At 71.5% G+C, this 56772-nt stretch carries 46 protein-coding genes and 7 pseudogenes (2 of these 53 running past the window's edge); 20 read left to right on the top strand and 33 right to left on the bottom strand.

Annotation, left to right across the window (positions count from 1 at the left end):
- A protein-coding gene (locus FM076_RS31835; RefSeq protein WP_173874285.1) for an alpha/beta hydrolase crosses the window boundary here: on the top strand, positions 1–709 show its 3' portion. 29 nt of this gene lie to the left of the window's left edge; the window shows 709 of its 738 coding nt (coding positions 30–738); its start codon lies beyond the left edge, outside the window; it ends in the stop codon at positions 707–709.
- Positions 710–1087: 378 nt separating this feature from the next.
- Here the strand turns inward: FM076_RS31835 and FM076_RS31830 are convergent, their stop codons facing one another.
- Entirely contained in the window at positions 1088–1405 is a 318-nt protein-coding gene (locus tag FM076_RS31830) for a hypothetical protein (RefSeq protein ID WP_173874284.1), read from the bottom strand.
- 94 nt (positions 1406–1499) lie between these two features.
- Between FM076_RS31830 and FM076_RS31825 the strand changes: the two genes are divergently transcribed.
- From FM076_RS31825 to FM076_RS31815, 3 genes are all read left to right on the top strand, one after another.
- Positions 1500–2357, top strand: coding sequence for a LysR family transcriptional regulator (locus FM076_RS31825; RefSeq protein WP_173874283.1), 858 nt, complete (start codon positions 1500–1502; stop codon positions 2355–2357).
- Positions 2358–3179: 822 nt separating this feature from the next.
- Positions 3180–3584 carry a hypothetical protein gene (locus FM076_RS31820; protein WP_173874282.1) on the top strand — a complete coding sequence of 135 codons (405 nt, stop codon included), beginning with the start codon at positions 3180–3182 and terminating at the stop codon, positions 3582–3584.
- Positions 3585–3941: 357 nt separating this feature from the next.
- Entirely contained in the window at positions 3942–6770 is a 2829-nt protein-coding gene (locus tag FM076_RS31815; RefSeq protein WP_173874281.1) for a helix-turn-helix transcriptional regulator, read from the top strand.
- A 300-nt stretch (positions 6771–7070) separates the two neighbouring features.
- On the opposite strand, the gene FM076_RS31810 is transcribed toward FM076_RS31815, so the two are convergent.
- The 4 genes from FM076_RS31810 to FM076_RS31795 all read right to left on the bottom strand — a co-directional run bounded on the left by FM076_RS31810 (position 7071) and on the right by FM076_RS31795 (position 9890).
- Positions 7071–7409, bottom strand: coding sequence for a hypothetical protein (locus FM076_RS31810; RefSeq protein ID WP_173874280.1), 339 nt, complete (start codon positions 7407–7409; stop codon positions 7071–7073).
- 154 nt (positions 7410–7563) lie between these two features.
- Entirely contained in the window at positions 7564–8343 is a 780-nt protein-coding gene (locus tag FM076_RS31805) for an alpha/beta fold hydrolase (protein WP_173874279.1), read from the bottom strand.
- Between the two features lie 140 nt (positions 8344–8483).
- Positions 8484–8735, bottom strand: coding sequence for a hypothetical protein (locus FM076_RS31800; protein ID WP_173874278.1), 252 nt, complete (start codon positions 8733–8735; stop codon positions 8484–8486).
- A 324-nt stretch (positions 8736–9059) separates the two neighbouring features.
- Positions 9060–9890: a class I SAM-dependent methyltransferase gene (locus tag FM076_RS31795; protein ID WP_202034941.1), complete on the bottom strand. Its 831-nt coding sequence runs from the start codon at positions 9888–9890 to the stop codon at positions 9060–9062.
- A 69-nt stretch (positions 9891–9959) separates the two neighbouring features.
- On the opposite strand from FM076_RS31795, the gene FM076_RS31790 reads away from it, so the two are divergent.
- Positions 9960–10562 (top strand): TetR/AcrR family transcriptional regulator, encoded by a 603-nt coding sequence (locus tag FM076_RS31790; RefSeq protein WP_173874277.1) that lies wholly within the window; start codon positions 9960–9962, stop codon positions 10560–10562.
- Between the two features lie 27 nt (positions 10563–10589).
- On the opposite strand, the gene FM076_RS34455 is transcribed toward FM076_RS31790, so the two are convergent.
- Positions 10590–10844, bottom strand: coding sequence for a hypothetical protein (locus FM076_RS34455; protein WP_243274697.1), 255 nt, complete (start codon positions 10842–10844; stop codon positions 10590–10592).
- 502 nt (positions 10845–11346) lie between these two features.
- Here FM076_RS34455 and FM076_RS31780 point away from each other — a divergent pair.
- Entirely contained in the window at positions 11347–12444 is a 1098-nt protein-coding gene (locus FM076_RS31780; protein WP_173874276.1) for a hypothetical protein, read from the top strand.
- A gap of 163 nt (positions 12445–12607) precedes the next feature.
- On the opposite strand, the pseudogene FM076_RS34450 reads toward FM076_RS31780, so the two are convergent.
- A pseudogene (locus tag FM076_RS34450) lies at positions 12608–12904 on the bottom strand (cupin domain-containing protein); the annotation flags it as partial.
- On the opposite strand from FM076_RS34450, the pseudogene FM076_RS35185 reads away from it, so the two are divergent.
- Positions 12896–13352 (top strand): annotated as a pseudogene (locus FM076_RS35185) (EamA family transporter); the annotation flags it as partial. The pseudogenes FM076_RS34450 and FM076_RS35185 overlap by 9 nt on opposite strands.
- 147 nt (positions 13353–13499) lie before the next feature.
- Here FM076_RS35185 and FM076_RS31775 read toward each other — a convergent pair.
- The gene (locus FM076_RS31775) at positions 13500–14357 is read right to left on the bottom strand and encodes an alpha/beta fold hydrolase (protein WP_173874275.1); all 858 of its coding nucleotides are present in this window, start codon (positions 14355–14357) and stop codon (positions 13500–13502) included.
- A gap of 70 nt (positions 14358–14427) precedes the next feature.
- Here FM076_RS31775 and FM076_RS31770 point away from each other — a divergent pair, with 70 nt between their 5' ends.
- From FM076_RS31770 to FM076_RS31760, 3 genes are all read left to right on the top strand, one after another.
- On the top strand, positions 14428–15399 hold the full coding sequence (locus FM076_RS31770; RefSeq protein WP_173874274.1) for a GlxA family transcriptional regulator: 972 nt from the start codon (positions 14428–14430) through the stop codon (positions 15397–15399).
- 96 nt (positions 15400–15495) lie between these two features.
- Positions 15496–16329: a helix-turn-helix domain-containing protein gene (locus FM076_RS35180; protein ID WP_202034940.1), complete on the top strand. Its 834-nt coding sequence runs from the start codon at positions 15496–15498 to the stop codon at positions 16327–16329.
- 68 nt (positions 16330–16397) lie between these two features.
- Positions 16398–16787, top strand: a complete 390-nt coding sequence (locus tag FM076_RS31760; RefSeq protein WP_173874272.1) for a VOC family protein — start codon at positions 16398–16400, stop codon at positions 16785–16787.
- Between the two features lie 170 nt (positions 16788–16957).
- Here the strand turns inward: FM076_RS31760 and FM076_RS31755 are convergent, their stop codons facing one another.
- From FM076_RS31755 to FM076_RS31745, 3 genes are read right to left on the bottom strand one after another with little or no spacing between them, the layout of a single operon-like run.
- On the bottom strand, positions 16958–17188 hold the full coding sequence (locus tag FM076_RS31755; protein ID WP_173874271.1) for a 4-oxalocrotonate tautomerase family protein: 231 nt from the start codon (positions 17186–17188) through the stop codon (positions 16958–16960).
- A 42-nt stretch (positions 17189–17230) separates the two neighbouring features.
- On the bottom strand, positions 17231–18142 hold the full coding sequence (locus FM076_RS31750) for an SDR family oxidoreductase (protein ID WP_173874270.1): 912 nt from the start codon (positions 18140–18142) through the stop codon (positions 17231–17233).
- 46 nt (positions 18143–18188) lie between these two features.
- The gene (locus FM076_RS31745) at positions 18189–18971 is read right to left on the bottom strand and encodes an SDR family oxidoreductase (protein WP_173874269.1); all 783 of its coding nucleotides are present in this window, start codon (positions 18969–18971) and stop codon (positions 18189–18191) included.
- 157 nt (positions 18972–19128) lie between these two features.
- Here FM076_RS31745 and FM076_RS31740 point away from each other — a divergent pair.
- Positions 19129–20035: pseudogene (locus tag FM076_RS31740) on the top strand (helix-turn-helix domain-containing protein).
- Between the two features lie 435 nt (positions 20036–20470).
- Complete coding sequence (locus FM076_RS31735; protein WP_173874268.1) at positions 20471–21466, top strand: sporulation protein; 996 nt, start codon at positions 20471–20473, stop codon at positions 21464–21466.
- 348 nt (positions 21467–21814) lie between these two features.
- On the opposite strand, the gene FM076_RS31730 is transcribed toward FM076_RS31735, so the two are convergent.
- The 3 genes from FM076_RS31730 to FM076_RS31720 form a co-directional block, all read right to left on the bottom strand.
- A complete protein-coding gene (locus FM076_RS31730; protein WP_173874267.1) occupies positions 21815–22270 on the bottom strand; it encodes a hypothetical protein in 456 nt (151 codons plus the stop codon).
- Positions 22271–22484: 214 nt separating this feature from the next.
- Positions 22485–23594: a serine/threonine-protein kinase gene (locus FM076_RS31725; RefSeq protein WP_173874266.1), complete on the bottom strand. Its 1110-nt coding sequence runs from the start codon at positions 23592–23594 to the stop codon at positions 22485–22487.
- A 474-nt stretch (positions 23595–24068) separates the two neighbouring features.
- The gene (locus FM076_RS31720) at positions 24069–24569 is read right to left on the bottom strand and encodes a GNAT family N-acetyltransferase (RefSeq protein WP_173874265.1); all 501 of its coding nucleotides are present in this window, start codon (positions 24567–24569) and stop codon (positions 24069–24071) included.
- 214 nt (positions 24570–24783) lie between these two features.
- Between FM076_RS31720 and FM076_RS31715 the strand changes: the two genes are divergently transcribed.
- Positions 24784–25455: a hypothetical protein gene (locus FM076_RS31715; RefSeq protein ID WP_173874264.1), complete on the top strand. Its 672-nt coding sequence runs from the start codon at positions 24784–24786 to the stop codon at positions 25453–25455.
- A 279-nt stretch (positions 25456–25734) separates the two neighbouring features.
- On the opposite strand, the gene FM076_RS31710 is transcribed toward FM076_RS31715, so the two are convergent.
- Positions 25735–27009 (bottom strand): MFS transporter, encoded by a 1275-nt coding sequence (locus tag FM076_RS31710; protein ID WP_173874263.1) that lies wholly within the window; start codon positions 27007–27009, stop codon positions 25735–25737.
- A gap of 63 nt (positions 27010–27072) precedes the next feature.
- On the opposite strand from FM076_RS31710, the gene FM076_RS31705 reads away from it, so the two are divergent.
- The gene (locus FM076_RS31705; RefSeq protein ID WP_345945368.1) at positions 27073–27678 is read left to right on the top strand and encodes a CGNR zinc finger domain-containing protein; all 606 of its coding nucleotides are present in this window, start codon (positions 27073–27075) and stop codon (positions 27676–27678) included.
- Between the two features lie 246 nt (positions 27679–27924).
- Positions 27925–29196 carry a hypothetical protein gene (locus FM076_RS31700; RefSeq protein ID WP_173874262.1) on the top strand — a complete coding sequence of 424 codons (1272 nt, stop codon included), beginning with the start codon at positions 27925–27927 and terminating at the stop codon, positions 29194–29196.
- Between the two features lie 63 nt (positions 29197–29259).
- Here FM076_RS31700 and FM076_RS31695 read toward each other — a convergent pair.
- Positions 29260–29545 (bottom strand): annotated as a pseudogene (locus FM076_RS31695) (hypothetical protein).
- Between FM076_RS31695 and FM076_RS35460 the strand changes: the two are divergent.
- Positions 29515–29754 (top strand): annotated as a pseudogene (locus tag FM076_RS35460) (DUF6191 domain-containing protein); the annotation flags it as partial. The pseudogenes FM076_RS31695 and FM076_RS35460 overlap by 31 nt on opposite strands.
- A gap of 430 nt (positions 29755–30184) precedes the next feature.
- Here FM076_RS35460 and FM076_RS31690 read toward each other — a convergent pair.
- Positions 30185–31603: an MFS transporter gene (locus FM076_RS31690; RefSeq protein WP_173874261.1), complete on the bottom strand. Its 1419-nt coding sequence runs from the start codon at positions 31601–31603 to the stop codon at positions 30185–30187.
- Positions 31604–31894: 291 nt separating this feature from the next.
- Positions 31895–32176, bottom strand: a pseudogene (locus FM076_RS34440) (helix-turn-helix domain-containing protein); the annotation flags it as partial.
- 293 nt (positions 32177–32469) lie between these two features.
- Between FM076_RS34440 and FM076_RS31680 the strand changes: the two are divergent.
- The 3 genes and pseudogenes from FM076_RS31680 to FM076_RS31670 form a co-directional block, all read left to right on the top strand.
- The gene (locus FM076_RS31680) at positions 32470–33303 is read left to right on the top strand and encodes an alpha/beta fold hydrolase (RefSeq protein WP_173874260.1); all 834 of its coding nucleotides are present in this window, start codon (positions 32470–32472) and stop codon (positions 33301–33303) included.
- Positions 33304–33535: 232 nt separating this feature from the next.
- A complete protein-coding gene (locus FM076_RS31675; protein WP_173874259.1) occupies positions 33536–34741 on the top strand; it encodes an erythromycin esterase family protein in 1206 nt (401 codons plus the stop codon).
- Between the two features lie 28 nt (positions 34742–34769).
- Positions 34770–35168: pseudogene (locus FM076_RS31670) on the top strand (LuxR C-terminal-related transcriptional regulator); the annotation flags it as partial.
- 77 nt (positions 35169–35245) lie between these two features.
- Here the strand turns inward: FM076_RS31670 and FM076_RS31665 are convergent.
- The 6 genes from FM076_RS31665 to FM076_RS35175 all read right to left on the bottom strand — a co-directional run bounded on the left by FM076_RS31665 (position 35246) and on the right by FM076_RS35175 (position 41251).
- The gene (locus FM076_RS31665; RefSeq protein ID WP_173874258.1) at positions 35246–35680 is read right to left on the bottom strand and encodes a VOC family protein; all 435 of its coding nucleotides are present in this window, start codon (positions 35678–35680) and stop codon (positions 35246–35248) included.
- A gap of 89 nt (positions 35681–35769) precedes the next feature.
- Complete coding sequence (locus FM076_RS31660) at positions 35770–36240, bottom strand: DUF6292 family protein (protein ID WP_173874257.1); 471 nt, start codon at positions 36238–36240, stop codon at positions 35770–35772.
- 996 nt (positions 36241–37236) lie between these two features.
- Positions 37237–37659, bottom strand: a complete 423-nt coding sequence (locus tag FM076_RS31655) for a helix-turn-helix domain-containing protein (RefSeq protein ID WP_180217875.1) — start codon at positions 37657–37659, stop codon at positions 37237–37239.
- Positions 37660–37876: 217 nt separating this feature from the next.
- Positions 37877–38155, bottom strand: coding sequence for a hypothetical protein (locus FM076_RS31650; protein WP_173874256.1), 279 nt, complete (start codon positions 38153–38155; stop codon positions 37877–37879).
- Positions 38156–38435: 280 nt separating this feature from the next.
- On the bottom strand, positions 38436–39887 hold the full coding sequence (locus FM076_RS31645; protein WP_173874255.1) for an MFS transporter: 1452 nt from the start codon (positions 39885–39887) through the stop codon (positions 38436–38438).
- A gap of 161 nt (positions 39888–40048) precedes the next feature.
- Positions 40049–41251 (bottom strand): cytochrome P450, encoded by a 1203-nt coding sequence (locus FM076_RS35175; protein WP_202034939.1) that lies wholly within the window; start codon positions 41249–41251, stop codon positions 40049–40051.
- A gap of 337 nt (positions 41252–41588) precedes the next feature.
- Here FM076_RS35175 and FM076_RS31635 point away from each other — a divergent pair, with 337 nt between their 5' ends.
- Positions 41589–43130, top strand: a complete 1542-nt coding sequence (locus tag FM076_RS31635) for an FAD-binding oxidoreductase (RefSeq protein ID WP_345945366.1) — start codon at positions 41589–41591, stop codon at positions 43128–43130.
- A 63-nt stretch (positions 43131–43193) separates the two neighbouring features.
- Here the strand turns inward: FM076_RS31635 and FM076_RS31630 are convergent, their stop codons facing one another.
- The 9 genes from FM076_RS31630 to FM076_RS31590 form a co-directional block, all read right to left on the bottom strand.
- A complete protein-coding gene (locus FM076_RS31630; protein WP_173874253.1) occupies positions 43194–44675 on the bottom strand; it encodes a fused MFS/spermidine synthase in 1482 nt (493 codons plus the stop codon).
- Positions 44676–44827: 152 nt separating this feature from the next.
- Positions 44828–45031 (bottom strand): ferredoxin, encoded by a 204-nt coding sequence (locus FM076_RS31625; protein WP_173874252.1) that lies wholly within the window; start codon positions 45029–45031, stop codon positions 44828–44830.
- Positions 45032–45144: 113 nt separating this feature from the next.
- A complete protein-coding gene (locus FM076_RS31620; protein ID WP_243274696.1) occupies positions 45145–46194 on the bottom strand; it encodes an acetylserotonin O-methyltransferase in 1050 nt (349 codons plus the stop codon).
- Between the two features lie 83 nt (positions 46195–46277).
- A complete protein-coding gene (locus tag FM076_RS31615; RefSeq protein ID WP_173874251.1) occupies positions 46278–47351 on the bottom strand; it encodes a methyltransferase in 1074 nt (357 codons plus the stop codon).
- 45 nt (positions 47352–47396) lie between these two features.
- Positions 47397–47591 carry an MbtH family protein gene (locus tag FM076_RS31610; RefSeq protein ID WP_202034938.1) on the bottom strand — a complete coding sequence of 65 codons (195 nt, stop codon included), beginning with the start codon at positions 47589–47591 and terminating at the stop codon, positions 47397–47399.
- A gap of 27 nt (positions 47592–47618) precedes the next feature.
- Positions 47619–49946 carry a M28 family peptidase gene (locus FM076_RS31605; protein WP_173874249.1) on the bottom strand — a complete coding sequence of 776 codons (2328 nt, stop codon included), beginning with the start codon at positions 49944–49946 and terminating at the stop codon, positions 47619–47621.
- Entirely contained in the window at positions 49943–51052 is a 1110-nt protein-coding gene (locus tag FM076_RS31600) for a hypothetical protein (RefSeq protein ID WP_173874248.1), read from the bottom strand. Before FM076_RS31600 ends, FM076_RS31605 begins: the two co-directional genes overlap by 4 nt.
- Positions 51049–55461 (bottom strand): non-ribosomal peptide synthetase, encoded by a 4413-nt coding sequence (locus FM076_RS31595; protein WP_173874247.1) that lies wholly within the window; start codon positions 55459–55461, stop codon positions 51049–51051. The genes FM076_RS31600 and FM076_RS31595 overlap by 4 nt, the downstream gene beginning before the upstream one ends.
- Before the next feature lie 3 nt (positions 55462–55464).
- On the bottom strand, positions 55465–56772 hold the final stretch of the coding sequence (locus FM076_RS31590; RefSeq protein ID WP_173874246.1) for a non-ribosomal peptide synthetase. Its footprint extends 1986 nt past the window's final position; 1308 of the gene's 3294 nt are visible here — the last part of the coding sequence; its start codon lies beyond the right edge, outside the window; it ends in the stop codon at positions 55465–55467.

Below are 56772 nucleotides of genomic sequence, written 5' to 3'. Positions count from 1 at the left end.
CGACGGTGTCATCGAGCGCGCATTCACCCTCGGCGAGATCCCCGGCACCCTGTGGACACCTGGGCCCGCGCCGGCCCCGCTGGTCCTGATGGCCCACAACAACGGCCTGCCCAAGGCGGAACCCCGGCTGGTGGCCCGGGCCCGGCACACCGCGGCGCGCGGTTACGCGGTGGCCACCATCGACGCCGCCGGCTGCGGTGACCGGCCCCGGTCCGCCGCCGACGAGCAGGCCCGTGCCGACCTCCGCCGGGCGATGCGGACCGGCGAGCCGGTCGACGAGATCCTGGAGTCCTTCATCGGCCCACTGGTCGCAAATGCGGTCCCGGAATGGCAGACCACTGTGGACGCCCTCCTCGAGCTGCCCGAGATCGGCGGCCCGGTCGGGTACTGCGGAGGGTGGGCCGCCCTCGGCATCCGGCTGGCGGTGGTCGAGCCGCGCATCGCGGCCGCGAGCTTCTTCGCCGGAGGGTACGTACCCCGCGCGCAGCGCGAAGAGGCCCGGCAGGTCACCATTCCGCTGCTGTTCTTGCTCCAGTGGGACGACGGGGGGAACCCCCGGCACCGTGCCCTCGACCTCTTCGACGCCTTCGGCAGCGAGGAGAAGACGCTGCACGCCAACCCGGGAGGGCACACCGGCACCCCGTGGTTCGAACTGGAGGACGGGTGCCGGTTCCTGGACCGGCACCTGAAGCGAGGCCGGGCCGCCTGACGGACAGCAGAACGTAGGCGTTGCCGGGCGGATCCGTCACCAGGACAACCCTGGCGCTCCCCGGCTGCCCAGCCCTTCTACGAGGCACGCTGCTCCCGTGGGCACGCGGGAGCAGCGTGGTTCCGCAGAGCGCCGGCACCCAGCCGGAGGCGGTCAGGAGAAGCGGCGGAGTTGCCGTCTGCCTGGATGCCGTCGGCCGCGACACTGATCCTCTGGGCACCGGTTCCGCTGTCGCCCGCTGCGCCCGCCACGGTCGAGGGCACGGCCACGGCGGCCCCGGGCAGCACCGCCGTGACCGCGACCGCCGCGCTCACGGCGACTCGCTGCTCAAGACCGGCTTCGCCGGCGTAGCCGCTCATACCAGAAGGGGGTAGCCGCTCATGCCAGAGGTGCGTGGTTGACCCAGACGGTCTTGTACGGGTGACGGGCCTGCCAGCGCTTGATGAGGTCGGCCGCTCCGGGCATGGTGAAGGTCGCGTTCAGGGCATCGAGGTCGGCCAAGCGCAGTTGCAGGACGGCGCTGGCGATGGCTACCGGTGCGTGGTCGTCACCGGGAACGCGGATGTGGTGCTGGGCCGCGAACGAGTCGACCACGCCGGAGCGCATCACCAGCTCCTCGAACTCCTTGAGGTACTGGTCCAGCTCGTCGGAGGGAATCGGATTGTCGAACGCCACGATCATCGTGTGGTGAATCATGAGCCCACTGAACAGGCCCTTTTCTCCCCCGTCCAAGATCTCCTTGTTCTCGTTCCATGCCTGCTGGGAATGGATCGCACGGTATCCTTCCGGTATGGCCGAGCTGGAGACCCGGGAACTGGAATACTTCATCGGCGTGGCCGAGGAACTGCACTTCGGCCGCGCCGCGGCACGCCTGGCGATCGCGCAGCCGGCCCTGTCCAAAGCGATCCGGCGCCTGGAATCCCGGCTCGGAGTGACCCTGCTGGAGCGCTCCAGCAGGAGCGTCACCCTCACCCCCGCGGGCGAGGCACTCCTGCACCATGGCCGGCACGCCCTCAACGCTGTCGGCGCGGCTGCTGCCAAGGCGCGCCGGGCCGCTGATCAGGAAGCCCACCTGCGCCTGGTGATCAAACCGGGCGGAGACGCGAACCTCCTGTCCGGCATCCTGGCCGCCTATGCCTGCCAACCCGACGCCCGCCAGGTGGACATCCTGTTCGGAGGAGCCACCGACCGCGCCGATCACATCCGCGACGGCCGCGCCGACGTCGCCTTGCTGTACTCGCCGTTCGACGATCTGACCGGCCTGGACCACGAAACCCTGGCGGTCGAAGGACGTGTCGCGATCCTGCCGCCGGACCACCGGCTCGCCTCACGGGCAGAGATCACCCTCGCCGACCTCGCCCGGGAAACGCTGCCACGCTGGAAAGGCGTGCGCTGGACCGGGGCCCCCGAGGGCGGTGAAGGGCCCGAGGTCACGGACGCGGCCGAAGCCCTGCACATGATCAGGTTGGGGCGCACCCTCGCGATACTGCCCCGCTCGCTGGCCCAGCCCCCGCACCCCGACCTCGTCTACCGGCCCGTGACCGACGCCCCCCACAGCGAACTCGTCCTCGCCTGGGCACAGAACGACCGCCGCCCGTTGGTCGCCTCCTTCGTCGCCGCCGCTCTCGATGCGGCAAGGACGGCTTGAGACACAAGGCGTCGCCCCTACGCGGCTCCGCGGCAGGCGGAACCTGTTCCCGGCCGCTTCTGGGGAGGTCACACAGCACGGCACGCCGGTGACCAGCCACGTCGGCCTCTTCCCCGCGTGGACCGGCACAGCGGCGAGCCGACTGAGCGACGGGATCCCCGCACACCCCGCGCACGGAGGAAACCGCCGCCGACGGCATCGAGAAGGCCCCTGAAACCTTCCTCGCCATGATGCGCGTCACCAAACACGGACAGGAGGCTGGTCCGCCTGAAAGGCCCAGCGGTGCTCCCCCGAACCAGCTCCCCCGCACGGGAAACGGCCGCGGCGCCCCCGCCACCCTGCTCTCGAGCATGACGAGAGCGCGAGGCAGCATCCTGGTGGACGGCGGCCCCGCCAGAAGCCCCACCCACCCAGGGGCCGCCGTCCGCCTGCCCGAAGGTATCCCCGCGAAAGGGCGGCATGGCCGGGTCCAGGTCGAGCGCGCTGAGCACCTGATCGAGGAGGTTCTCAGAAGCGAACTCGGAGACCGACACGGCACATCGCCCGGAGTGCCCGGCCAAGACCTTCCCGACGGCGTCCTCCGCGTTGGCCGGCGTGAACCCGATGTGCCAGTCCGCGCGACGCGATTGACGCGCGCAGCGCCTCGAAGAGAGCGTCCGTCCGAGCGGGCCGCGCGTGGTTACGGGGAGTGGGAAGCCGTCAGCGCAGCGGCGTGCGGTCTCTCCCCGCTCCGCGCTCGGGGTGATCGCGACCGTGCCCACCGCATGATGTTCAATGTCACGAGCCGGCTCGGCATGAAGAGCACTGACAACGGGAGAAAACATGAGAAGACTTGGGCGCGCGATAATCGCGCTTCCCGCGGCGATACTCATCACCGCCGGGACGGCGACCGCGGCAGCGGCCGCGACCGGCTCCCCGAGCGGCGCGCCCCCGTCGGGCGCCACGTGCGTGTCGACGACCGGTGCCAAGGCGTGCTTCGTCGCGAACGGAGACGCCGTCTACGTCAAGGACACGAAGGCGAACGGCGACTCCGTCGCGGGCACGCTCAAGTCGCGGCTTCCGGCGAAGTGGGGCCGCGAGTGCTTCAACAACCGCGGCGCTGCCGGCGGCTGGGTGAAATGCAGCTTCGACGTGCCGGAGTACCAGTACGCCGACCTCTGGGCCGTCAACAAGCCCTTCGTCGGCAACCAGGCATACACGAAGGTCTATACCAGCCCCATCATCTGAGGCGCATGGGTCGGCTGGTCGGGGCGCAGGAACCGGCCCGACCAGCCGCTTCCATCCCCGTCCCCATGCGTACGGGGGGTCAGTTCCAGGCTTGTCGTTCCTGGCTTCGGGGGTCGTTGGTCCGGGGCCAGTGGGTGTCGATGCGCATGGTGGTTCCTCGTTCGGCATGACGCCGACATTGCCGAGCGTGGTGTGGTCCATGAGTCGTCCTTGGCTACTCGGGGGATTTCTCGAACCGCACGAGCGGCCTCGGCGGCCGGGGTATCCCTCACGGGACTGCACCTGTGCGTCAGCCGGGGACGGGTCCGCCGCTTGTAGCCTGGGCGGGGCAAGGCAAGGCGGCTCCGTTTGTGAGCCATGGCTCGTGGAGGTCTCGTGGTCGAGCAGCGGCCGCACACACACGCCCTCGGTGCGGTCACGGGACCGGAGCCGGATCCTGATGAGCCACTCGTCGGCCGGGACGCGGAGCTGGGGCGTCTTTTCCGTGCGGTCGAATCGACGGCAGCCGGGTCGGTCGTGATGCTCGTCGGTGGCATGGGCACGGGGAAGAGCACGCTGCTGCGCCGTGCGGCATGCCGGGCCGAGGCGAGCGGTGGCCGCGTACTGCGCGCCGAAGGCAGCGAGGCGGAGGCGAACCTGCCCTTCTCCGCCCTGCACCAGTTGCTGCGTCCGGTGCTGGCGGAGGTGGACGGACTTCCGGAAAGGCAGCGCACCGCGCTACAGGACGCCCTCGGTACGGGACCGGCCGCGCCCCGGTATGAGAGCGCACCCGATCGGCTCTTGACCGGGGTCGCCGTGCTGAGCCTGCTCTCGGCCCTGGGCGACCGGCGGCCCGCCCTCCTGGTGCTCGACGATGCCCAGTGGTGCGACCGTGCCTCACTGGAAGCGCTTTCCTTCGCCGCCCGGCGGCTCGAAGGCGAACCGGTCACGATGCTGATCGCAGCCCGTGACGGCGGCCACATCGCGGGGTTCGACCGGCACACGCCCACGCTCGTCCTCGAACCGCTCGACGACGCCGCGGCGAACCGGCTGCTGGACCAGCAACCGCGGAGTCCCACCGGTCACACCCGCAGGCGCGTCCTCGACCAAGCGGGCGGCAACCCCCTGGCACTGGTGGAACTCGCCAGAGCGGCCACCGCCCAGGACGCTGCCCCAGGGCTGCCGTCCGCGGGCCCACTCCCCCTCACCGAGCGTCTGGAGCGGATCTTCGCCGCTCGCCTCGACGGTCTGCCCGCCGATACGACGCGGGCACTGCTGCTCATGGCCGCCTTGGACAGCATCGACTCCCCGGCCGTCGTCACGGCCGGGCTGCCGGACACCGAGGGCGACGTCTGGCTGCCCGCCGAGCGGGCCGGACTGGTCCGGCGCAGCGGCCGGGACCTGCGGTTCCGCCATCCACTGGTCCGCTCGGCCGTGTACCACGCCGCCCCCGCGCGTGCCCGGCACGAGGCTCATCGCACGCTCGCCGAACTGCTGCGGGACGAACCGGACCGGCGGGCCTGGCATCTGGCCGCCGCCTGCCCGGGCCCGGACGCCGCCGTGTCGGCCGAGCTGGAGCGCACCGCCACCCGGGCCCGCCGCCGCGGCGGCCACGCGGCAGCGGCCAAGGCTTTCCAGCGTGCGGCGGAGCTTGCGCCTCGGTCCGACGACAGCGCCCGGCTGCTGGTCGAGGCGGCTTCAGCGGCCGTGTTCACCGGTGACCTCGGATGGGTCGAGGAACTGGCCGCCGCCGCCCGCGCGCGCACGGATGACCCGTCGCTGCTGGCTTCCGCCACCGTGCAGGCCGGCCGGCTGGCGATCCTGACCCTGCACCACAGCACTGTTTTCTCCCGGCTGGCCGACACCGCCGAGACATGGGCCGCCTCCCGGCCCACCGCCGCGCTGGGCCTCCTGGCCGATGCCGCCGTGGTCGGCTTCTACTCAGGAGAGGACACCCAGCGCCGCCGCGTCCAGGACATTCTGCAACGCCTTCCCGAGGACGCCGCAGCCGCGGGCTTGCGCACCTGGGTGACAGCCGTGACGGACCCCTTCGGCAACCGAGCCGAACTCACCCCCCTGCTCCCGTGGTTGGCCGCCGGAGCCGAAGCCCGGCCGGAGCAGCTGACCACCGTCGGCATCATGGCGTGGTTGCTGGACGAGACCCCGCAGGCCGTCCGCGCCCTCGACAACGCCTTCGACCGCTGGGACTCGCAGGGAGCGCTGCCGGAGGGCCTGGGCGGCGCGGTCGCCTGGGCCTATGTGGAACGAGGACGGTGGGACCAGGCCAGGGAAGCCTGCGCCCGCACCATCGCGGTCGGCCGGGCAGCCGGCCTCGATCACGCCGTGGCCTGTGCCGCCACCGTGGACGCCACCGTACTGGCCTTGCTGGGGGATACGACGGCAGCCCGCGCCGTGGCGGATGAGGCACTCTCCCTCGTCGACCCGCTGGAAAGCCGTTCGGTCTCGGTCTATGCCCGTCGGGCGCTCGGAGCCGCGGCGATCGCGGACGGCGCGTACGAGACCGCCTACGACCAACTGCGCATGGCATTCACGGCGGATGGCGCGCCCGTGCACTACCACGCCTCCTTCCCGCTCCTCGCGGACCTGGCCGGGGCCGCCGTGCGCAGCGGCCACCGCGAGGACGCCGCCGCCCTCGTCGAACGGTGCGCACGCGCGCTCGCGGACAACGCCTCGCCCCGCCTGCGCGCGCTGCTCGACCGAGCCCGTGGCCTGCTGGCCGACCCCGAGGACGCCGAGCCGTACTTCCGGGCCGCCCTGGCCGATCCGGTCCTCGCGCACTGGCCCTTCGAACGGGCACAGACCCTGCTCGACCTCGCCGAGTGGCTGCGGCGCCGCCGGCGCATCGCGGAGGCCCGGGCCCCCCTCACCGAGGCCCTGGAGACCTTCCGCCGCCTGGGCGCCCGCCCGTGGATCGAGCGGGCCCGGGCCGAATCCCGCGCCGCCGGCCTCGACGTCACGGACACGGCCCCCGACGCGCTCGCCCAGCTCTCCCCGCAGCAGCAGCAGATCATCAGGCTTGCCGCCCGCGGCCTGACCAACCGCGAGATCGGCGAGAAGCTTTTTCTCTCCCCGCGCACCGTCGGCTCGCACCTCTACCGCAGCTTTCCCAAGCTGGGCATCACCGCCCGCTCCCAGCTGCGCGACCTCATCGACGGCACCCTCGCGATGGCCGGCGACCAGCCGTGACTCTCGCCATGGCCGCCCACCAGCCGCGAGATGAGCGACGTCCTACTCCGCCTCACGGTCCTGGGCTGTGCGACGCCCTGCCCGAGCGCGGACAACCCGTGCTCGGGCTGCCTCGTAGGGATGCGACGTCCTGCTGGGCGAGGCCGACCGCGCCGCAGTGCACCTGTCGCGGCGAGCAGGCGCACCACACGCCCGAGGACACCGGCGCTACGGTGCGCAAGGCCGGGGCGGGCCGGCTGATCCTTACACACCTCGGCCGCTCCCTCGCACCGCGCCAGGCGGTGACATGGACAGGCAGGTTCAGCACTCGTCCACGTTCTCGGGGCTCAGTTCACCGTCATCGGTCAGAATCGAGGTGCTCGTATCGATATAGCCGTCACCGTCGTTGAAGTCGATTTTGTACATGTCGCCGTAGCCCATGCCGTTCGCGTCCACGTGGCCGCGCGAGACGCACTTGACGGTCACTTTGGACCGCGTCGTGAGCTGGCCGATCGGTTGGCGGCCTCTGGGGTCTGCGGCCGGCCAGACGCTCACGGTGTCGTAGTCCTGGATCCTTCCCTCGGTTCCGCAGCCGATCAGCGTGACCGCTGAGAGCACGGTCGCCACGCCTGCCGCCGTTGAGCGCTTGATGGGTCCCATGGCCGACCCCCCGCGTGAGTGCCAGTTCACGTGCACGACATCGGCACTATCCCGTTTTGACCGACCCCTGACAAGACGCGAATCCGCCGCCCCCCTCACTCGCCGTGTTCCCCGACGGCGGCCACAGGGCCTGGATGAAGGGACTCCTGGCCGATCACCGCTCGTCTCGCCCCTTGAGCGCCGCCGCGGTGGCGCGGACGAAGCCCTCCGGGTTGTCCAGCATGATGTTGTGTCCGCAGTCCGGGACCGGGACCACGGCCACCCCGGCCTCGGTGAGCGCGTCGGCACCCGGGAGGGCGCCATCGGCCTCGGGCAGCAGGTAGGTGCGGGGTATCTTCAGGTCCAGCAGAAGCTCGCGCATGGTGGGGACGGTGCCACGGGTGAGGTGGACCGCGCTGCGATGCAGGGCTTCACGGCCGGCCAGGCGCATCGTGGACCACCAGTGGGAACCGGCACGGTCCCGGGTCTCCTCCCAGCCGCCCGCGAGGAACTCCTGCTCGGAATACGCGGCGATGCCGCTGCTGCCCGCGGAAGCGGGCCTGGGCGGAATGGGGTCGAGGTTGGCGTCGACCAGGACCAGCCGGGAAACCAGTTGCGGATGCCGGGTGGCCAGGACGATGGCCACCGAGCCGCCCATGCTGTGCGCGATCAGCTCGGCACCGGTGACGCCCGCGTGGGTCAAGGCTGCGGCAAGGGCGTCCGCGTGCGATTCCAGGGTGTAGTCGAAACCCGTCGGCCGGTCGCTGATGCCGTGCCCGAGCAGGTCGATCAGCAGCGAACGGCGGCCGGCCAGCAGCGGGTGGACCGCCACCTCCGTGAAGTAGGCAGGCGAAGTGGCACCCAGTCCGTGGACGTAGACGCGTGGCGGCTCCTGCCCCGGCAGCTCGACCCAGCGCATCTTGTCGCCCTCGGGCGTCACAGCGGTATCACGCACAGTCTGCTCCCTCGTATTCCAGGTCGGCGGCCATGTTCCAGGTCGGCGGTGGGACGAGGGTAGTCACCGGCGCTGGGTGCACCGTCACCGCCCCGGCGCGCGCCGGAGGCGGCCCGGGAGCTGGGACGGGGGGCTCCGGCCTAACGCCAGACAGCCGTACGCCAGTGGAGGCCGGGGGTGAGGTGCTTGAGGTAGCGGGCGTCCGTCACCGTGAAGGTGATGTCGGCGTACGGCCGTTCCTCGAAGGGGCGGGCCATGATCAGCTCCCAGCCGTCGCTCATCAGGTCCTCCTCCAACTCCGCTCCCTCAAGATCCGCCTCCGCTTCGGCCAGTTCCTCATCGCTCAGCGGGTCACCGTCGTTGCATCGCAGTACCTCGCTTCGCGACGGCACGTTCCGCAACGGGCCGACCTCGTAGGAGATGCCGCCCGGGTGCCGCCGTGAGCGCGACCGACTTCGCGACCCGCCAACGCCGGTCCGGCAGTTCCCGCAAGCCACTCGCCGTGCCCGCTCCCGGGCGTGGCCGAACGCGACACCTTCGCCTGTACTCGCAGACGCTTCTCTTCTACTCGCACACGCTTCTCCACCTGAGCAGGGCACGCACATACGGGACACCGGCCCTGACCACCAGGTGGCGGGGCGGTGTCCCGTACAAGTTGTGCGTGCTGGGCGCGCTGCGGGACGCGTCCGCCGTTGTGAGGCCGGCGTCGGGGACGCTCAGGAAGGGGCGCCGACGCGTACGGCGGTCGCGGCCAGGGTGGTGTAGTTCATCGTGAAGCGTCCGCCCAGGGAGTCGATGGCGTCCCCGACCGCGTGCAGCACCTCGGCCCGTTGGCCGGGGCGCAGCTGGGTGAGACCGCCGGTGGTGGGCAGCAACTCCAGCCACTGGTCACGGGTGTAGGGCCGCTCCCAGTCGAATCGCCACTGCTCGGGCTCCTCGAACTGGCCGGTCTCCCGGATCTGGTCGGCGAACTTCGTGTATGCCGCCTGGTAGAGGTCGAGCGGACGGCGGGCCGGTTGGCCGTGGAGCGGGGAGTCGGGCACCACCCGCCGGAAGGCCGCGGCGAACGGTTCGGCCACTTCGGCCGGCGGCTCGTACACGTGCCCGAAGATCGCCAACCGTCCCCCTGGACGCAGCACGCGTGCCGCCTTCTCGGGGCCGGTGGCCGGGTCCACCCAATGCCACGACTGGGCGGCAACCACCGTGTCGAACGTCCGGCCGGCCGACTGCCAGGTTTCGAAGGTCGCCACCTCGACCGGCAGTCCACGGGATCGCGCGAAGTCGGCCATCCGCGCGTCGGGCTCGATGCCGAGCACGGTGCAGCCGGCCGCCTGGAACTGACGGGCTGCGATGCCGGTGCCGCAGCCGACGTCGAGGACGTCGGACCCGGGGCTCCCGGCGACGATCCGCGTCACCAGTGCGTCGGGGTAACCGGGCCGGGCCTGGTCGTAGCGTTGGGCGTCGGCGCCGAACGACTCGGCCATCCGCCGGGCCTTGTGCGGCTCGGCCGGAGGCGGTTCGGATTGCCCTCCCTGTAGAGTGGTCATGCGCCCACATTAGTGGGCACCTGCCCACTCAACAAGAGCCGGCAGCGGTTGAACGCGAGAGGAGCGGTGATGCCGACAGGTGTGCACCTTCGCGACGCGCGGCAGCAGCTGTTCGACGCTGCCGAACGCGTACTTCTGCGGGACGGGCCCAACGGGCTGACCAGCCGGGCCGTCACCGACGAGGCGGGATGCGCCAAAGGTGTCCTGCACCGGCACTTCTCCGACTTCGACGCTTTCCTCGCCGATCTCGTACTCGACCGGGCCGCGCGACTGGAGGCACAGGCGAGCGCGCTGCGCGAGTCCGCCGGCGCCGGCACCGTGGCCGACAATCTCACCAACGCGCTGGCCACCCTGTTCGAACCGGTTCCGGTGGCACTCATCCCGCTCATCACCTTCCGGGACGAGTTGCGTGCACGGCTGCGGCACGCCAGGCCCGGGGGCGGCATCGCGATCCTCGCCGAGGCCGCGACAGCGATTTCCGCCTATCTGGCCGACGAGCGTGAACGGGGCCGCATCGCGGCAGACGCCGACATCGACTCCCTCACCCTCTCCCTGGTCGGAGGCGGGCATCTCCTTTTCGCAGACCGCGACCCCGGCCCGCCGACCACGGAAGCCGTCAACAACCTCGTGACAGCGGTCATCGCGGACGCCGTGCAACGACGACCGGCCTAGAGACCGAGCGCGGGTTCGGTTCGGCGCTCAGCTCCAGCTCGGCGAGTACCAGTGCGGGGACTTGCCGGGGATGGGCCGTCCAGCGAGTGCGTCGAGCACGACGCGGTCGCCCACAGGCCGGTCCAGCTTCACCGTCAGCCGCCGCGACGTGGCCTGCTTGGTGCAGAGGCCGCCCCTGTTCCGGTCCTTGACGGAGGCGGACAGCACCACGTTGCCGGTGGTTTCCCGTACGTCCACAGCAGGGCCGTCGTCGCAGACACCGTGGAGGACCGCCACAGTCATCGAACGACCGTCGCCGGACACCCGTCCATCCTCCGGCTCGGCAGCGGGCAGCTCCGCACGCAGAACGAAACTGTGGTGGCTGAAGGCCCTTTTTTGTCGTCCCCGGTGCGGAAGCCGCCCTCTGGTGGCTGGACCACGTCGTCCATGGGGTGGTAGCCCCGGCGCGCCATGCGGCAGTCGCGGCCGCTCCGTCCCATGCGGCGGCGACCTGCCGGGCGCGGCGGGCCCGTTCCCTCGAATCGTCGGCTGCTTCCTCCCGTGTGCCGCCGTCGGCGTCCCGCCGGTCTCCGCACCCGGAGACGGCACCCAGGCCGGCGATCGCCAGCACGACCGAGGCGAACACGCTGACGGCGCGTAACTCACTGCTCCGCATGGCACCTCCGGAAGAGGATGGGCGCCCCGTTCAGCAGGCCACCTGGAGTGGGAGAGGTGGATCAGCCGTGTGATGATACGCGGAAAAACTGGCCCACGGGGCCGGATATAGGGGAAGAGGAGCACGGTCGTGGACAAGGACGGGCCGTCCATATCGGACGAGGAGTGGGAGCGTTTCCTGCGGGAGGCCGAGGCCGGGTCGCCGGAGGCTCCCAAGGAACCGTCCGCGCGGGCCCGGATGGTGGCACGGCGGCTGCGAGAGGAACCCGGCCGGCCGGAGGGGTGGCGGACGTACCGCCCTGCCCGGCAAAGGCGGTCGAAGGGGTGGTATGTGATGGCCCTGGTGGCCGCGGTCGTCATGCTGACCGCCGCTTTGGGCGGGGGGAGGGTGACCGGGTGGTTCGGAGGCGGTGACGGCGGCGGTGCGCCGCTCGCCGACGAGTCGCGCCGCCCGGATCAGCCGCCGGCGACGGAGGCGGCGGTCCGGCAGCCCACCGTCGAGGAGCCGTTCCGCGGGTCGCCCGCGGCGCGGTGGGCCGACGGTACGGCGGGGATTCACCTGCCCCCGGCCCGCGCCACCGGCTGGATGAGCAAGGACGAGGTCTCCCGCGCCCTCGGCCGCTCCCGCGACTTCCTCGCCGCCTCCAGCCTGGACCGCGCGGTGCTGAGCGGGGAACGCCCTCGGAAGGCGCTCGCGTTGCTCAACCCCAAGCAGCAGGACGTTCAGACGTACGTGAGGAAGGCGTTCAGCGCGCCCAGCCGCGAGGACGATCCGCTGCTGCTCTTCAGCCGCTTCGCGAAGTCGAGGGCACGCCTGGTCGGAGACGTCGTCAAGACGCGAGGGCGGATCACCTACCGGGAGGGCGAGCGCGGCGCGCTGGAGGTGACCGCCGATGTCACCTTCGTCTACCCGGTCGTCCGCACCGCCGGGGGAAGCGACGAGGTCGCACGCACCATCGTGCGCCGCGAGATCGTGATGAGCTGGGACGACCCGTCCAAGGTGCTCACGGAGCCGGGAACCTTCTCCCTCGTCTCTTACAAGGTGGACACCACCAACGGCGGATGCGGCCCCCGCACCGGCTACTTCGTTCCGTCGTTCGGCGCCGCGGGCGCGGCCGAGGGTCCGGAAGACGGCCGGAAGGTCGATCCGTACGACAGGAGTACGACCATGGAAGCGCACATGCGGGAGGCCTCCGAGACACGCTGCGGAACCGCCACCCGTTCGTAAGGCGCACTTCCCCGGCCAGCAAGCCCCTCCTCCCCCTTTAAAAAACCTGTCCGCAACAGCGGGAACGGAAATCCGCCGGGAGACCGCCGACTTTCGGGCGCGCGCCTCCTTCGCCGCCCGTCCGGGCAGCGCTCGTCCACGGAGCGAGGGCACCAGGAAGGCGTCAGGCCGCAGAGGCCGGGCCGGGCGGCAGGTGGACGGTCATGATCAGGTGACAGGTCTCCTCGCCCGCACCCCGGTAGGCGTGGGAGCCGTCGCCGTCGAAAGTGGCGGTTGCCCGGCCTCCACGGGATGCTCGTCCCCGTCGACGGCCAGGATCATCCGCCCCGATGTCACGCTGACGGTTTCGACGACACCGTCCTGGTGGGGGGTGGCTGGGACACTCCTCGCCCGGCTGGAGCCGCCAGCGCCAGACCCCGACCGGAGCCGGGCCCGACGTCGTCAGCATGAGCCGATCACCGCGCTCGTCTCCGCCATGCCCCCGGTCGGCGTCGGCCTGCCGCAGGGCGAGCATCTCGGCCTCACCGGCCTGCTGGGCTGCCGCTCGCGCTGGTCGCCGTGGTGCTGGTCAGCGCCGGACACGGCGCCGGGGCCGCCCGTCCGTCCCGTACGGCGCTGCTGCTGGCTTTCGGTGCGGGCGCCGCCATCGCGCTCCAGCTGGTCTTCCTGCACCAGGCGCCGTCCGACAGCGGCGTCGCCCCGCTGATCACCGGCCGCGCGGTCTCCTCGGCCGTCACCCTCACCGGGGCCGGAGCGGTGAACCGCAAGCTCGGGCGGACAAGCCCGCCTACGCGATGGCGGCCGCCGCCGGCGTACTGGACTCGGTGGCGAACCTGCTGTTCCTGCTCGCCTCCCGCAGCGGTGACTTCGCCGTCGTCGCCGTCATCACCGCCCTCTACCCGGCCGGGCTCCACCGGCGCGAGAAGTCCGCACGGGATGCGGCCCGCACGGGATGCGGCCCGCACGGGATGCGGTCCCGCGCGGGGATGCCGAAGGCCGCCGTCATGCCGGCGGACACCACCCGAGTTCCCTCACCGGCACGGCGTTCTTGCTGTTCAGCGGCCTCGAAGCGAGCTTTCTCGCTGTTCCTGCGCGGTGAAGAAACCGGCGAGTGCGTGGCCGATCCGGTCGGGGGCGCTCTCCGTGGGGATGTGGTCCGCGTGGGGGATGCGGAGGAGCGTCGTGTGAGGGACTTCCGAGGCGAACCGTTCGGCGTATTCGACCTTCTCGTGGCGGTCGTCCTCACCCCAGATCAGCAGCTTGGGGATGGTGGACCGCCGCAGCGCCGGAACGAGGTCGAGGGTGTAGCGGCTGTCGGCCGCGCCCGCCAGGGCGGTCCAGGAGCGGCGGACCCGCTCATCGGTCCACGGATCCACGTAGTCCGCGATCAAGGACGGGGTGGCGGCGCCGGCCAGCGCGCTGGTGACCGCCTGACGACGGGCGGCGAGCACCTCCTCGCCCGTGCCCCCGTCCTGGAACCGGGCCACGTGGGGCGCGGGCCACGAGTCGTAGAGGACCGAGTTGACCAGGGCCAGCCGGGGCATGGCGAGCCGGTCGTGGGCGAGGAGGTGCTGGGCCAGGGCACCGCCGATGTCGTGGCCCGCCACGGCGACGGGTCCGGAGAGGTCCAGCGCGGAGGCGAACCGTGTCACCCAGTCGGCGAGGGCCGGAACCGTGGCCGTTTCCGGGGTGAGCTGTCCTCCTGAGCGTCCCAGGCCGGGAAGGTCGACGGCGAGGGGGCGCAGCCCCGCACCGGCGAGGTGGTCCAGTACGGGGAGCCAGACACGGCTCCAGTACGTGCCGTGGAGCAGCAGCACGGGCGGCCCGTCCTGCCCTGCGGTCAGGTAGCTGATCTGCTCGCCGTCGACCTGGACCGTGGTCCTCAGCACTGTCGTTCCGGTGGTTTCGCTCATGGGGCCACTGTGGTCTGTGCGGCGTTCCTGGCCGAGAGTCCAGAAAGACACCTGGGAGTACATTTTCGCCATGAGTCTTCATCGGGTGGTGGCCCTGCTCAATCCGCCTCAGTCGCCTTTCGAGCTCGCCTGCGCCGCCGAGGTCTTCGGCTCCGGCCTGCCGGACGTGCCGGCCCGCTACAGCTTCCGGGTCTGTGCCGAGCGCCCCGGCCCTGTGCGGACCACCGTCGGTTACGCGATGCTGGTCGACGCGGGCCTCGCGGCCCTGCGGGAGGCGGACACCGTGGTCGTTCCCGGCTGGCAGCCGCCCGGCGCGCCGGCGCCGTCGTCCGTCGTCGAGGCACTGCGGGCCGCGCACCGGCGCGGGGCGCGGATCGTCGCCATCTGTACGGGGGCGTTCGTCCTCGCCCAGGCCGGACTGCTCGACGGCCGCCGCGCCACCACCCACTGGCGCGGTACGGCCCGGCTCGCCGCCGCCTTCCCCCGGGTACAGGTGGATGAGGACGTGCTCTACGTGGACCACGGTGACGTGGCCACCAGCGCCGGGACCGGCGCCGGCATCGATCTGTGCCTGCACCTGGTGCGCTGCGACCACGGCGCGGCCTACGCCGCCGAGGTCGCCCGGAACATGGTCCTTCCACCGCACCGGGAGGGCAGCCAGCTCCAGTACGCCACCCAACCCGCACCGGCCAAGGCGGACGAGTCGTTGGCACCGCTGCTGGAGTGGGCCACTTCCCACCTCGACTCCCCGCTGACCCTCGACCGGCTCGCGGAACGCGCCGGGCTCTCCAGCCGGACCCTCGCCCGGCGCTTCACCGAGCAACTGGGCGCCAGCCCGGGGAAGTGGCTGCTGCGCCAACGCCTCGACGCCGCGAGGGTGTTGCTGGAAGAGACCGACCTACCGGTCGAAGCCGTCGCCGCCCGCGTGGGACTCACCTCTGCGGTCAACCTGCGCCGCCGCTTCCGGACGTACCTGGGCACCACGCCTGGTGCCTACCGGCGCGCCTTCGGCCAGACCCGGCAGCCGGACGGCCCCGGCTGAGGTCCCCTTGGGCGCGGTGCGGGCAGTCTGCCAGGAGCGGCGGCAGGCATGGTTTGCCTTCGCGTCCCGCGCCGCGCGGGTGACAGACTGGGCTCCGTGACGAGGCGAGACTCCCCTCTGCGCCCTTTCGTGGCGACGCTCGTTCCCTACGATCTCGGGCCGGGCCGGGGCGGCGTGCACCGCGGACTCCCCTCCGCCACCGTGTCGATCACCTTCCCGGAAGCCGACCCTGTGGAGATCGGGTGGATCACTCGCCGCGCCTCGCGCGGTCACTATCACGCCGCCGTGGCCGGGCTGCATCTGGACGCGGCCGAGCTGCGGCAAAGAGGGTGCACCCGCGGCGTGTATGTGACGCTCAGCCCGCTGGGGGTCGGCGCGCTGCTGGGGCTTCCGGCGTCCGCGCTGGCCGGGCACGTCGTCGATCTCGCCGATGCCGCCCCCGCGCTGGCGGACCTGCCGGAGCGGCTGGCGGCCTGCCGGACCTGGCCGCAACGTCGCGCGCTGGTCGAGCACTCCCTGCTCGCCGGTCTCGCCCGGCACGGCGGACGCGAGAACGCCGCGGAACTCCGGGCCATGCTCGCGGCCCTGTCCCGCACCTTCAGGGTCCATGAGGCCGCTTGGCTGCTCGGGTGCTCCAGGCGCCATCTGAACGGCAGGATCCGGGCGGAGTTCGGGGTGACGCCGAAGGAGTACCAGCGGCTGGTCCGCTTCGAGACCGCCCGGAACCGGCTCGCGGCCGCCGGCACCTCCAGGGCCGCTCTGGCGGACGTGGCCGCCATGTCAGGGTTCGCCGACCAGGCACATCTCTCCCGGGAGTGGCGGGCCATGGCCGCGTGCACGCCGACCGAGTGGCTGCGGACCGAGGGCCGGGCGACCCGGGAACCGTCACCCCGCGAACCGTCACTCGGCGAAGAGGCCGCCTCCCGTTGACGGCCGGCCGGCGGGACCCGTTCCCAGATGTTCAAGACCCGAGGGGCATCCGGTCCCATGATCGGGGCATGACGCAACTCCAGGTCCTCCCTCGTCTGATCGTGTCCGACCCCGACCGCGCGTCGGCCTACTACCGGGACGTCCTCGGCGCCGAGGAAGTGTTTCGCGCGGCGGGCGACGACGGCCGGCCCACCGTCGTGGAGCTCCTCCTCGGTGGTTCTCCTTTCCGGGTCTCCCCCGCTGTTCCGGCATGGGGGTGGGCCTCACCGAACGATCTGGGCGGCTCCCCCGTCCTGTTGGAGATCAACGTGGAGAACCCGGACGAGGTCGGCGCACGGATGACAGCCCACGGCGCGGAGGTGGTCGTGACTATCGAGAACCGGCCCTACGGGAAACGCTCGGGCCGCGTCCGCGACCCGTTCGGCCACCTGTGGATCGTCACCGGGGAGCTTCGCTGAGCAAGGCGACGAAACCGCGGGAGCAGGCAGGTGGCGTAGCGCGGAGGGCACGGCCGAGGGCCGCCGCCGGGTGTGATGGGCGACGGCCCTCGGTTCCCACGCGCTGTCACCGGCCTGGCCGGATGCCGGCCCGGGCGGACATCGGTCCGAGCGGATGTCCGCCCAGGTGGTCAGGCGGCGCTAGTGCCGGTCGGTGTCGCCTCACCGAGCATGGCGAGGGTCAGCACGTTGCCGGAGATGCCCCAGCCGCCGTCGGCGACCTCTTCGATCAGAACCATGGTGTTGTTACGGGCGCGCTCGCCGTAGATCTCGACATACAGCTCGGTGGTGCGGGTGACGATCTCCTTCTTCTGCTCCGGGGTGAGGGTCTTCTCGGGGACCTTGAAGTTCGCGAAAGGCATGACGGGGTCGTTCCTTCTCTCGATGGGGTGTTGCCAGGGGTGTTACAGGGAGCTGCCCGCGGTGAGCAGGCTGTCCAGTCCGATACGGCGGAAGAAGTCGGCGCGGACGCGGTCGGCGACCGCGCAGACGACTTCGCTGCCGTCCCGGCTGGGGTCGATATGGGTGCGCAGAGGCCGGGTGCCGTGCTCCATCGCGACCAGGCGCGCGACGGCTCGGGCGACCTCCGCCACATCGGCGTCCGCGGGGACGAGCGCGGCCAGGCGCTCGCCCAGGTCGCCCCTCAGGGATCCGTGACGCCTCTCGTAGGCTTCCGCGCGGTCGGCGTCGGCGGGGGCGCCCGCGTTGGCGAAGTGGTTGGTGCCGGTGGTGAACACGCCGGGCACCACGATCGCGGTGTCGATGCCGAACGGGAGCACCTCGGCCGCGTAACTGACGGCCAGGGCGTCCATCGCCGCCTTGGCGGCGAAGTACGGGGCCAGGAACGGGGGGCAGCCGCCGCGGGTGCTGGAACTGCCGATCCACACCAGCAGCCCCGAGCCCTGCTCACGCAACGTCGGCAGGGCGGCGCGGTTGACGCGCTGGGTGCCCAGGACGTTCACGTCGTACAGGTTCGCCAACCGCTCGGGGGTGAACGCCTCGGCGGCGCCCAGGACCATGTGCCCGGCGTTGTGGACGATCACGTCCAGCCGGCCGCGCTCGGCGAGGACCCGGTCGACCGCCGCGTCGGCGGAGTCCTGGGAGGTGACGTCCAGCTCGACGGCGTGCACATCGACCTGGTGGTCGGTGCCGTAGCGCGTCAGGTCGGCCACCGCGCTCGCGTTACGGGTCGCCGTCCGGCGGGTTCCCGCGTACACGGTGTGGCCGGCGCGGGCCAGAGCACGTACGGACAGTGCCCCGATGCCGCTGGATGCCCCGGTGACCAGGATGACCTTCCCGGTGTCGTCGTCGCTCATGGCAGCGCCTTTCGCTGATCGAAGAGGGTGGCTCGGGAGGCGGTCGTCAGATGATTCCGCCGTTGGCACGGACGACCTGGCCGTTGATCCAGTGGCCGGCCGGCGAGGCGAGGAACGCGACGACCTCGGCGATGTCGGCCGGGGTGCCGAGCCGCTCCAGCGGGGGCTGGGCGGCCAGGCGGGCGATGGTCTCCTCGTCCTTGCCGTCCAGGAACAGGTCGGTGGCCGTGGGACCGGGCGCGACGGCGTTGGCGGTGATGTCCCGGCCCCGCAGCTCCCTGGCCAGGATCAGCGTCAGCGCCTCGACCGCGCCCTTGCTGGCGGAGTACGCGCCGTATCCTGGGAAGGCCAGCCCCACCACCGACGTGGAGAAGGTCACGATCGCGCCGCCGGAGCGCACCCGCCGGGCAGCCTGCTGGGCGACGACGAACGTGCCGCGGATGTTGGTGCGGTGCAGGTCGTCCAGGACCGCCAGATCCAGCTCGGCGATCGTCGCATGGTGCGCCCGCCCGGCCGCGTGCACGACGACGTCGACGCCGCCGAACTCCGCCTCGGCCGCGGCGAACAGATTCGCCACCGCGTGTTCGTCGGCGACGTCCGCGCGCACCGCGACAGCTCGGCCACCATCGGTGACGACTTCCTTCACGGCGGCCTCGGCCTCGTCCTGGTTGCCGGCGTAGCCGACCACGACGGCGTGTCCGTCGGCGGCCAGCCGGCCGACGGTGCGGCGGCCGATCCCGCGTGAGCCGCCGGTGACGATCGCCACCCGGGGAGAGGAGGAGGACCGGGCCGGGGCGGCGTCCCGGCCGGGGGACGTGTCGATGGGCATTGCTACTCCTGTGGTGGATGCGGATCGGGCCGCGGCCTCGCCGTCGCCCTGCTGCGTCCTCCACGATCAACCGGTCCCCCGCCCCTGGCCAGGGCTGTGTCCACCCAGGGGATGGCACCCCCTGGCTACACCCTGGCGCGCGAGCGACCATGGAGGGGTGAACCTTCCAGAACTCGGTGCCTTCCTCAGGACACGCCGCGACCGCATCCGCCCCGCCGACGTCGGCCTCCCCGCGGGCCCGCGCCGGCGCGTCCCCCGGGCTGCGCCGCGAGGAGGTCGCCCAGCTGGCCGGGCTGTCCGCCGACTACTACACCGAGCTGGAACGCGGCAGCGCGAAGAACGGCGTGCAGCCCTCGGCCCAGACCCTGGCCGCCCTCGCCCGCGCCCTGCGCCTGAACGGTGACGAGCGCGACCACCTGTTCCACCTGGCCGAACGGCCGGTTCCCCCGTCGGCGCACGGAGCCTCGGCGCATGTGCAGCCAGCGCTCCTGGGGCTGCTGGACCGGCTCTCCAACACCCCCGCGCGCGTCATCACCGATCTGCACGAGACCATGGTGCAGAACGATCTCGCCCTGACCCTGCTCGGCGAACCCCCGGCACACCGCGGCCCGGAGGCGAGCTTCGTGTACCGCTGGTTCACCGACCCGCGGGCGCGTGACCTCTACCCGCCCGAGGACCACCCGCACCACTCCCGGGTGTTCGTGGCCGACCTCCAGGCAGCGGCCGCCCGGCGCGGCCGGGACGCGGAGGTCGCCAAGATGGTCGCCGTCCTACGCCGCCGCAGCGAGGAGTTCGCAGCCCTCTGGGACACCCACGATGTCGCGGTGCGCCGCATGGACCGCAAGCGGATCGTCCACTCCATGCTCGGCGTCATCGAACTCGACTGCTACAACCTCCTCAGCGAGGACGGACGCCAACGCCTGCTGTGGTTCACCGCACCGCCCGGAAGCCGGGGCGCCGAGCAGCTGGAACTGCTGTCCGTCATAGGGACCCAGGAGCTGGGCGCCACGGAGAGCCTGGCACCGGGAGGGTTGTCCGCGGCGGATTCCGCGTCGCAGCACTGATCCGTGCCGCCGTGGGAGGACACCTCTGCGACCTGCGCGCCCGCCTCCCGCACTCTGCGGCCGGCGAACGGCCGATCACTTCCGGACAGGTGCGGTTGATGAGCGTCCGGGCCGTTCGCACGGAGTGGTGCCGACCCCGACGACCTCGCCGGTGGCCACGCGAGAAGCTCCGGCAGCCTCCTGGCGCCCAGTACCACGCGAGCGACGATGAGCTGCAGAGCCAGTTCACTCAACCCGAACATCCGACCACTCCCTGGGGCTGGACGGCTGATCCCCGGGGTGGACGGCGGAAACGCCGGCGACGGTGGCGACTTGAAAACTACAGCCTTGTAGAAGCGTGACGTAGCGTAGGGCGCGCGGCACGTACGGCTCACGGCCGAGGCGAGGCCGCGTGCAGACAAAACGCCGGTACGCAGACGAAGGAGAACGCCCGCGATGGTGTTCAAACGGCTTCTCGGAGCTTTCGGGGTGGGCGGCCCCTCGGTGGACACGGTTCTGGACGACGGCCCGGTGCGGCCGGGCGGTCCGCTCTCCGGCCAGGTGCACCTCGAAGGAGGTTCCAGCGCCTGCGAGATCGACCACATCTCTCTCGAACTGGTGGCCAGGGTCGAGGCAGAGCACGGTGCCGAAGAGCACGAGGGAGTGGTCGCCTTCGACCGTGTCACAGTCGGCGGCGGGTTCCGTCTGGCCGAAGGTGAGCGGCGCGGTATCTCCTTCACCGTCACCCTTCCGTGGGAGACACCGCTCACGGAACTGCACGGCCAGCCCCTCGGCGTGGTCCTCGGAGTACGGACAGAGCTGGCCGTGGCGGGCGCCAGGGACAAGGGCGACCTCGACCGCCTGCGGGTGGCGCCGCTTCCGGCGCAGGAAGCCGTACTGGAGGCCCTGGGGCAGCTGGGCTTCGGCTTCAAGTCCGCCGACCTCGAACTGGGCCACATCCACGGCACGGGCCAGTCCCTCCCCTTCTACCAGGAGATCGAACTCTCTCCGGCCCCGCGGTACGCGCATGCCGTCAACGAGGTGGAGGTGACCTTCCTCCCCTCCCCGGAAGGCATCGAGGTGGTCGTGGAAGCGGACAAGCGCGGCGGGCTCTTCACGGACGGCCATGACACCGTCAGCCGCTTCACCGTGAGCCATGAGGGTGTCGAGCACGTCGACTGGAACGCCGAGGTCGACTCATGGCTGCGGCAGCTGGCCGAGCGCCACAGCGCCTACGCCGCGGAGCACGCCGACATGTACGCCTCCCCTCAGGGCCACTTCCCGCACCACGCCCCCTCTCACGACAGCCAACACCACCGCTCGGGGCCGAGCACCGGTGCTGTCGTCGCCGGAGCGGCAGCCGGTGTCGCCGTGGGCGTGGCCGGGGGGTTCGTCGCGGCGGAAGTCATCGACGAGGTGTTCGACGATGACGAGGGGGACGACGAGGACTGAGCGAGGAGTGAGCGTCGCCGCTCTGCTGCGGTTCCCTCGCCGGACGCCGTCCGACGGTCCGGCCGGTCGTTGTGGGTCACGCCTTCCCGAGGCGGGCGAGGCGTTGGGAGTGGAGTATCCCTCGCACTGCACCATCGTCAGCTCGGCGGCGCCCAGAAGCCGCCCGGTGGTACAGGTCGGCCTCCGTCGGCGGGAGAAAGTCCCCATGACTTCGTCATGGCCTCGGAGGCTCGCATGGCGCGGTACCTTCCTCGCCGTCTTGGGAATCCGGCTCCGCATCGCCCTGCTGCTGTCGCCACGCGGACGTACGAGGAGGGGCGGCCCGGTGACGCCGAGCCCCGCAATCGCTCATACGGGTGCGGCGTCCGCATCCGGTTTCGGCCCCAGCAATGCCTCTCTCACCAACCCAGGCGCCGCAAGGGTGAGCTGCTCGACGTAGTCGCGTAGCACCGTGACGCATTCGGGAACGGTCGCCACGGCTGCGTCGGGCAGGTCGATCAGAAACCGTTGCTCACCTTGCGGCTCCGAGGATGCGTCGTCGATCGTCGCGTCCGCGGCGACGCTGAATCCCTGCCCGTTGACAGCGACAGTGGCCGAGACGCACAGCTCTCGACCGTCCTGGAGAGCGATCGTGAATCCAAGAGAGGCGCAGGGAGCCCCTTCCTCACCTCCGTAGTGGCTGAACTGCCTCCATCTCACCTCCGTTTGGTGAGACAGGTAAATGGCGTAGCCCGCTTGCCGGAAAGAGGACGCGGCGGCGGCCAGAGCAGTGAGCAGATCAGCGGCTTCCCGAGTCGAGTCCATTGCGCGATGGTACGCAGACGTCGGCGTGCGCAGCCCTCAACCCGCCTCTTGCACAGAGTTGTTGAGGTAAGGAGCCGAACCCGCCCCAGAAGCCCCAGTCGATCCGGCCGACGGACGCGACGGCGACCACCAGAGACCGCGACCGCCCGTGGTGTGGACGCGGAAGAGAAGCGCCGGCAGGAGGAACCGGAGCGGCAGGGTTGCGCGTGCTCCGTCAACGGGATCGTGGCCGCACGGCGAACCATACGATCAGCCCCGTGGTGACGACGGCGACCGCGCCGACGCCGCTCGCCAGGTCGCGACCGTCCTCGTTTCCATCGATATTGATCGCGGTCACCGTGGCGGCCACCAGCGTGAGGAGGAACCAGACCGCGACCGCGGGCCGCAGCCGCACCACGGCGGGCTTCTTGAGAGCAGAGGCGGCAGGAGGCGGTGACGGCGAAGCCTCGGGCAGCCGAGCGGTGGCCGGCACCTGTTCGGGCACGTCTGCGAGCCTGCGGAGGGCCTGGGCGACGGCGGCGGCGCTGGCGTACCGCTCGGTGGGGTCTTTGCGCAACAGTCTGAGCAGGAGAGCATCCCATGCCTCTGGCACACCGGCGGTCACGGAACTGGGCGCGGGTGGCTGCTGGCTCAGATGTGCTGTCAGGTAGCCGATGCCGTCCGGGGCCTGGAACGGCAGCCTGCCGGTGACCAGTTCGAAGAGCAGACAGCCCAGCGCGTACAGATCGCTCCGCGGTTCCGGGTAGCCGCGCGCCTGTTCCGGCGCCATGTACGGGGGCGTGCCCACGATGAACCCGGTCTGGGTGAGCCGGTCCGCGGTCGCGGAGGGATCGGCGGCGCGTGCGACACCGAAGTCGAGGACTTTCACCGTTCCGGCGGGTGTGACGAGGATGTTGGACGGTTTGATATCGCGGTGCAGGATGCCGTGAGCGTGCGCGTCACCCAGCGCGTCACAGATCTGAGCGCCCCACCGGGCCGCCTCGGCGAGACCGACGGAGCCGTCGCGGAGTTTGGCTTCGAGCCCTTCGCCGCGGATCAATTCCATGACCAGAAAGGGCGCGGTGCCTCTCCGCGTACCGCTCTGCCCGAGATCGTGGACGGTCACGACGTTCGGGTGCTGCAGCCGGGCGGTGATCCGCGCTTCGCGCAGAAAGCGGGCCCGGGGCTCGTCCCCATGCCTTCCGCCACCGGCGAGGAGGGAGATCACCTTCACAGCGACCGGCCGGTCCAGCATCTCGTCCCGTGCTTCCCAGACCTCGCCCATGCCGCCCTCGCCGAGCTGCCGGACCAACCGGTACCGGCCTCCCAGAAGCTGGCCCTCCATCGCGCCCTCCCCCTCGTGGACTCACCTGTGCGTCTGCGGTCCCAGCTCCTCGATCATGGCACTGGACGCGAAGCGCCACCGCGACATCCGGGACATCAGCGGGCGTTGTCGGGTCTCTCTCCGTTGGGTTCGGCTCTGGCGGGACCCAAGCGCCTGGTCAGTCGCTCGGATCCTCGTCAGCCGAACCCCGGCCGCCTCACTCGGTCCCGCGTCCAACGGCCAAGACCCTGGGTTGCCTGCTACCGCGCGCTGCTGCCATGGACGCGGACGGGGTGGGCTCGACCGTGATGTGAAAGCCGCCGTGGGACGCTCGCGCGTTGAGCTGTGGGGCGCCCAAGTGGGCCCGGACGAACCGGGATCGACGACGCGCACGCGATCACCGCCGCCTGTGCCAGGGGCCGGGGGCGGGGGCCGGGGCCAGCGCAACAGGGCTCTGCGCCACAGGAGGAAGAAACAGGGAAACGCAAGCGCGAGCTACGGCCGGCGCACCAGACCGCGCTCGTACCATGTGCCTGGCTTACCGCCGAGGTGGGCCGGGTCGGCCGGGCCGACAGGGACGAACCCGGCCTTGGTCAGCACCTTCTGGGATGCGGCATTCTGGCGGGTGGTCGCCGCCCGCACTGTGCGCAACCCGTGCCGCGCCGCCGCCACTCGGCACAGCTCCAGGACTGTCGCGGTCGCCACGCCGCGACCGGCGACGTGCTGTGCGACCCGATAGCCGAGTTCCGCGGTGTGGTTCTCGATGTCCATCAGATTGAACCTGCCGAGCACCGAGCCGTCCTCGGCGAGGAGCACGTGGAAGGCGCTGATGCCGGCCTCCTGCTCGGCCAGCAAGGCGTTGTACCGGTTGGTGAACCGGTGGAAGAAGTCGTCGCCGCGGTCGGGTACCGAGGCCGCGAAGTAGGCGCGGTTCGCCAGCTCGAAGGCCAGGACCGCGGGGGCGTGACCGGCGTGCAGCCGCTTCAGCTCGGGCATCGCCCGACTGTATCCAGGAGGTCACGCTCCGGGCCACCTTGTTGATGGACCGGTCCGGCAACGCGTCACAGGCGGCTGCGGTCTGGCCGCGCGGGGCGTCCGGACATCTGGTGCGAGCTGCCCGGCGCACCGGAATACTCTTCGTCGCACCGGGAGGATCCCGGTGATGGGACCGCCAGGAGGACAGTTGGCCGTATGGGAACCCCCGGAGCCTGTGGACCCGGACGTCGAGGCGGCGGCGGAGGCCGGCGATGTGGTCGCGATGCGTCAGCTCGGGAAGTATCTCTTCGAGAGCCGGGACAGCGAGCCGGCCGAGCCGTGGCTGCTCGCCGCTGCCGACGCCGGGGATGCCGAAGCGATGTACGTCCTGTCCAGGGTCCACCATGACCGGGCAGTCAGAGCCTCCCCGCACGGCACCGCGCATGACAGCGTGGCCGGGGCCTGGTGCAGGCGCGCCGCGGAGGCCGGTCATGTCGAAGCGATCCGGAGTATGAGCGCGTGGGCAGCCCTTGATGAGCAGGAGTTCTGGTTCCGGAGGGCATTCGAGACCGGGGACTTGTTCGCCGCGTGTCAGCTGGCCGGGCTGCTCGAGGAGAATGGGCGCACGGCCGAAGCGGAGCACTGGTACCGCGAGGCGGTCCACGAGCCCGGCCGCAGCGGCCACCTGACCCGCGACCACTTCGCCCACTTCCTCATGAAGGAGGGACGCCTGGAGGAAGCCGCGCGGCTCTGGAGACAGAACGCGGAGGAAGGATCCTCGGAGGCCGCCCGCCAACTGGCCGGCGTGCTCGTGAGACTCGGCAGGCTCAAGGACGCTTTTCTGTGGCGTAGACGCATCGGCCCGCTGCGGGCCCGCGAGCGCGCGGAGGAGGAGACCCGCGTCTGAGACGCTCTCATCGCGGCGCCGCGGCGATGTTTCCCGGCCCGCCGGGCGCGTCGCCCTCGACCTGCGTAGCCGGTGGCACGGGAGCCGGTGGCCGCGCCGTCAGTCCCCAGACGCGCAAGGGTCCCATACCCGGGCGAGGCCGACGGCTACGGGCCGCGTCCACGGAGCCCCCCACCGGTCCTCCGACGTGGGGTGGGCAACCACCGGAAGGGCGAGAGCGGCCTCACCCACGCCTGCGTCCGCCCGGCCCTACCGTCGTCCTCAGAACGGAAGGGTCTGTCAGCCCGCTCTCCGACGGCAGTGTTCCGGGAACGCCGCTGCCGACGCCGCTGCCGGTGCGGTCTCCTGTGTGGACGCGCTGAAGGTGGCACCACGGACATCGCGGCAGGTTCGGGCGCGGCCGCGGGTGATGAGAGGTTTCACGACGAGAAGCTGTGCGGCCGCGAGGGCGAGGCAGGTGCCGGCTGTGACGCCCCACAGCAGGGCAACTCCCGCGCGCTCGAGCAATTGGGTCGCGGTGACGGGTGCGGCGGCGGTGGCGATGCCCCAGCTGACGCCATACGTGGCGAGGTAGCGGTCCGTACCGCCGGAAGGAGCCAGGTCGGCCACCACGCTCAGGACACGCCCCATGACGAGCACCTCCCCGAGGCTCCATACGACGGTGGCGAGCACGAACAGGGGGAGGGTGTGCGCCACCGCGTAGCCGGCCGTGCCGATTCCCAGCAGGGAGTAACCCAGCGCGAGGGTGGGGAAGTCGGAGAGCTCGGCGAGGCAGCGCAGGCGCAAGGCGGGCTGGGCCGCCACGATGGTCAGGGCGGACGCGGTGAAGAGCAGCCCGGCGTCGGCCGGTTCGCCGCCGAGTCGGTCGAGGGTCAACGGCAGCGCCATCATGATCTGCATGGAGACGAGCGCGAAGACCGTGCCCGAGAGGAACATGGCCCACAGGGCGCGGTCCCGCCACGGGTGGACGGGCTCATCACGTTCGCGGTGACGGCCGGCCGGGCCGCGAGCCGGGTCCGCCGGCAGTGCGAGGCGGACGATCAGGGCGCAGGCCAGGCAGGTGAGCGCGTCGATGACGAAGAGCCAGCGCAGGTCCCATCGCCCCACACTCGCCGCGATCAGCCCGGCTCCTGTTCCGGCGACGGCGAGCGCCGCGTTGAGCAGGCTGTACGCGCGCACCCGCTCGGCAGGTCCGACGGCGTCGGCGATCATCGCCTGGCTCGGTGGCTCGTACAGTTCGAAGGCAAGGCCGAGCACGATCGTGAGAGCCGCCATCGCGGCCAGGGAGCCGGCGGTGGCGATGCCCAACTGTGCGAGGCCGCAGCCGGTCAGGCCGAGCACGATCGTGCGGCGGCGCCCGAGCCGGTTCGCCAGCCGGCCGCCGAGCAGCCGGGAGGGGATCGTCGCGAGCCCGAAGGCCGCCGAGAGGGCTCCGGCCGCAGTGGCGCTCGCTCCGTACTCGGTGCTGATCAGAACGGTCAGGAACGGCAAGGAGAAGGCACCGAGCCGGTTGATCGCTCGTGCCGCCACCAGCAGCCATATCGTCCGGGGCATACCCGCCCTCTTATGTAACCGTCGAACACAGTATTGTCGGTTACGGAAACTATCCTCGAAGGGGTGACTGGTCAAGTGATGTTCGACAGTCACGTGGCAGTACTGCTGGACCAGGCCGTATCGCTCGTGAACACACTCACCGACGGCACAGCGCACGGCCGCGCCTACACCGCGCCTCGCGGACCGGAGCTGGCCGGGGCTGTCGACGCCGCGGTGCCGCACACAGGGATGGCCGCGTTGCCGCGCACCATCGACGCCGAACAGGCGCAGCGCCTGGCCACGACCGCGCAGTGCATGCGTGCGGTCTTCCAGGCCGTGCAGGACGGACGGATGGACGCCGCCGCCACCGCTGTGAACGCTCTGCTGCACGACACGAGCGCACGGCCACGTCTGGACCGGGCCAGGGACGACGAGGAGTCCTGGCAGCTGCACTTCCACGGCGCCGACGACTCGTTCGCCGCCGGGGTCGGCGCCGGCTGCGCCACCGCGCTCGCCTTGGCCGTCAGCGGCGGCCTCGCGAGCCGGCTCGGCGTGTGCCAGGCCAACCGCTGCGACCGCGTCTACGTGGACACCTCCCGCAACGCCGCCCGCCAGTTCTGCTCGACGGCCTGTCAGAACCGCACCAAGGCCGCGGCGTTCCGCGCCCGCCGGAGCGGCGCCACCGGCTGACACCGCGCTCCCCCGGCCCCGGACGGCGTGTCCCCGAGTAAGGCGCCTGGGCCTGCCGCACCCGGTCTTCGCCTTCGTGTAGCCGCAGGCCTTCCCCGCGTTCACGGCGCGCCCCCAGAATGATCGCCGGTACTGCGATCGATCAGCGGTCCGCTCGGCCCCGAGCACGGATGGCCCGGGACGGAAGCCCTGCTCGATGCGGGGCGGCGCGACGGTCGCTCAGGATCCTGGGAAAGGCGGATCGGTATGAAAACGCGGGAGAAGACGAGCGGGTGGGGCGGACTGTCCGGGCGCAGGACCGGCAGACGGGCCACCGTACTCGCGGGGGCGGCTGCGGCTGCCGCGCTGCTGGGATCGGTTCTGATACCGCAGACCGCGTCCGCCGCCCCCGGAGCCGGTGGCGGCGGACGCGGCGGGCAGCGGTTGCCGGCCGTCGTGGACGGTGGGGCGTGGGACGCCGGACACGTTCAGGGCATGGCCCTGGACCGCAAGCGCGGCTATATGTACTTCTCCTTCACCAACCTCCTGGTCAAGACGGATCTGCGCGGCAACCCGGTCGGTTCCGTGACCGGGTTCACCGGCCACCTGGGCGATCTGGACTTCAACGAGCGTGACGGCAGGCTCTACGGCTCCCTGGAGTACAAGAAGGCCGAGTCCTTCTACATCGCCGTCTTCGACGCCGACCGCATCGACCGGATGGGTATCGACGCCCAGACCAGCGACATCGTCTCGACGGTCTACCTGAAAGAAGTCGTCAAGGACTACACCGCCGACATGGACGGCAACGGGGTCTTCGACGGCGACACCGCCGACACCCGCGACCACCGTTACGGGTGCAGCGGCATCGACGGCGTCGCCTTCGGACCGGACCTCGACGGACGCGGCGGAAGCGGCCGAGGCGGCGGAAGCAGTGCGGGCAAGCGTGACGCCTCCCTGCTGACCGTCGCCTACGGCATCTACTCCGACAACGCGCGTCCGGACAACGACCACCAAGTGCTTCTGCAGTACGACGTGCGCCGGTGGAAGAAGTACGAGCGCCCCCTCAGTGAGTCGGCGCCGCACACCAGCGGCCCGGCGCACACCGACGGCAAGTTCTTCGCCTACACCGGGAACACCACCTACGGCGTGCAGAACTTGGAATACGACGCCGCTTCGCACAACTGGCAGCTGGCGGTGTACGAGGGGAAGAAGCCGGACTTCCCCAACTATTCCCTCTTCACCGTCGACGGCAGGGCGCCCGCTGTACGCGGCCCGGTGCGCGGCCAGCCGGAACCGGAGGAAGGCACGTTGCTCACCCTTGCGCGCCAGGGGTTGTACGACCGCGCCACGGGTGTGCGGGGCTGGCACGGTCCCGGCGAGTACGGCCTGGTCTCGTTGGGCGACGGACGCTACTACGTGGCGGAATCCGGCACCGTCGAGGAGAACGGTGCCACCAAGCAAACGGGCCGGGCCGTCCTCCACCGCTGGACAGGCCGTACCCCGAACCCACTCACTCCTGTGCGCGGAGCGGCCCAGTAACCGCCGACGCCCGACACCCGACCTCCTCCGCCCGGGCCGCGTTGGTGTCTCCTGCCAGGTCCGCTACGGCTGCGCGTACGGCTCCAGCTCCACCCGCTGCCGAGGACCGCGCCGCACCCCGAACCACCGCTCGGCGCCATACTCCTCGAACCGCCCCGCCTCGGTGGACCCCACCTTCACCGCGAGGCGCATCGCGCGGTTGTCGGCGGTGCGGGTGCACAGCACCACCGGCTCGCCGGGCGTCGTCGGCCGCCGATGTAGGTGCCCACCTCGGTGAGGCGAACAGCTCGATGAACGCCGGCCGATCGCGGGCCTCGGATGCGCGGAGCACGAGGCGCTCGGTCCTTATCGGTGCAGGTGGCCAAGCGACGGGTCCCCCTTGCGGCCCTGCGCAGGCGCGCGGGGCGGTCGCTGTCGAGCATCGCCTTCGATGAATGCACCGCCGTCGTGAACGGGAACAAGGCGGTGGAGCTGGAGCAACGGCGGGTCGGGGTGCTGCGGCGGGACGACGAGGGTGACGGTGCGCCGCCCCGCTCCAGCATCGACCTGGCCCGGGGCACGGCGTTCATCGTGGTGCCCCGGAAGGCGGTCGGGGAAGCGGTCGATCCGTGCGCTGACAGGCACGATGACCAACGCTCACCACAGGCGGCGACACCGAGCACGCCGGCAGCATCGCCTTGCTCATCGTCGTCCTCTTCCTCGGCCTCACCTGCTCACCTTGCTGCGGGCTGCCACTTCTCAGACGTCCGTCCATGCGTGGACCTTGTCACGTTCCTGAAACCACAGTCCCGGGACGTAATCAGCCGGGGGCCGGCAGAGGTTGCTCGCTGGGGAGAGGCGAGAGGGGGCCCTACGAGGTGCTGCTTCACACCGCCGACGGTCGGGCGCTTGGGCCGGCTCAAGCGTACGGCGAGGACCGTCTTGGCCGGGGCGGTCCGGCCCCCGGGCCTGGTGCACGTCGCCCACGCGACCGGACCGGAAGTACCGGCTAGCGGGCCCGGGGGCCGCGTAGGCCGAAGGCGGAGACCACCGCGCCCAGCAGCACCATGCCTACCGGGACGACGAGCGCGGTGCGGTAGGCGTCCAGTACCGCGCTCGGGGAGTCATCGGCGCCGGACGCGGCGATTCCGTACACCGCGGTGACGGCGGAGATCCCCACCGCTGAGCCGAACTGGGTGAAGGTGTACAGCAATCCGCCGGCCAGGCCCTGTTCGTCATCGGCCACGCTGTCGGTCGCCGCGATGGTGAGCGGGCCGTAGGCGAGGGCGAAGGCGGTGCCCGCGATGATCAGGCTGGGGAACATCGCCGCGTATGACCAGTCCTTCTCGACCGGAAGGAAGAGCCCGTAGGACGCGACCGCCAGCAGGAAGCCGCCGAAGATCACCCGGCCGTTGCCGTAGCGGTTCACCAGGCGCGGAGTGAGGGTGGGCGCCAGCACCGCGTCGCAGCCCATGACGATCAGCGCGATCGCGGCCTGCAAGGGCGACCAGCCGCGCACTTCCTGCAGATAGAGCGTGACAAGGAACTGGAAGCCGAAGAACGCCCCCAGAAAGAGCAGCGCGGCGAGGTCGGCCCGTACCATCCCGGTCTGGCGGAAGATCCCCAGCCGGACGAGCGGCGCTTCGGCCCGACGTTCCACCATGACGAACACCGCCACCAGTACCAGCCCGGCGGCGAACGCGCCGAGGGTCGTCCCAAACCCCTCACCGCGGTGTTCGAGCCGGACGATGCCGTAGGCGAGGAACAGCATCGCGGCGGCGGCGCTGACCGCACCGGCCAGGTCGTAGCCGCGTCGTGCGGGCTGGGGACGGGCCTCCGCAGGCAACAGCCTGAGCGCCGCGAGCAGGATGGCGCCGGCCAGGAACACCGGGGCGAAGAACACCCAGCGCCAACCGAGTCCGGTCAGCAGACCGCCGATGACGAGGCCCAGTGAGAAGCCGGCTGCGCCTACCCCCGCGAAGACCAGCAGGGCCTTGTCGCGCCGCGGCCCCTCCGGATACGAGGTCGTGATGATCGCCATCGCGGCGGGGGTCATGAAAGCCGCCGCCACACCGGTGACGAACCGGGCCACCACCAGCATCCAGCCGCCGACCGCGAAGCCGCCCAGCATGGAGAAGACCAGGAAGACCCCCAGCCAGGTGAGGAACATCCTTCGCCTGCCCAGCAGATCGGCGACGCGCCCCCCGAGCAGGGTGAAACCGGCATAGCCGAGAACGTAGCCGCTCATCACCCACGCGGTGGTACCGGTGGACAGACCGAGGTCGGCGCGGATGGTGGGGACAGCGACAGCGAGCATGGCGACGTCGCTGCCCTCGAGAAAGATGGTGCCGCTCAGGAGGAGCAGCACCAACCGGTCCCGCCTGCTCTCGCCGGCCGTGGAGGCGATCGACACGGTGGCGGTTCTCATCCGCGACACCGCTCGGCGCTCCGGGACCCACCGGTATCGGACTCCGTCAGCCGGGTGGGCCGTACGAGCCCAGCCGTGTCCGCCCTGTCCGCACGCCGGACCGTCCGTCCCGGACCCTCCACGATCGCCATGGCCGCGACCGTACCGAGCAGCCCGCGACCCGGCCACATCTTTTTGACGCTGTCAGCAGGCGCAGATGGGCGGGCGTGGGCAGAGGTCGACGAAGAAGGTGAGGGGCGCTTGGTTCCCGCGGACACCGCCTGCTGGACCGCCCGCCTTACGAAGTCGAGGCTAGACAGGGAGGCATACGCGGCGGTTCGCGTGGCCAGGCCACGCGCGGTCGTCGACTACCAGAAATGGCTCGCCCGCCACTTTCGCCGGGGTGGAGCCGGTGAACGCCATGACGTCCCGGTGGAGGTGGGACTGGTCGAAGTAACCGCCGTCCGCCGCGACACGGGCCGCGTCTTCCCCCTGGACCATGCGGTGGACGGCCTGGTCGAAGCGGACCAGCTTCGCGGCACGCTTCGGCGACATGCCGATGGACGAGCGGAACCGGGACCACAGGCGCCATCCTCCACGGTGTACGCGCCCGCTCCGGTCCCCACGATCAGCATCACGGCGGGGTGCGGAACAACTCGCAGGTCACCGACGACCGGGCCGGGCACCCGGAACCCGGCCATGTCGACACCGGCCACCCGGCTCGGCCGCTGCGGACGTGCGACGTCCCACGCGGCGGGGTCCTCGCACGCGTGCGCGGCGGCACCCTCACTCTTTTTCGCGGTGGAGCCCATCGCCCCATGCGATGCGGCCCGTTGAGGGAACATTCGTCCAATTCGCAGGCGCGCGACCGGAGCAACAGTGGGTCCATGGCTTCTCCTGACCGGCCCTCTCAGCTGAAAGGCCGCACCATCACCACCGAAAGCTCGATCATCCACCTGGAACACGGTAACCTCAATGTCCGCCAGGACGGCCCCCGCACGGCCCCGGCGCTCCTCCTCGTCCACGGCTCCGGAACCTCCGGGCGTTCGTGGGACGCGCTGGTTCCGCTGCTGACCGCGTCCCATCGCGTCATCCGGATCGACCTGCCGGGACACGGCCGTTCCGCCGAACCGGTCGGCCGTGGCTACGAAACCTCGGAGCAGGCACGCACACTCGGCGCCGCGCTCGACCACCTCCTCGTCGAGCGCGTCGTGGCCGTCGGGCATTCCAGCGGCGGCTACGCGGCCACCGCTCTCGCCGAGCAGCGGCCCGGCCTGGTGACCGCGCTCACGCTCATCAACACCGGTCCCAGCCTGGACGCCTTCATCGCACCGGAGACGGTCGCGTTCGATCCCGCGCATTGGCCACCGGCCGACGAGCAGATCGGCCGGTTCGCGAGTACCGGCTTCCGCGCGGGGTTCCAGGTCCCTCAAGAACTCGTCGGCGAACTGCGCGGGATGAGCTATCACGCGGTCACCTCGGCACTGCGGGCGTCCACCGCCTATCTGAGCCGGCGGACCCTTCCGGACCGGCTGCGGACCCTCGGCAAACCACTGCAGGTGATCTTCGGTGACCAGGACCGCAGATGGCGGCCCTCGTCCGCGGCCGACTACCGAGTCGTTCCGGGAGCGAGAGTCGAGGTGCTGCCCGGCGCCGGACACACGCCCATTCTTGAGGAGCCGCGGCGAACCGCCGAACTGCTTCTGGCCTTCACCGTGTGAACCCTGACGTACACCGTTCCGCGGGCTCAGCGGTTGGGTTGACGCGCTGCTCAGCGCGTTTTTCCGGGAGCAACAACACCGACACGGTCACCCTCGACGTGACTTCCGGGCGGGCCGGCCCGGCCCGCCCGGCCCGGAGGCGAACACTGTCCCCTGTTTGAAGGTCTTCTCCAGTATTCACCGCGACCAGCGACAAAGTTTCCACCGAGGGTTCAACGATACCGTTTAAGGCATGGATATCGACATCAAGGCCGCCGTCCATGCCGTCGAGGCGCCCGCCGTCATGGAACTGTTCCCGGCCCGCCCCCGGGTGCTCGCGCTGGGCGAGCCCACCCACGGCGAGGACGCTCTGCTCGAACTGCGCAACGAGCTGTTCCGTCAGCTTGTCGAGCAGGAGGGCTATCGCACGATCGCGATCGAGAGCGACTGCCTCATGGGACTGGCCGTGGACGACTACGTCACCTCGGGCACGGGCACGCTGGACGAGGTCATGGAAGGAGGCTTCAGCCACGGCTTCGGCGCGTCCGCGGCGAACCGCGAACTCGTGCGCTGGATGCGGGAGTACAACGAGAAGCGGCCCGCCGGCGAGCGAATCCGTTTCGCCGGCTTCGACGGACCGCTGGAGATCACCGGCGCCGCGAGCCCCCGGCAGGCGCTCTCCGCCCTGCACAGCTACCTCGCGTCCCATGTGGAGGCGGACCTGCTCCCCTGTACGGCGGACACGCTCGACCGCCTCCTCGGCGCCGACGACACGTGGACCGAACCGGACGCCATGATGGACCCGACCCGCTCCGCGGGGCGGTCGGCCGAGGCCAGGGAACTGCGGCTGCTCGCCGACGACCTAGTGGCACTGCTCGACATGGGGGCGCCGCACCTGATCGCGACGACCTCCCGGGAGAGGTGGGACCGGGCACGCCTGTACGGACGCACCGCCACCGGCTTGCTTCGCTACCACTTCTGGATGGCCGACACCTCGCCGGACCGCATGGCACGGCTTCTGGGCCTACGGGACGCGATGATGGCCGAGAACCTCATCGCCCTCGCCGAGCGGGGTCCGGTGCTGGCCTTCGCCCACAACAGCCATCTCCAGCGGAACAAGAGCACGATGCGCATGTGGGACCATCCGCTGCTGGAATGGTGGAGCGCCGGCGCGCTCGTGAGCGCGCAGCTGGGCGAGGAGTACGGCTTCCTGGCCACGCTCCTCGGCACCATGCGGCACCAGGGAGTGGATGTCCCGCCCCCGGACACCGTCGAAGGGCTGCTGTACGCACTGCGGGACGACCGCTGCCTCATCGACGCATCCGAGCTGGCCAGTGCCCTCGGTTCCGTGAAGGTCGCCCCCAGAGCGTCGTCGTACTTCGCCTATGCCCCGATGGACCCGGCCAATCCGGCCGCGAACGACGGGTTCGTCTTCCTCAGGGACGTCCCGCAGACCTAGGGCATGTCGTTGGTGGAGGACCCGGGGAACCGCCCCTGTGCGGGTGCTGGTCCTCACGATGTTCGACACCGACACCGAAGCCGACACCGCCCGCGCCGTCGCCGCGGGCGCCACCGGAAACCCGCTGAAGGCCGAGCGGCCGGAGCGGCTGTTCAGCGCTCCGCGACGCCGCGGCCGGCCGCACCGTGCTGTCGGGGTCGGTCACCCCTCGGATGATCTCCCGCCTGCGTGCTCCGGGGAGCACCCTCACCGCCCGTGAGCGCGACATCCTCGGCCGGCCGGCCCAGGTACCGGTACCCGGGAGATCGCCCGCACGCTGTTCCTGAGCGAGGCCACGGTCAAGCCCCGCCTCGGCCGCATCTACACCGAGCTGGGTGTGCGCACCCGGGCCGGTGCGGTGGCCGCGGCCCGCCACCGGCTGCTGCCGTGGCAACGCCCCGGGAGACGTCCGTCCAGGAGACCTCCGCCCAGGGGACGGCCCCGCTTCGCCGTTCGGGAGGGCGCTCAGTCGAGACAGAACTCGTTGCCCTCGATGTCCTGCATCACGATGCACGACTCGTTGTCCTCGTCAGCGGGCAGCAGGCGCACGCGTACCGCGCCGAGCGCGACCAGTCGCGCGCACTCGGCCTCGAGCACAGCGAGGCGTTCCTCGCCCACGAGCCCGGTGCCGGCCCGCACGTCGAGGTGCACCCGGTTCTTGGCGACCTTGCCTTCGGGAACGCGCTGGAAGTACAGCCGAGGGCCCACACCCGTGGGGTCGCTGCACGCGAACCATGCTCCCCGCTCCTCGGGCGGCAGGGAGCGGTTGTAGTCGTCCCACGTGGCGAAGCCCTCCGGCGGAGGCGGTGCGACATATCCCAGCACCTCGCACCAGAAACGAGCGACGCGCTCCGGTTCCGCGCAATCGAAGGTGACTTGGAACTGCTTGATCGATGACATCGGCGCACCATAGCAGGAGCACTCCGTTGCTCGTCCCCCCTTTTTTCGGGCTGCCTGCTGTTGGGCGGCGGAGGCGCTGCGGGTCCGGCTCAGTGCGGCTGCGGCCAGTACGCGGCGAGCCGGGCGGCGAGGTCCTCGGTCATGTCGCCCTGGTCCAGCGCGGCGGTGATCTCGGTCGGCAGCGGGCCTTGTGCGGGCGCGGTGTCCTCGGCGGCCGTTCGCGGTCTGCCGCCCGGCTCCCGGACGGACGCCGCGACGGAGGCCGGGGTCGGCAGCACGCAGTGGCCTGCGAAGACATCGTCCAGGGAGCCGAGCTGCCCGCGACCGTAGTAGGCGCCACGGAGCCAGCCGGTGGTCTGGCACCATACGAGCCCGGCCCTGCCCGGCCCGCTCGTGGCGCCATGGGGGTCCCCGCCCAGATCGAGGAACGCTTCGAGGAGCGTCACCTCCCCGTCGTGGGTGGCGTACTGCGTGAAGGTGTCGGGGCCGACGCTGTGCCCGGCCGCGGTGATGGCGCTGATCACCGCGTTGATATACGGCTCGTGCGGCAGACGTTCCATGGCGTGGGTCTCCCTTTGCCTGTCGGCTGGGTCGGTTGAGACATGCGCTGGGAAGGACGGCGAAGGCCCCGCGGCCCCGCGGGGAGGGGAGCGGCAGGGCCTTCACCTTGGTGCCGGCGGCGCCGCTCCCGGCGCGTCTCGACAACGCGCTGACGCATTGCCGGGGGAGGGCGGACGCTTGCCGGGAGAGGTGGGGAACTCCGCGGCGGTCCGAGCGCCTGAGGAACCGTCAGCCCCGGCCCGCGAAGCTCGGCAGGCCGCCGGTGGCGGCAGCGGTCTGGGTCCCGGCATGCTCGGCGGCTTCGGGCAGGTGACGGGCAGGGCTCTCGCTCATGGATGCAGACCCTCCTCTGGTACCAGGCCGCTACGGCAGCGTCTCCGGAGGACATCCTGACAGTTCGGCCGGACGATGTGGGGCCAGTCCGCCGAAACGCAGCGAAAGGGAAAACCGCGGGAACGGCGGCTCCCCCGCGGATCCGGCCCGAAACCGCCTCGGCACCGCGCGCAAGCGACCGTTCCGACGAGCCGCGCTCGCCAGGTGCCCGCGCCGGAAGGCCGCGCCCTCGGCGAGTGCTTCGGTCCCACGCGCACGGCGATGTCCCGCCGTTCGGGAGTACCAGGTGTGGTAACCGCCGTCGGCGCGATCGTGCTCGCCGACGGCGGTTCCCCAGGCACCGGCGCACTCGTCCCGCGCCGCCGCAATGCTTCTCACCTTCGAGCGCACCCGTGTCCGGCACGCTCTCACGAGGATGCGTGCTCGGAAGATGCTGATACTGCCCGCTGGTGTGGTGACGGCGTCAGTGCGCCGTCAGTGGTATCGCCCGCGCGTTCGCCTCACCGTCCGCGCGTTCATCTGACGTCCGGCCGGTGGGGGCCCGCCGTCCGCCGTCCGCCCCGAGCGGGACTCAGGTGCCTGGGGTGCACTCATGAGACGGCCTTTGTCGGAACGCCAAGCGGGCGCAGGGTGGTTGATGCGCATAAACCGACCTTCCACGGTCATTCCTCGGACTCGGCGGCGGGCTTGAGAATGTAGCCCCGGCCCCAGGCGGTCTGGAGGACCAGGCCCAGCGGGCGGATCCTCCGGCGAATGCGCATGATGTGGAGGTCCAAGGCGTTGCGGGTGCTGCACGCCTGGCGCTCCACGAGGCGCTCCAGCAGCTCTTCGCGGCGGACGAGCGACTGGAACGCGTTGGTCAGGCTCTCCAGCAGCGCGGTCTCCACCGGAGAGATGGCGACGACGCGGTCGCGGTACTTCAGTGCCCCGCTCGGATCCACGCGCGGCACGGTGAACGGGTAGGACTTGGCCCGTAATGCGGCTACTCGTGCGTGCAGGTCGGCCTTGCTGATCGGCGCGCGCACCCAGTCCTCACGCACGTCGGAACACAGAGGCGCGGGTGCTCCGCCCTCTATGATGAGCAAGCGCAGTGCTCCTTCCTCGATGTATTTGTATCTTTTGGCCGACTCCGCGGGCCACCGCACAAGTTTCACCTCGACCTGCTCGTGCTTCACCGGAAATCGCCCTCTCGGTCTCGTGATCCGTCGTTCCGGGCCGGTGGGGGGCCGGTCCGGCAGTGGGTAACCCTGGTCTTTCCCCCGATGGAACACAGGCACTGTCTCCCGGCGAAGAGGGCTCTGCTCAGCGTTCTCGAGCCTCGGCCCTGACTTCGGCGATGAGTTTTTCGAAGGCAGCCCAGTCGTCGCCTGGCGGCTCCAGCGAGTGCCGCTCCAGGTACGCGTGCGACTCCCGGCCGGTTGTCCGGGACTGGGCTTCGATGTCGACGGTTTCGGGTCCCACGGGAACGGGGGGCGCGGTCAGCCGGAAGGCGGGTTCGGTGTCGTGGGCGCTCTCACTCCGCTCGACGATGCCGCAGAGCGTCGTCGGGCGCCGGTCCTCTCGGGTGCTGTTGCTCGTCACTGGACAGCTCCGGCTCTCATTCTCCGGAGGTGCCCCACGGGGGCCGGACCGGCCGGTACCGCACGGTGTTCCGGGTTCGCCAGTGTGGGGGCGCCCGGGTGGCGGCCCGGCGCCCGTCGGGGTCGAAGACCGGACTCTGCGATGACAGCACCGTGGCCGGGCCGCCACGGGGGAAGCATCGGTGCGGTCAGCGGCGGCTCCTCCTTCCGGGTACGAGTGGTCACCTCCCAGGTGCGCGTGCGGGCGAATGCCTCGCGTATGTCGGGGGGCAGGCCGTCGGTCACATCTCCTCCGTTGCCTCACCCTTGCGGGCTGCAAGGGGTTCCGTCGTGTCTTGGCCGGTTTCCGGGGCCGGTTCCGGCTTGGGTGCGGCGAAGGTGAGCAGTCCGGCGCACAGCGCCGCGCATGCCGCGGCGAGGTAGCCGAGCGAGAAGTCGCCCAGCCCGCCGAGCGCGCCGAGTGCCGCGATGGAGGCCAGGACGGCGAGCCCGGACGCCGAGCCCAGCTCCTGCGCGGTGTTGATGAGGCCGGAGGCGCGGCCGTGCTCCTTCTCGGGGACGGTGGTGGCCAGGGAGAACGTCGGCGCGTAGGACAGTCCGTTGCCGGCCGCCACCAGGATGAGTCCGGGCAGGATGCCGCTCCAGTAGTTGCCGTTGCTGGTCGCGGTGAAGACCAGGACGAGCAGTCCGACGGCGGAGACGCAGGAGCCGACCAGCAGGAGCTTGCGGGCTCCGAGCCGTTGGACAAGTGCGCCGGCCTTCGGCGAGATCGCCAGCACGACCGCGGTGACCGGCGCGAAACCGAGACCGGTCTGAAGCGCTCCGTAACCCATCTCGGTCTGCATGGTCAGGGTGGTGAAGTACAGCGCCGAAGTGGTGGCGCTGGCGTTCAGCATCAGCACCAGGTTGGCCACCGCGACATTGCGCCGCGCCAGCAGCGCGCCGGGCAGCACCGGGTCGACAGAGCGGCGTTCGGTCATCACCAGGGCGAGCGCCAGCAGGGCAAGGACGAGCAGCCCGGTCACCAGCAGCCAGCTCTCGCCGCCGGAGATGTCCGCGAGCAGCACGCTGGCTCCGCCCAGGGTGACGGCCAGCAGGATGGCGCCCGGCACGTCGAGGCGTTCGGCGGGCTCGTTGGGCGAGCGACGCGGGCCGGTACCGTCGGGCAGCAGCCGGACAGCGGCCACGCCGACGAGGACACCGATGGGGACGTTGATCAGGAAGATGCCGCGCCATCCGATGTACTCGGTCACCACCCCGCCGAGGAGCTGGCCCGCGATCGCTCCCGCGGAGCCGACGGCGGCCCAGATGCCCAGCGCCCGGTTGCGCAGCTCGCCCTCGCGGAAGCCGCTGACGAGCAGCGCCATCGCATTCGGTGAGATCATGGCGGCGCCGACTCCCTGACCGGCCCTGGCGGCGAAGAGCTGCCAGCCCTCCTGGGAGAGTCCGCAGACCAGGGACATGGCGGTGAAGACGACGAGTCCGGTGATCAGGACCTTGCGCCGGCCGAAGAGATCGCCCGCCCGGCCGGCGACGATCAGCAGGCTGCCGAAAGCCACCGTGTAGGCGACGCTGGTGAGCTGAAGAAAGCTGACCGGTACGTCGAGTTCGGAACGGATCGAGGGCACCGCGATGTTCACGACGACGACATCGACGATGAGTACGAACTGCGCGGAGCACAGTAACCACAGCAGCGCGAGCTCGCTGCGTGTCCAAGTGGCTTTCGCGGCCATGGCTGTCCTCTCGTTTCTGAACGGCAACTCAGTTTATTGGGCACCAGAGGGCCATCGGCGAGAACGGATTCAAGCCACTTCGCAGGCACACAGCGGCTCGGGCACCCCGTGGTCGCACGGGGTGCCCGGGCCGCGGCGGCGGCGCGTCGGGTCCCGGTGTTCTACCAGCGCACGGGGAGGGCGGCGGGGGCCCGGAGCACGGACCCGCGCTTCCACCTGATCTTCTCGGGCGGCACGTCCAGTGCGAGCGAGGGACGGCGCGTGAGGAGCGTTCTCAAGCCGATCTGCAGCTCGGCCCGCGCCAGTTGCGAGCCCAGGCAGAAGTGCGGCCCGTGATGGAAGGCCAGGTGCGGGTTGGAGCGGCGGGTCAGATCGATCTCGTCCGGTTCGGTGAAGACCCGCTCGTCCCGGTTGGCGGCGTTGTTGGAGGGGACGACGGTCTCCCCGGCCCGCACCAGTTGCCCGGCGACGGTGACGTCCTCCGTGGCCACCACGGGGTTTCCGCCGTAAGACAGCATGGGGACGTAGCGGAGCAGTTCCTCGACGGCGCCGGAAATCCCGTCGGGGTTCTCCTGGAGCCACGTGAGCCGCTCGGGCCTGGTCAACAGCAGGAAGGTGAAGTTGCACAGCTGCGACGCCGTGGTCTCGTACCCCGCGATGACGACACCGAATCCGAGGTTGGCCACCTCTGCGTCGTCCAGCGTGCCCTCGTTCGCGCTCTGCCGGACCAGCTCACCGAGAAAGGTGTCGGACGGGTTGCGGCGCTCGGCGGTGACCAGGTCGGCGAAGTAGCGCTGCGCGCCGCTGACGGCGGCCTGGATCTCGTCCGGGGTGAACGCCGTGGTCGACACCACGGCGTCGAAGAATGGCGCGAACTGCTCGCTGTCCTCGTACGGCACTCCGACGAACTCGCACACCACCTGTCCGGCCAGAGGCTGCGCGTAGGCGGTGGCGAGATCGATCGGCGGTGAGCCGCCCGCGGGACCGTCCAGCAGCGCGTCGGCGATCTCCTGCACACGCGGGCGGAATGCCTGCACACGGCGGGCGGTGAAGGCCCGGTTGAGCAGGCGCCGCACGGTGGTGTGCCGCGGCGGGTCGATGTATCCCAGCCCCTCGGCGACCGGTTGCTCGAAGAACCGCGGCGCTCCCGGGCGCACGGAGGCCGCACGGCTGAAACGGCTGTCCGACAGCACGAAACGGACGTCGTCGTACCGCGTGACCAGCCAGGCCTGCCCCCCGTAGGGCAGGGTGACGCGGGTGATCGGTTCCTCACGGCGCAGCCTGGCGTACTCCGGCTCGACGAGCAGTTCGGAGCAGGCGTGGAAGGGATACTTCGGTGCCTGCGGTGCGTTCGGTCGTGTCACTTGTGAAGCTCCTACCGTTTCTCAGCGCGGTCGGACACAGAACCGTGAGCCTTCCGCCTCTTGACCCGCGCAGCCGGGCTGCGGGGCAGGGTCGGCGAAGAACCGGTCCCCCATCTTGACCATGTACGCGCGAGACGCCTAGGTGTCCAGAGATCCTCAAGTGAAGACGGTCGTGATTCGGGACAGCAAGAACCTCATGAGGCGACAAACCGGGCCGAAAATTTTCAGCTGGCATGCGCGATTCTGTTGCCCGACCGACAGAACCGACCTCACGGGCCCGGTCGCGGTAATACAACTGCTCGGCCACCACACAGGTGTCCGGCGAAGGAGGCAGAACGTGATCAGACGGCGCTCGTTACTGCGCGCGGGAGCAGGCGCTGCGGGACTGGGGCTGGTAGGGGCCGGCGGGTACGACGCGCTCGGCGTCGCCGGCCGGCCGGGTACGGCCGCACGCCAAGTGCCCTGGGACCGGCTGCGGAAGGCGCTGCGCGGCGACCTCGTCCTGCCGGGAGAGCCGGACTACACACGTGCCAAACAGCTGGCGCTGGCGCAGTTCGACAGTGTCAGCCCTCAGGGCGTGGCGTACTGCACGACCGCGCTCGATGTCGCCGCCTGTCTGCGGTTCGCACAGGAGCACGGCCTCAGGACCGCGACCCGCAGCGGCGGTCACAGCTACGGCGGCTACTCGACCACGCAGGGGCTCGTCATCGACGTCTCACGGATGAACCGGGTACGCCCGGGAGAGCGGACCGTGCGTCTGGGCCCGGGCGCCCAGTCGGTGGACGTGATGACGGCGCTGAGCCCCCACAACCTCCAGGTCGTCTCCGGCCTGTGCCCCACGGTCTGTCCTGGCGGCTACCTCCTGGGCGGCGGGATCGGTTTCCAGACGCGGAAGTTCGGGCTGGGGAGCGACCGGCTGGTGTCCGCCGAGATCGTGCTGGCCGACGGCCGGGTCGTGCGCACCTCGGCCAACGAGGAGCCCGACCTGTTCTGGGCCCTGCGCGGGGGCGGCGGGGGCAACTTCGGCATCGTGACCGATTTCGAGGTGCTGCCGACCCGGGTGCCGACGATGAACAACTTCACCCTCGTCTGGCAGGCCGACCATTTTCCCGAGGCGGCGGCCGCCTGGCAGAGCTGGATCGACGAGGCGGGCAACGACCTGGCCTGCTCGCTCGGGGTGATGATCGACGACTCGAAGCCGGACACGGTGCCGCAGGTCCTGGTCACGGGCAGCCACCTGGGGAAGGCCGAGGTCCTGCGCGAGGCGCTCGATGCCCTGGTGTCGGCCGTGGGCAGGCCGCCCTCCGGCCGCCAGGAGACGGGCGAACTCCCCTACGCGAAGGCGATGATGCAGACCTTCGGCTGCGCCGACTACTCCACCGAGGAGTGCCACCGCCAGGGCGGGACGCCGGAGGGCCGCATTCCACGTGAGCGGTTCGTCCTCGACCGCAACCGGCTGGCGAGCGAACCGCTGTCCGGCAGCGCCGTGGCGGACCTGTTCGCGGCTCACCAGGCGGACCGCCGGCCGGGACAGATGAGGTACCTCAACCTCATGGCCCTGGGCGGCCGGGCCAACGAGCCGGGCCGTACCGAGACCGCCTATGTGCACCGCGACACCCGCCTGTTCGTCGGGTACTCGGTCGGCCTGTCCGCGGACCACGCCGGTGAGGAGGACCAGCGGGCGGCACGGGCCTGGATCGACCGCGCCTTCGACGCCCTCACCCCGCACTCCAACGGGGAGGCGTACCAGAACTTCATCGATCCGGCACTCGGGTCCTGGGAGAGCGCCTACTACGCCGAGAACTACGAGCGCCTCCGGAAGGTGCGGCGGCACTACGACCCGGACCACTTCTTCCGCTTCCCGCAGGCCATCGCCTGAGCCACGGCGCCTGGCCACCGGCGCCCGCACCGGAACAGCCGTGCGGGCGCCCGGTCCCGCCGCTCACCAGTACCGCAGCGGCACCGTGATGAGCTGGTCGACGGGTGCGTAGTCGTCGGTCAGCACCTTGGCCCCGCGAGCGTAGCGCCCGGTGCGGTGCTCGTCGGCCACCCTGAGCTGCTTGGAGCTGTCGCGGGCCGACACCCTGCGCCGCAGGGCCGCCGTGTCGATCGGGCGGTCGCTGGCCACGGCGACCACGTTGCCTCCCTGTTCGCCGTCCAGGATCGCGTCGTAGGAGATGAGCACGACGTGGTCGAAGACCGAGCGCAGGGTGGCCACCTCGGCCCGTGCGAAGTCGGCCGGCGGGAAATCGATCATGTTGAGCGCGTAGATCCCTCCCGGCTTGAGCACCCGCTGGGCGTGCCGCACCATCTCGGCCGTGGTCAGGTGCCAGGGCGGGCTGTGCGACCCGAACGCGTCCTCGACCACCAGGTCGCGACTGTTCGCGGGCTGCTTCTGGAGACCCTGCCGGCCGTCCCCGGTGACGACGCGCAGCCGGTCGGACTCCTTGAATCCGAGCCGGTTCTTGGCCAGTTCGGTGAGGCCGCTGTCGATCTCGTACACCAGCTGGTCGCCCGCCGGGCGGGTCCTCTCGAGGTAGGTGGGGACGGTCATCCCGCCGCCGCCGATGTGGAATCCGTCCAGGCGCCCCTTGGGGTTGACCAGGTCACTGGCCGCGACGACCGCCTGGACGTAGCCCATGCTGAGGTTGGTGGGGTCCTTCAGGTCGACGTGGCTGATCTCCGCGTTGCTGGTCTTCAGCACCCGCAAGGAGGGCTTGCCCTTGACCGTCTCGATCTTGGCGCAGCTGTAGGTGGTCTCCGCGTCGCACGCCTGCGGTGCCGCGACGGTCAGCCCTGTGGTGACGACGCCGAGCACCACGAAGGCCGCCACGGCCCGCGCCGACTTCCCCCACAACAGCAGGTGGCAGACGAGTCCGCCCACGGCCAGCACGATGCCCAGCACCAGCAGGATGACACTGGTGCGCAGCGACGCCACCAGCACGAAACCGGTGATGAAGGTGGCGAGGATGCCGCCGAGCGTGCCGAGGCTGGAGAGCCTCCCGACGATGCTTCCCGTGCGGTACAGGTCGTGCAGTTGCAGCTTCACCACCAAGGGAGTGACCGTCGACAGCAGCGCGGCCGGGACGATGACGGCCAGCCCGGCGAGCGTGATCACCGCCACCGGGCTGGTGCCGTTGAGCACCTTCCCCATCGCCCGCACCACGGGCAGGACCAACAGGGTGGTGACACCGCCCAGCATCAGCATCCAGCCGATCACCGCGCGAGGCGCCACCCGGTCGGCGATGCGCCCGCCGACCCAGCTGCCCAGCGCGATCGACGCCAGAGCGGTGCCGATCACGGCCGAGTTCACCTGCAGGTTGATGCCGATGTACGGGGCCACCAGCCTGACCGCGATGTTCTCCAGGATCAGGACGGCGCCCGAAGCGACGAACACCAGCAGTGCCGCGGCGAACGGCGGCATCGGTACGACCGGAACCCCCTCTCGCGGGGGTGTTTGTTTCTGTTCCTCTTGCGTCACACTGGACATTTCGCCTCCGGATCACTGCACTCGTGCGTCGTCTTCGGGAGGGCCGCCCGCGGCGGCCGGCCGGTGCGGGGCCCGGTGCCGGGCGGTCAGTCGGTCCGGTCGGTGAGCAGTGCGAGTGCCTCGGTGGGGCACCGCGCCACGACCTCCTCGGCGTCCCGCCTCAGGTCGGGCGGCACCTCGTCCGCGCGGAGCAGCACCAGGGCGTCGTCGTCCTGGTCGAAAACCTCGGGCAGTCGCTCGGCGCACAGGCCGCTGCCCACGCACCGCTCCCGGTCAGCCGTGATTCGCATGTCTCCTCACGCTTCTCCCGCCGGTGCCGGACGCCGCCCCCGAGGAGGACGCGCGACGCACGGGCTGGGGTCGATCGTGCATGTGGTGCGGCGGTCACTCGCCCCGGCGGCGGTCACTCGCCCCTGCGCGCGGTGATGACAGCCATTCCGCTGGGAAGCACTTTCGCCTCCTCCTCGACCAGGCCCGCCTCGGCCAGCAGCGCGGCGAAGGCGGAACGGGTGCGTTCCCTGCCGCCGGAGGCGCCGAAGAGCGACAGCATGTACAGGTCCATGACCGCCGGCAGCCGATGGACGCCGCCGCCGTCCCCCGTCGGACGACAGGCGTCCGTGACCAGGTCGATCACCATGATCCTGCCGTGATCGGGCAGTGCCGCACGGCAGGTGCGCAGGATGCGCAGGGCGCTGTGGTCGTCCCAGTCGTGGAGGATGTGGCTGAGGATGTAGAGGTCCTTGCCGGGCAGGACGTGGTCGAAGAAGTCCCCCACGACAGCGGTGCACCGGTGGGCCAGTTCCTCTTCCGCGATGCGTTTCTCCGCCAGCGGGACCGTCCCGGCGAGGTCCACCACGGTGCCGACACTGCCCGGTGTGCGGCGCAGTACGGCGCACAGCAGTGCTCCGTCGCCTCCGCCGACGTCCACGATGTCCCGGTAGCCGTCGAACGCGACCGAGGCGAAGATCTCATCGGTCTCCAGGCTGAGCCCGGCCGCCTGTGACCTGTCGAAGACCTCCCGCAGACCGGGGTTCTGCTCCAGGTAGCCGAACAGATCCGTGCCGTGCACCTTGCGGAAGGCCGATTCGCCGGTCCTCGCCGTGTGTTCCAGCTGCGTCCACGTGGTGCCGACCTCGCCGGCCAGGAGCAGGGCCGTCGGCATCGCGGACCCGGCGGCGTCCGGCCGGAGGGTGGCGCCCAGGGGGGTGAGGGCGAACTCTCCCGGCTCCTCTTCGGTAAGCACCCCGAAGGGGACCAGTGCGCGCAGGAGCCGCTCCAGTGCGCGCGGGTGCGTCCCCGTCTCCGCGGCCAGCTCCTCCACTCCGCTGCCGCGCCCGGACAGCAGCTCCGGGATACCGAGCCGGACCACGACGCTCACGGCCCTGGAGACCAGCTGGCTGTACAACAGCATCCGCATCTGGGCGGCGTGGTCGCGCAGTGCGTCGTCCAGCATGCCCTCACCTCCTCGAGTGGGCTGTCCCCTGCCGGGGCGGCGGCCCAGGGAGGGCCGCCGCCCGGCGGTTCCGGCGTTGCGGATCACTTCGTCGCGACGATGACGCCGTGCGGGGTCCATCCGGGGAACGGGATGCGCTTGGAGGAGTGGAAACCGGCCGCCTCGATGCACTTCTCGTGCTGTTCCCAGGAGTAGATCATCCCGCCCTCGGCCGGCAGCGACGCGAAGTAGACGCTGTCCAGGGCCGCGACCACGGGCCCGTCGCCCTGGTCGTTGGACATGGAGTTGAAGACGACCAGCTTGCCGCCCTCGGGCAGTACCTCGTAGGCCCGCCGCATCAGCTCGGTGTTCTCCTCCAGCGTCCAGATGACGAGCTGGTGGGCGAACATCACCACGTCGCAGCCGGTCGGCAGCGGATCGCGGAACATGTCACCGGTGATGACGGACACCTGGTCGCTGACCCCCGCCTGGGCGATCTTCTTCTCGGCGATGGTGCGGGAGGCCGGGATCTCGAACACGGTGACCTCCAGGCCGGGGTTGGCCTTGGCCAGCGCGATGGCGTTGACCGCGTCACCTCCACCGCAGTCCAGCAGGTGCTTGGCGCCGGACAGGTCCAGCTCCTCCACCAGGTGCTTGTTGGCCAGTTCGGACCAGGAGCGCATGTAGCGGTAGAAGACCTGCTCCATGTGGGGGTTCTCCGAGAGCCGGTGGTACAGGTCGCGTCCGGACCCGCGCACCCGCCGCAGCCCGACGTTGCGGTTCTCCCGCAGGGAGTCGGTGAAGTCGAGCTGGCCCTCGTAGACGATGTACTGCTCGAAGGCGACAGTGTCCTTGAAGCGCTGCCAGTCGCCCTCGTCCATCAGGTCGCGCACCACCTGGGCGAGGCGGTAGCGGCCGGTGTCCGTCTCCCGCACGACGATGCCGAGCGAGGTGCAGCCCAGCAGCAGGATGTCGACGGCCCGGTCGGCCAGGTGCAGGGTGTCGCGTATCTGCTCCCTGCTCAGCTCCTCACGCTCGGCGAGGAGTTCGGGCAGGCCCAGTTCGCAGGCGGCGTTGAGGTACTGGAACGCGGCGTGCCCGAACAGGATGCGGGACAGTCCGTCCATGTCCAGCGGGGCGGTGCCACTGTTGTCACGCTGCTGCTGACGTGCGTTCATGTTCGTCTCCTTCGGGTTTCCGGATGCGACGGCACGGCGCCGCTGTCAGGTGTGGAGCGCGACCGGATCGGTCCATGTCTCGTCGATGTGGGTGAGGCAGGCGGCACGGCTTCCGGAGAAGCCGGTGCCGTGCCAGCCGGCGGGCACGTCCATGTCCGCCGGCCAGATCGAGTACTGTCCCGCGTCGTTGATGACGACGACGCAGGCCACGGTGTCGTCGTCACCGAGAAAGGCCGCCATGCTCATACCTCCTCGTCGGTGGGCGGTTCACAGGTGCAGGTGCGTGCTGACGAAGCCGGCGTTGCCCCAGGACTCGACGTCGAGGGCCGCTGCCGCGATGCGGCCGGGCGGCTCCTCGCCGTGGGCCAGCAGGGAGTCGCGCGCCCACGCGGGGAGGCCGTCGTCCCGGTCGAGCAGCCGCACCTGGACGGGCTTGCGGGGCAGGTCCAGCTCCAGGAGGAAGCCCTCGTCGGGCACCGCGTGCAGCCACAGCTCCCACGGCTGGTCCCTCTCCCCGGCCCCGGCTTCCTCCCGGGTGACCACGCGTCCCTCGACCGACCAGCGGCGCACGTCACCGCCGGGGACCGCCAGTGACAGCTGACGGGCCCCGCGCGGGGAGCGGACGCGTGCCGTGATGCGCCGCCCGTCCGGCGTGTCCTCCTCCTTGAGGACCGTCAGTTCGGGCGCCGCCACCTCCTCGCCCGGAGGGCCGGCCGGCGCGTAGTGGACGTCGCGTGTCCAGCCGGGGAAGTACTTCTCCAGGCGACCGGTCCGGTAGGCGGTCCCCAGGGCGCGGCTCGTCCACGGGTTGGGCGCGGGGTCCGTACTCAGCCACCACGTCTCCCCCGTGTCGGCGTCGGCCAGCCAACTGAGGCTTTCCGGCGCCGGTTTGGTCCCGTCCGCGCGTCCGCGCCACAGGGCCACCCCGGCCGTGCCGGCGCCGGCCGCGGCCAGGGCGAGGGCCGCGCCGCGGCGTACCCGGCGGGGTACCGCCGTCAGCGTGGGCGCCGCCAGCTCCCCGGCCAGCTGCAGTGCCATGACGGCGGCGGCGGCCATCCTCGGAGTCAGCGCCTGGAAGAGCAGCCGGGAGAGCGGGGGGAACAGCAGCAGCGCGGGCACGGCCGCCACTCCGGCCGCGGCGGCCTGTGCCGCCGCCGGGCCCCGGCGGCACAGACCGCCCGCCGCGCTGCCCAGCAGGGGCCAGGACGCCAGGTAGCTGCCGCCCGGCAACGTGGTGGTCAGGGCCGTGCAGGCGGCGGCGAGCAGGGTTTCCGCGCCGGTCCTGCGGCGCGCCCCGTCGCCGGGGACGAGGGCGGAGGCCGCAGTTCCGCAGGCGAGTGCCAGGTAGAGCAGATCGGCGTCGTAGAAGTCGCCGCTGCGGTGCGCCTCGGGGCTGGTCCGCCGTGCCGCGGCCGTGAACGCGGTGGAGGCGACCGCTCCGGCGGCGAGCCTGCCCGCTGTCCTCGACGCGGCGCGTACCGCCCCTCCGGTGCCGAGGAACGCCTCGCGGGCGCTGTCGTGTCCCTTCCGGGTGCCCAGCAGCCACAGGGCGCCCGCCGCCGCCGCGCACAGCCGGGTGCCGGCGGCTGAGTAGCGGACGAGTGCGCCGCGGCCGACGGTGAAGAAGGTCGCGTCGGAGCCGCGCAGTTCCTCCAGGGGTGTCCGGCCCAGGCGGTCCGCGAGGGCCAGTGCCAGCTCGCCGTGGTGCTGGAAGGTGCCGTGGTCGACGTGGTCGAGGTCGTCGGCGGGGCTGTGGTAGCGGATGAAGCCGCCGATGTTGGCGAAGTTCATGCCGGGTGTTCCGGCGTCCTTGGCAACGGAGAAGTCGGTGGCGTTCGGCAGCCGCCGGTAGACCTCGTAGAACAGGGAGCTGGAGAAGGCGGGTACGCCGCTGCCGGCGAGGAGGTCGACCAGGGGACGGTTCCCCGGCCCGGTCTCGAACATCAGCACGGGACCCGTGGTGCCGCGCGCCTCGAAGTTCAGCACTGCCCCGACGGAGTCCGCCCACGGGTGCTCCGCGAAGAACGCCCGGGCGCCGAGCAGGCCGCACTCCTCCCCGTCGGTGAGCACCACGAGCAGGTCGTTGGTCAGCGGTGGACGCTCCCGCAGCGCGCGTACGGCTTCCAGCAGCGCGGCGACCGGCACCCCGGCGTCGCTGGCGCCCGGGCCCTGGGCGACGGAGTCGTAGTGGCTGAAGAGCGCCACCGCGCTTCCTGGGCGCGTGCCCCGCAGCCGGGCCACGATGTTGTGGACCCGTCCGGCGCCCAGGTAGCGGGGCCCGTAGGGGGTGGGCGTGCTCAGCCCCGCGCCGACCGCCTCCTGCTGGTCCACCTCCAGGCCCAGCTCGGTCAGTCTGGTGACCAGGTGGTCGCGGACCGCGGAGGCGTTGGCCGATCCGGACGGCCGCGGGGCCTGGGCGATCCGGAGCAGGTCCCGCTCGGCGCGGGCGACGGAGAAGTCCGCCGGGCCGACCCCGCCCCGTCGCGGCGCCGGGGGGCGCAGCCCGCGGGTGGCCCAGACGGCGGCCGCCGCGGCGGCGAGCGCGGGGACGGCGGACGCTCCTCGCCGCGCGGCGCTTGTCAGCGGGCGTCTCACTTCTCCCCCTCTCCCCCGGTGTCCGGGTCCGTTCCTTTGGTGCCCGCGCCCGCGGCGGGACGGGACGGTCCGGGCGGCTGAGGCAGCAGGCCGGCGCGGATGCGGTGGAACTGTTCGATGACCCCCACGGCGGGCCGGTGGGAGCGCGCGGTGGCCAGCAGGCTGGGCGACTCGCTCCCGACGAAGTGCCCGCACACCCCCTTGTGCGCGTCGTATGTGTCGTCGAGAGCGGAGCGGAACGCGGCGAGCAGGTCGGGGCGGTCCTCGGCCAGTGACGCCCATGCGGGGCCGGAGGCGGTGAGGGCCCGTACCAGGGCCTCGTGGTCGCGCCAGCGCAGCCCGCTCATCTGCGGCGGGGCCACGGGCGGCATCAGGGTGGGCCTGATCTCGTCCTGGTACTGGGTCTCGGTGGCGTCGCCCGCGAAGCGCAGCGCCGCCCGGCTGGCCCGCATCATGCGGGTGGCGACGGCCGCCGCGACGGCGGCGGTCTCCCGGTCCCCGTCCTCCACGGCGGCGGTCATGCCGGAGACGGCGAGGGCGCAGCCCTGGGCGAAGACCATGAAGACGTGGTGGCCGCGGACCCAGCGCCGCAGCCCGTCCATCGGGGAGCTGCGCCCCACGTCGCGGGGCGGGGGCGCCGGCAGGCGTTCCGGTACCCGGTGCGGGGACGCCGTCCACAGGGCGACCGCGTCGAACCCGTCCACCAGGTCCTGCCAGTCGCTCTTGTCGAGGCCGGTGCCCTGGTCGCCGACGAGTTCGAGGACGCCCTCGCAGGCGGCCAGCAGTCCGGCGAGCATCAGCGACAGCGGCGGTCCCTGGTGCCGTTCGATGCCGAAGGCCCGGTCGTTGTCGCGGTTGGGGCGTGATTCGCGCGGATCGTCGGTGATCCGGGTGCCGGCCACCGGGCCCAGTTCGGCGCGGGCGGCGCGCACCGCCTCCAGCAGCTGGTGCGGGCCGACGCGTGCGGCCGGGTCGGACAGCCGGGCGGCGAGGGCCTCGGCGGCCGGTGGCCTCGCCGCCTCGACGGCGGGGACGGTGGCGGGCAGGTCCTCGGGGCATCCCAGGGCGAAGGGGACGGTGGCCACGTGGGGCAGGTAGTCGGTCATCGGGTCTCCAAGACGGTGGCCTCGGCAGCGGGCACGTCCTCGGGCCGGGGCAGGAACCCGGTGCGGACCAGGTAGTCCATGACGCCGAAGGCGTCCTCGCGGCTGGCCGGCGGGCACTGGATGCCGCTTCCTTCGAGCAGCCGCAGGGTGTTGGCGCACTCGCGCTCCGGTTCCAGTTCGTCGATGTGCTTGGGGTCCAGTGCTCGGTGCGGATCGGCCTCGGCGTCCCGGATGAGCGGGAGGATCGGATAGAGGGGGTGTCCGGGTCCGGTCTCCAGCGCGCGCCGCCGGCCCTCTTCGAACGGCACGATGTCGAAGCGGTAGCCGTACTCGCGCAGCCAGTCGCAGAAGGTGCGCAGTGTGACCGGGGCCGGGTTGAACAGGTGGTAGAAGCCGCCGAGGGCGCGGGAGTCGAGCGAGATGTGCACGATGGCGGAGGCCACGTAGTCGACGGGCACCGTGTCGAAGATGCGGGGGTAGTCCGGGAGGACGGCCATCGGCAGGTAGCCGCGGAAGGCGACCAGCAGATAGTCCGTGGGCTGTGTCGCGCCGGTCCGGGTGTGGCCGAGGATCAGTCCGGGCCGGAAGACGGTCACCGGGATGCCGCGGCGGCGGGCGACGTCGACGACCTTCTCGGCCACCCACTTGCTGCCGGTGTACCCGGCGGGGACGTTGACGGCCGACTGGAGCGGGGTGTCGTCCTCCAGGAAGGGCCGGGGGGTGTGGGTGGCCAGCAGGGTGTCGATCGTCGAGACGTGGTGGACGGCCTTGAGGCGCCTGGTGCAGGCGAGTTCCAGGACCTGCTGGGTGCCGCCCACGTTGGGGGCCTTGAGCGCCGAGTAGGGGTAGACGAAGTTGACCAGGGCGCCGTTGTGGTAGATGACGTCCACCGTGGCGGCCAGGTCCTCCCATGTGTCCGGGCTCAGCCCCAGGTGCGCTCCGGCCAGGTCGCCGACCACACAGCGCACCCGGTGGAGCCGGTCCGCGGCGTCGATCTCGTACTCCGCGAAGCCTTGGCGCAGGCGCTCCTTGGCGTGTTCCTCGTCGTCCGCGCGGCACAGGCAGACGATCTCCGCGTCCGTGCGCCGCAGCAGCTCCTCCAGCAGGTGCAGTCCCAGATAGCCGGTGGCGCCGGTCAGCAGCACCCGGCGGGGGTTGTGCCAGTCGGCGTGCGGCAGTCCGTCGGGGCGCACCGCCTCGTCCAGGCAGCCGTCCGCCTCCAGGGTGGCGGCGTGCTGCCGGCCCAGGACGGCGGCCAGGCCGCCCCGTCCGTACTCCTCGATGATCTCGGCCACGCCGGCCACGGTCGGGACGCGGAAGAACTCGTGCAGGGGCACTTCGACGGCGTGCCGCGTCCCCAGGAGCGTCGCCAGTCTGGCGAGCATGAGGGAGGTGCCGCCCGAGGCGAAGAAGTCGGCGTGCACGTCGATGCCGTCGACGCCCAGGACCCGGCAGAAGTCCTCGGCCACGGCTTCTTCGAGGGGGGTGCGTGCGAAGGTCCGTACCGGCGCGGTGCGGCGGGCGGCGTTCTGGAACTCGGTGGCCAGCGCGCGCCGGTCGATCTTCCCGGTGGCGGTGCGGGGCAGGCTCTCGACGACGTGCAGCGTGTCGGGGACGAGGTAGGCGGGGAGGCGGTCGCGCAGGGTGCCGCGTACCTGTGCGGCGGTCTCCGCGTCGGAGGTCCCGTCCCGGGTGGAGCCGCGGACGATGGCCGCGGCCAGGCCGGCGTTCCGGGTGCCGGCGTCGAGGGGCACGACGGCGGCGGCGGCCACCTGCGGGCACTCCGCGAGGGCGGCCTCGATCTCGCGCGGCTCGACGCGGTGGCCGCGGATCTTCACCTGGTCGTCGACACGGCCGAGGAAGGCGATCTCGCCGTCGGGCAGCCGCCGGCCGAGGTCCCCGGTGCGGTAGAGCCTGGCTCCCGGCTCTCCGTAGGGGTCTGGCAGGAAACGCGAGGCGGTCAGTGCGGCCTTGCCCTGGTAGCCGAGGGCGACGCCCGCTCCCCCGATCATGATCTCACCGGGCACCATGTCGGGGACCGGGCGCAGGTGCGGGTCGAGTATGTGGACGTCGGCGTTGTCGATGGGACGGCCGATGGGGACGATGTCGCCGGGGGTCTCCCCGGTCAGGTGGGCGGTCGCGTCGATGGTGGTCTCGGTGGGCCCGTAGAGGTTGGCGACCTGGGCCGACCACACCTCCCTGGCCCGCCGGACCAGCACCGGTTCCAGCGGTTCGGCGCCGCTGAGCAGGAGCCGCACCTTGGTCGCCTCGCCGGCCGCGGGGTGCTCCAGCAGCAGGCCCAGCAGGGAGGGGACGCCGCCGATGACGGTGACGTTCTCGTCACGGACGAGGCGCAGCAGGGCCGCGGGGTCGTCGAGTTGGTCCTCCGCGGCCAGGACGATGGTGGCGCCGACGCTCAGCGGCCAGTAGACGGCCCAGACCGACGGGTCGAAGCTCAGTGGGTGGTTGTGCAGGACGCGGTCCTCGGGCCCCACATCCCAGATGCGCCGGCGCCAGCGGATGTTGTTGACCACACTGCGGTGCTGGACGACGACGCCTTTGGGACGTCCCGTGCTGCCGGAGGTGTAGATGACGTAGGCCGCGTCGCGGGGTGACAGCTCCACGGGCGCGGGTTCCCGGTCCTGGGCGTCGATCTCCTCCAGGGGCAGGGCGGGTACACCGGCCGGCAGCGGCACCCCGTCGGCCGCGCGGGTCAGTGCCAGGACGGCCCCGGAGTCGGTGACGAGGTGGGCGACGCGGTCGGAGGGGTGGTGCGGGTCGACGGGCACGAACGCGGCACCGCACCGCAGCACGGCCACCTGTGCGGCGACGGCGTCCGGATCGCGGCCCAGGCACACGGCGACGCGGTCACCACGGGAGACGCCGCGCGCCTGCAGGGCGGTGGCCATGGTGCCGGCCCGCCGCCACAGCTCGCGGTAGCTCAGCTGCTGGGGGCCCCGGCACACAGCTGTGCGGCCGGCGAGTTCCGGGTCCTCGGCGCGGGCGGCCACCAGGTCCACCAAGGTGGCGTCGGGCAGCGGGTACTGGTCACCGCGGCCGCAGGTGGCCATGGCGTCGGGGCCGGTCAGCAAGGGCAGCTCGGCGACGGGTGCCGAGGCCCGCGCGTCGCCCAGGAGCAGCGGCTGGAGCACCGCGACGAGGCTGTTGCCCAGGCTCCATATGTCGTCCGCCGTGTAGAGGTTGGCGTCGTAGTCGAACTGGAAGCTCACCAGGTCGGGCTGGAACCACACGGTCAGGTCGATGTCGTGCTCGCCGCTGGTGATCTCCGTCGGCTCGGCGGTGAGCCGGGCGCCCTGTCCCGAGGCCAGTGAGGTGCGTGCGTCCGCGACCCGGAGTGCCGTTTGGACATAGGGTGTTCTGCTCAGGTCCCGCGCGGGCGGGCAGAGTTCCAGCAGGCGGGCGAAGGGCATGGCGGTACGCGACGCGTCCATCGCCTGCCGGGTGAGGTCGAGCAGCACCTTCAGGTCGCCGCCGTCGGGCAGCTCGGCGCGTACCGGACGGATGTCGTCCAGCGGGCCGATGAGCCCGGGGGCACGGTCGCTCCCCTGGACGTGCACACCGCACTGGGCCGCGTCCGCCGCCTGGTAGCGCATCAGCACGGCGAGCCAGGCCGCCACGGTGCGGTGGGCGCACTCCTGGGTGTCCACCCGGTCCGCCGGGGGCACATAGGACATCTCGACGATCTCGGCGGCCCGTTCGTGCCGTTTGACCTCCGGGCGGGGGCGGGGGCTGGGGATCTCCCGGGCGGCGGCGCGTGAGAGACGGCCGCCCAGTTCGGCAGCGGCCCGGGCGTGTTCCTCGGCGGACCAGGTCTCGCGGCGGCCGAGGAGTGTCTCGGACAGCGCGGCCCGGGGAGGCTGCTCACCGCCCGCCAGGCAGGCGGCGATGGTGTCGAGGGAGGTCGCGTCGGCGATGAGCCGATGGGCGACGAGGAAGAGTTCCCACACCTCGTCGCGAAGGTGCAGCACGGTGACCCGCAGCAGGGGCCCGTACCGGACGTCGAAGGGTTCGCCGGCGCTCCTGGCGCTCAGCTCCACCGCTTCCTCTTCCGGGTCGGGGAGGTGGGTGAGGTCCACCGAGCGGAGCGAGAGGTCCGGGACCGGGAGCACGAGCCGGACCGGGCGGGAGGCGACTTCCAGGAAGACGCTGCGGAGGGCTTCCTGGTCGGCGGCGAGGGCGGTGAGCCGACGTTGCAGCGCGGTGACGTCGACGTGGCCGGTGAGCCGGTAGCGGGCGACCACGGTGCTGGGGCAGCCCGGTGCCATGCGGTTCAGCAGCCACCAGCGGCGCTGTTCGGCGGAGAGCGGGTCCGCGAGGTCCGCCTGGGTCTCGGCCATCACCCGCGCGAGTTCACGGGAGAAGTCGGTGCTGTGGTCGACAGTGGTCACGGGTCACTCACCTCGGCCTGTCCTGGGGACGGCAGTCGGGGACGGTGCGTCGGGATGCGGGAGGCGTCGGGGCACGGAGTCGAAGTCCCAGTCGGGTTCCTCGGCCCGGGGCGCGGGGGCGGCGGGCCCGGCGGTGTTCCCGCGCAGGGCCGCGACGGAGCGGGCGATGTGGGCCACGGTGGGTTCGAGGAAGAGTTCGGTCATCGGGACGGTGACTCCGAACGCCGCTTTGATCTGCTGGATCATCTGGCTGGCCAGGAGGGAATGGCCGCCCAGGAGGAAGAAGTCGTCCGTGGCCCCGACGTCGCTGAGGCCGAGGAGCTTCTGCCACAGGGCCGCGACCTCCGCCTCCGTCCGGTTGCGGGGTTCGATCCGCGCGGACGGCATGTCCAGCCGGGTGCCGGTCCTGGCGAGCAGACGGCGGTCGGTCTTGCCGTGCGGGGTGAGCGGGACGGCGTCCACGGCGTGGTAGCGAGCGGGTACGGCCGCGCCGGGCAGCCGGGCGGCGGCGTGGCGGCGCACCTCCGCGGCCCACTCCGCGTCCGCCGTGACGCCGGGCGCCGGCACCAGCCAGGCGCCGAGCAGCGCGTCCCCTCCCTGGCCGAGCAGCGCGGCGGCGGCGTCCCGTACTCCGGGGGCGGTGCGCAGCGCCTGCTCGACCTCTCCCAGTTCGATCCGGTTGCCCCGGACCTTGACCTGGTCGTCCATGCGACCGAGGAACTCCAGCGAGCCGTCGGCCCGTCGGCGCGCCTTGTCCCCGGTGCGGTACAGCCGCCCGCCACCGCCCCGCGGGTCGGGCAGGAAGCGGGCCGCGGTCAGGCCGGGCCGGTGGGCGTAGCCGGCCGCGACACCGGGGCCGCCGATGACCAGTTCGCCGCTGGTGCCGTCGGGCACCGGACGCAGGTCCTGGTCGACGACGACGGCGGTGGTGCCGGGCAGGGGCTCGCCGAGGTGGACGGCGGCGCCGGGGCGGAGCCGGGCGGCGCAGGACCAGATGGTGGTCTCCGTGGGGCCGTACAGGTTCCAGGAGGCGGCGGAGCCGTCCGCGAGGAGGTCGGCCAGGTCGGGCGGGAGCGCCTCTCCCCCGCACAGCACGGTGAGGTCCGGCCCCGGACGCCATCCGGTGTCCGTCAGCAGCCGCCAGGTCGCGGGGGTCGCCTGCGCGATCGTGATCCCTCCCGTCTCAAGGCGCCGACGCAGTTCCGCCCCGTCGCGCAGAGCGTGCTGGGGAGCGATCGTGACGGTGCCGCCGACGGTGAGGGGCGCGAGGAGTTCCAGGAGGGAGATGTCGAAGGCGTGCGTGGTGAGAGC

This window comes from Streptomyces albus subsp. chlorinus, assembly GCF_013302895.1.
In the GTDB taxonomy this organism is placed as follows: Bacteria; Actinomycetota; Actinomycetes; order Streptomycetales; family Streptomycetaceae; genus Streptomyces; species Streptomyces chlorinus.
This window is presented reverse-complemented; position numbering and strand designations above follow the sequence as displayed.

What these genes read in the sequence shown, in the direction of transcription:
- FM076_RS31830 (WP_173874284.1), bottom strand. Translation starts at nt 1,405, where the DNA reads ATGATTCACCACACGATGATCGTGGCGTTCGACAATCCGATTCCCTCC.
- FM076_RS31825 (WP_173874283.1), top strand. Translation starts at nt 1,500, where the DNA reads ATGGCCGAGCTGGAGACCCGGGAACTGGAATACTTCATCGGCGTGGCC.
- FM076_RS31820 (WP_173874282.1), top strand. Translation starts at nt 3,180, where the DNA reads ATGAGAAGACTTGGGCGCGCGATAATCGCGCTTCCCGCGGCGATACTC.
- FM076_RS31815 (WP_173874281.1), top strand. Translation starts at nt 3,942, where the DNA reads ATGGCTCGTGGAGGTCTCGTGGTCGAGCAGCGGCCGCACACACACGCC.
- FM076_RS31810 (WP_173874280.1), bottom strand. Translation starts at nt 7,409, where the DNA reads ATGGGACCCATCAAGCGCTCAACGGCGGCAGGCGTGGCGACCGTGCTC.
- FM076_RS31795 (WP_202034941.1), bottom strand. Translation starts at nt 9,890, where the DNA reads ATGACCACTCTACAGGGAGGGCAATCCGAACCGCCTCCGGCCGAGCCG.
- FM076_RS31790 (WP_173874277.1), top strand. Translation starts at nt 9,960, where the DNA reads ATGCCGACAGGTGTGCACCTTCGCGACGCGCGGCAGCAGCTGTTCGAC.
- FM076_RS34455 (WP_243274697.1), bottom strand. Translation starts at nt 10,844, where the DNA reads ATGACTGTGGCGGTCCTCCACGGTGTCTGCGACGACGGCCCTGCTGTG.
- FM076_RS31775 (WP_173874275.1), bottom strand. Translation starts at nt 14,357, where the DNA reads ATGAGCGAAACCACCGGAACGACAGTGCTGAGGACCACGGTCCAGGTC.
- FM076_RS31770 (WP_173874274.1), top strand. Translation starts at nt 14,428, where the DNA reads ATGAGTCTTCATCGGGTGGTGGCCCTGCTCAATCCGCCTCAGTCGCCT.
- FM076_RS31760 (WP_173874272.1), top strand. Translation starts at nt 16,398, where the DNA reads ATGACGCAACTCCAGGTCCTCCCTCGTCTGATCGTGTCCGACCCCGAC.
- FM076_RS31755 (WP_173874271.1), bottom strand. Translation starts at nt 17,188, where the DNA reads ATGCCTTTCGCGAACTTCAAGGTCCCCGAGAAGACCCTCACCCCGGAG.
- FM076_RS31750 (WP_173874270.1), bottom strand. Translation starts at nt 18,142, where the DNA reads ATGAGCGACGACGACACCGGGAAGGTCATCCTGGTCACCGGGGCATCC.
- FM076_RS31745 (WP_173874269.1), bottom strand. Translation starts at nt 18,971, where the DNA reads ATGCCCATCGACACGTCCCCCGGCCGGGACGCCGCCCCGGCCCGGTCC.
- FM076_RS31735 (WP_173874268.1), top strand. Translation starts at nt 20,471, where the DNA reads ATGGTGTTCAAACGGCTTCTCGGAGCTTTCGGGGTGGGCGGCCCCTCG.
- FM076_RS31730 (WP_173874267.1), bottom strand. Translation starts at nt 22,270, where the DNA reads ATGGACTCGACTCGGGAAGCCGCTGATCTGCTCACTGCTCTGGCCGCC.
- FM076_RS31725 (WP_173874266.1), bottom strand. Translation starts at nt 23,594, where the DNA reads ATGGAGGGCCAGCTTCTGGGAGGCCGGTACCGGTTGGTCCGGCAGCTC.
- FM076_RS31720 (WP_173874265.1), bottom strand. Translation starts at nt 24,569, where the DNA reads ATGCCCGAGCTGAAGCGGCTGCACGCCGGTCACGCCCCCGCGGTCCTG.
- FM076_RS31710 (WP_173874263.1), bottom strand. Translation starts at nt 27,009, where the DNA reads ATGCCCCGGACGATATGGCTGCTGGTGGCGGCACGAGCGATCAACCGG.
- FM076_RS31700 (WP_173874262.1), top strand. Translation starts at nt 27,925, where the DNA reads ATGAAAACGCGGGAGAAGACGAGCGGGTGGGGCGGACTGTCCGGGCGC.
- FM076_RS31690 (WP_173874261.1), bottom strand. Translation starts at nt 31,603, where the DNA reads ATGAGAACCGCCACCGTGTCGATCGCCTCCACGGCCGGCGAGAGCAGG.
- FM076_RS31680 (WP_173874260.1), top strand. Translation starts at nt 32,470, where the DNA reads ATGGCTTCTCCTGACCGGCCCTCTCAGCTGAAAGGCCGCACCATCACC.
- FM076_RS31675 (WP_173874259.1), top strand. Translation starts at nt 33,536, where the DNA reads ATGGATATCGACATCAAGGCCGCCGTCCATGCCGTCGAGGCGCCCGCC.
- FM076_RS31665 (WP_173874258.1), bottom strand. Translation starts at nt 35,680, where the DNA reads ATGTCATCGATCAAGCAGTTCCAAGTCACCTTCGATTGCGCGGAACCG.
- FM076_RS31660 (WP_173874257.1), bottom strand. Translation starts at nt 36,240, where the DNA reads ATGGAACGTCTGCCGCACGAGCCGTATATCAACGCGGTGATCAGCGCC.
- FM076_RS31645 (WP_173874255.1), bottom strand. Translation starts at nt 39,887, where the DNA reads ATGGCCGCGAAAGCCACTTGGACACGCAGCGAGCTCGCGCTGCTGTGG.
- FM076_RS31630 (WP_173874253.1), bottom strand. Translation starts at nt 44,675, where the DNA reads ATGCCGCCGTTCGCCGCGGCACTGCTGGTGTTCGTCGCTTCGGGCGCC.
- FM076_RS31625 (WP_173874252.1), bottom strand. Translation starts at nt 45,031, where the DNA reads ATGCGAATCACGGCTGACCGGGAGCGGTGCGTGGGCAGCGGCCTGTGC.
- FM076_RS31620 (WP_243274696.1), bottom strand. Translation starts at nt 46,194, where the DNA reads ATGCTGGACGACGCACTGCGCGACCACGCCGCCCAGATGCGGATGCTG.
- FM076_RS31615 (WP_173874251.1), bottom strand. Translation starts at nt 47,351, where the DNA reads ATGAACGCACGTCAGCAGCAGCGTGACAACAGTGGCACCGCCCCGCTG.
- FM076_RS31610 (WP_202034938.1), bottom strand. Translation starts at nt 47,591, where the DNA reads ATGGCGGCCTTTCTCGGTGACGACGACACCGTGGCCTGCGTCGTCGTC.
- FM076_RS31600 (WP_173874248.1), bottom strand. Translation starts at nt 51,052, where the DNA reads ATGACCGACTACCTGCCCCACGTGGCCACCGTCCCCTTCGCCCTGGGA.